This window comes from Mesorhizobium sp. 01N446 (assembly GCF_056399285.1).
On sequence record NZ_JBFTRA010000008.1, the window covers coordinates 220,931 to 276,217 of the forward strand.

Below are 55,287 nucleotides of genomic sequence, written 5' to 3' on the forward strand. Positions count from 1 at the left end.
AGGTAGTCGGCGAGGTTCGCCGCCGTGATGCTCACCGTCTTCTTCTTCGTCTTCAGGATCTCGGTCACGGCCTTGCGGCCGAGCTTCATCAGCTCGCGCTCCAGGCTCCGGACGCCCGCTTCACGGGTGTAGGTCTGGATGATGGCGCGGATCGCATCCTCGCCGACGGAGAACTCCTTCGGCTGCAGCGCGTGATCGCGGATCACCTTCGGCATCAGGTGCCGCTTGGCGATTTCGATCTTCTCGTCCTCGGTGTAGCCGGCGATACGGATGATCTCCATGCGGTCCATCAAGGGCGCAGGGATGTTCAGCGTATTGGCCGTCGTCACGAACATCACGCTCGACAGGTCGTATTCGACCTCGAGGTAATGGTCCATGAACGTCGAGTTCTGCTCGGGATCGAGCACCTCGAGCAGCGCCGACGACGGATCGCCACGGAAGTCCTGGCCCATCTTGTCGATCTCGTCGAGCAGGAAGAGCGGGTTGGACTTCTTCGCCTTCTTCATCGACTGGATGACCTTGCCGGGCATCGAGCCGATATAGGTGCGCCGATGGCCACGGATCTCGGCTTCGTCACGCACGCCGCCCAGCGCCATGCGGATGAATTCGCGACCGGTCGCCTTGGCGATCGACTTGCCGAGCGAGGTCTTGCCGACGCCGGGAGGGCCGACGAGGCACAGGATCGGCCCCTTCAGCTTCTTCTGACGGCTCTGCACGGCCAGATACTCGACGATGCGGTCCTTGACCTTGTCGAGGCCGAAATGGTCGGTGTCGAGCACGTTCTGGGCGTAAGCCAGGTCCTGCTTGACCTTGGAGTTCTTGCCCCACGGGATCGACAGCAGCCAATCGAGATAGTTGCGCACGACGGTCGATTCAGCCGACATCGGCGACATCGTCCGCAGCTTCTTCAACTCGGCTTCCGCCTTTTCGCGGGCCTCCTTGGAGAGCTTGGTCTTCTTGATGCGCGCCTCGATCTCGGCGGCCTCGTCGCGGCCGTCCTCGCCTTCGCCGAGCTCCTTCTGGATCGCCTTCATCTGCTCGTTGAGGTAGTATTCGCGCTGCGTCTTCTCCATCTGGCGCTTGACGCGCGAGCGGATGCGCTTCTCCACCTGCAGGACGGAGATTTCGGCTTCCATGAAGCCCATCGCCTTTTCCAGCCGCTCCTTGACCGAGAGCGTGGCCAGCATCTCCTGCTTTTCAGGGATCTTGATGGCGAGATGCGAGGCAACCGTGTCGGCGAGCTTGGAATAGTCGTCGATCTGGCTGGCGGCACCCACCACTTCAGGCGAGATCTTCTTGTTCAGCTTGACGTAGTTCTCGAAGTCGGTGACGACCGAGCGGGCCAGCGCCTCGACCTCGACCTCTTCCTCTTCCGGCTCGACCAGCGCGGTGGCGCGGGCTTCGTGGAAGTCGGGACGGTCGGTGAACGAAACGATCTTGGCACGCGAAGCGCCCTCGACCAGAACCTTGACGGTGCCGTCGGGCAGCTTCAGCAATTGCAGCACATTGGCGAGCGTGCCGATGTCGAAGATGGCATCGGGCTCGGGATCGTCATCGGCGGCATTCATCTGGGTGGCAAGCAGGATCTGCTTCTCCTGACCCATCACCTCTTCCAGCGCCTTGATCGACTTTTCGCGCCCGACAAAGAGCGGAACGATCATGTGCGGGAACACCACGATGTCGCGCAGTGGGAGGACTGCGAAGACGCCGTCGCTGGGAGCCTTGGATATTTTGGCCATTGTCCAACCTTTCATGTCGCGGTCGCCATCAGGCCAACCGCGAATCTTATATTAACGACCGGGGATCGTTCCGCCTACCACCGTTTGTGACGGGAGTTTTACAGCACAGAAATCGGGCACCTCGGCCTTCTCGTGTTAGGTGGATGCAAGCGGGGCAAAGATCAAGAGTTAACATCGCCGGCAAATCCACTCCATTGCGAAGGCCGCGTGCCCCACACAGCAAAACGGCGCCGCAACGGCGCCGTTCCACAAAAATATGAGGTCAGGTGCCATGTCAGGCGCTGACATTGCCCTTCTTTTCCTTCTGTTCGGAGTAGATGTAGAGCGGCCGGGCGCTGCCGGTCACCACTTCCTCCGAAATCACCACCTCGCGCACGCCTTCGAGCGCGGGCAGTTCGAACATGGTGTCGAGCAGGATCGCTTCCATGATCGAACGCAGGCCGCGGGCGCCGGTCTTGCGCTCGATGGCGCGCTTGGCGATCGCCGACAGGGCGTTCTCGTGGAAGGTCAGGTCGACATTCTCCATCTCGAACAGCCGCTGATACTGCTTGACCAGAGCGTTCTTCGGCTCGGTCAGGATCTGGATCAGCGCCGGCTCGTCGAGGTCCTCCAGCGTCGCCAGGACCGGCAGACGGCCGACGAACTCCGGAATGAGGCCGAATTTCAGGAGATCCTCGGGCTCGACCTGGCGGAAGATGTCGCCGGTGCGGCGATCCTCCGGCGAGGCGACCGTGGCGCCGAAACCGATCGAGGTCTTTCTGCCGCGATCCGAGATGATCTTGTCCAGGCCGGCAAAGGCGCCGCCGCAGATGAACAGGATGTTGGCGGTGTCGACCTGCAGGAACTCCTGCTGCGGATGCTTGCGGCCGCCCTGGGGCGGCACGGAGGCGACCGTGCCTTCCATGATCTTCAGCAGCGCCTGCTGCACGCCCTCGCCCGACACGTCGCGGGTGATCGAGGGATTGTCGGACTTGCGCGAAATCTTGTCGATCTCGTCGATGTAGACGATGCCGCGCTGGGCCCGCTCGACATTGTAGTCGGCCGACTGCAGGAGCTTCAGGATGATGTTCTCGACGTCCTCGCCGACATAACCGGCTTCGGTCAGCGTCGTCGCGTCAGCCATGGTGAACGGCACGTCGATGATGCGGGCCAGCGTCTGCGCGAGCAGCGTCTTGCCGCAACCGGTCGGGCCGATCAAAAGGATGTTGGACTTGGCCAGTTCGACATCGTTGTTCTTGCCGGCATGCGCGAGGCGCTTGTAGTGGTTGTGGACCGCCACCGACAGCACGCGCTTGGCGTAGGGCTGACCGATGACATAGTCGTCGAGAACCTTGAGGATCTCCTGCGGTGTCGGCACGCCCTCGCGCGACTTCACCATCGAGGTTTTGTTCTCCTCGCGGATGATATCCATGCAGAGCTCGACGCATTCGTCGCAGATGAAGACCGTCGGACCGGCGATCAGCTTGCGCACCTCATGCTGGCTTTTGCCGCAAAACGAGCAATAAAGCGTGTTCTTCGAGTCACCGCTGTTGTTGCCGACCTTGCTCATTTTCCTGTCCTTTCATCGCCGCCCGCCGATGGTCTGGCTGAAAGGGCGCATACTCTATTTATCGCGGGAATCCGCCGCCGCCAGTGTCCCGGCTCCCGCAACGTATTCCGTACGAAACACAAATCAGAAAACGTGGCAATGATTCGCAGCAACCCCACACAAAGCTAAGCCGTCGAAAATCAACATAGCCTTAACGTAGGCAATCCCGACCGTCGAGGGAACAGCCAATTGTGGCCGAAATGCCGCAAGACGCGCCAAAAGCGCGTGATGGTGTCATCCAACTGCCACCAAGCCCTTATGCCACGGCGCCTTCCACCGGCTCGCGCGACGAAATGACCTTGTCGATGAGGCCGAAATCCTTGGCTTCGTCGGCCGTCATGAAATGGTCGCGATCGAGCGTACGTTCGATCTCCTCGTAGCTCTTGCCGGTGTGCTTGACATAGACCTCGTTGAGGCGGCGCTTCAGCTTGACGATGTCCATGGCGTGGCGCTCAATGTCGGAGGCCTGGCCCTGGAAGCCGCCGGACGGCTGGTGAACCATGATGCGGGCGTTCGGCGTGGCGAAACGCATGTCCTTGTGGCCGGCGGTCAAAAGCAGCGAGCCCATCGAGGCCGCCTGGCCGATGCAGAGCGTCGACACGGCCGGCTTGATGAACTGCATGGTGTCATAGATCGCCATGCCCGAGGTGACCACGCCGCCCGGCGAATTGATGTAAAGGTTGATTTCCTTCTTCGGATTCTCGGCTTCGAGGAACAGGAGCTGCGCGCAGACCAGCGTCGCCATGCCGTCCTCGACCGGACCGGTGATGAAAATGATGCGCTCCTTGAGGAGGCGCGAGAAGATGTCGTAGGCCCGCTCGCCGCGATTGGTCTGTTCGACCACCATCGGAACGAGGTTCATGTAGGTTTCGACGGGGTTCTTCATCAGTTATCTCTTATCTCGCGGTGGGATTCCGGCGCCGGGAATGCTGGCAGATCGGGCAGAATCGGTTCTGGATCGTTGTTCCGTAGATAGGATGCCGGCTCATCCTTGTGCAAGGCCGACCCGTCCTAGCCATCTGGGTAAGTCGAATCAAGCTTTACGGCAAGGAATCGCACCGCCGGAGGCCCACGCCGCTCCGGAGCGGACGGTACCGGTCCGCAACGTAGCAGTTTCTTAACCGCGTCACTTAACGAAATGCGGCAAAATCGCTTTTCTCCGGGACCGCTTCCCCTACAATTCAACGTTGAACTTGCGCCTAAAGTTCAAACAGGGGGAGTGTCATGTTCAGGAGAAGCGCATCCTTCGCCATTGCCGGGCTGGCCATGCTCGGCACGGCTTCGCAGACGGCGGCCGGCGGCCGTGCGGTGGAATGCTACGAACCGGTCCGCACGCCTGATGTCTACGACACCGTCTATGAAGACGTGATGGTCAGCCCGCCCGGCCAGCAGGTCGATTACACCCCGCCCATCTACGGCACACGCGAACGCGTGGTGATGACCGTTCCAGCGCAGGTGACGTACGAGGTCGTGCCCGCCGTCACCCGCACCGTCTACCGCACGGTGAGGGTCGATGGCGGCGGCTATTCCTGGGAATGGCGCGTCATCCATGGCCGCAAGGTGCTGTGCAAGGTCTGGCACAAGGCACGCTATGAACGCGTCGCCGAGACGGTGGTGATCCAGCCGGAGCGCACGCGTCGCGTCGTCATCCCGGCGCAATACGACCGGATCGCCGAGGAAGTGCTGGTGCGGCCGGAGCAAAGACGCATCATCGATGTCCCCGCCTCCTACCAGACCGTCACGCGGCGCGTTCTGGTCAGGGAAGGGTCGTCAGGCTGGCGGCGCGTGCATATTCCCAGGCACTGCCAGGATTAGGCGACCTCCGCCCGCAGCCAACGCTTCAGGCCGGCGACATCGCCGTTGCCGACGGTCGCCGCAACACGCCTGCCGACTGCCGCGCCGAACTTGTAGCCATGGCCTGAGCAGGCTGAGACGATCAGGCACCTGCCCTTCGCATGCGCCATGAACTTGTCGTCTGCGGTGAAGGTGTAGGCGCAGGTGACGACCTCGGTCACCTCATACTCCGCGATACGGGCGATCGGCGGCGAAAACAGGTTGCGGATCGCCTCGCCCTCGCCCGGCACCGGCTGACGGTTCCAGTCGGCGTCGCTGGTCGGCACCCTGTGCAGGCCAGAGCCGAATTTCATGCCGGCGCCGCCGGAGGGCGGGATCACGTAGCCATCGACAGCGCCGCCGACGTCGAGGACGACCGGTGCCGCCGCCCAGGCCGCCTTCAGGTCAGCCGGCGGTTCGACATAGGCAAGGGCCGTCCGATAGGTCTTCAGTTCGCCGTCCAGTTCCGGAAACAGCTTCAGCACCCAGGCGCCGGCGGCGACGACGATGCCGTCGGCATGCATGGTTTCGCCGCTTTCGAGCACGATGTGGCCCGTTTCGGAGTCGATCGCGGTGACCTTGCTGTTTTCGTAGACATTGGCGCCGTTGGCGCGCAGCCATTTCGCCAGTCCCGCAGCGATCTTGCGGCAATGCAGCGCGCCGCCTTCCGGCGAATAATAGGCATAACGGAACGTGCCCGGCTCAAGGAAAGGCCAGCGCTTGACCGCGGCCTCGGGCTCGAACAGTTCGAAGGGAAAATTGCCCTCTTCCAGGCCCTCGCGGTATTCCTCGGCCTCGTCGCCCGGTTCGCGCGAAATGCAGACGAAACCGCGTGCATCGAGATGGCTTTCGCCGAGATCGGTCCACATCTCGTCCCAGGCCTCATAGGCTTCGGTGATCAGCCTGCCGTAGCCGGTTCCGGTCCGATAGGCGCGGCGGATGATGCGGTGATGGTCGCCTGACGCGGCCAGCGGGTTGGGGATCGGTCCCTGCTCGACGATCGAGACGCTGTGGCCGGCCTTGACCAGCGACCACGCCGTGGAGAGACCGGCAATACCCGCGCCGACAACGATCACATTCATGCGTTCAGACTTTCCGCGGCCGCGCCGGCTGGCTCAATTCATTGGACGGCGGGCGCCAACATACGGTCTGGAATGAGGCTGGCAAGCCGCGCTATGGGTCTGGCATGACCAATTCGACGCTGCCCTACCTGGCCTTTGATCCAGCCACTCGCCAGCTGCGGCTCGACCCGCACGAGCCGGCTTTCTTCCTGAACCCGTACGAGGCCTATGCCTGCCTGCACGACGTCTCGAATGCCTTCCTCTGGGAGGAATTCGGCTTCTGGTGCTTTGGCGGCTTCGACGACGTCAACCGGCTGCTGCGCGACCGCCGCTTCGGTCGCCAGAACCCGGCCGGTATTCCCGACAGCCGTGGTGCCGGCCAGGACCGAAGCCATCTCAGGGCATTCGACGGCATCGAGGCAAACTCCATGCTGGAACTGGAACCGCCGGTGCACACGCGGCTGAGAACACTAGTCAACCGCGCCTTCGTCTCGCGCCAGGTCGAGCGGCTGCGGCCGCGGGTCGAGGCGCTCGCCAACGAACTGATCGACCGCTTCGATCCCGCCGGACCGGTCGACCTTTTGCCCGCCTTCGCTTCTCCCCTGCCGATCACCATCATCGCCGAAATGCTCGGCGTGCCGGTCGAGATGGGGCCGCAACTGCTCGACTGGTCGCATCAAATGGTCGCCATGTACATCCATGGCCGTAGCCGCGAGACCGAGGAGACGGCCAATCGCGCCGCGGGCGAATTTGCCGATTTCCTGCGCGGCTACGTCGCCGAGCGGCGCAGGAATCCTGGTGACGACCTCTTGTCGCTGCTGATCTCGGCGCAAGAGGACGGTCAGAAATTGACCGAGGATGAGATGGTGTCCTCCGCCATCCTGCTGCTCAATGCCGGCCATGAGGCCACCGTGCACCAGACCGGCAACGCCGTGCGCTCGATCCTGGCGCAAGGCGGCGATCCCAGCCGTTTCTTCAAATCGGCGGAAGCGGCAGCTGCCACCGTCGAAGAATGCCTGCGCTTCGACGCGCCGCTGCATATGTTCATGCGCTACGCCTATCAGGAGATCGAGATTGCACCCGGCATCGTCGTGCAGCCGGGGCAGACCATCGGGCTCTTGCTCGGCATGGCCAACCATGACCCGCGCGCCTTTGCCGAACCGCAGGCCTTCCGGCCGGATCGCACCGACCAGAAGAACGTGTCCTTCGGCGCCGGCATCCATTTCTGCATCGGCGCGCCGCTGGCGCGGCTCGAACTGCAGGTGTCGCTGAAGACCTTGTTCGAACGGCATCCGCAACTGCATCTTGCCGAACAGCCCCGCTTCCGCGACACTTACCACTTCCATGGGCTGGAAACGCTCGCCGTCGGTTTCTGAACGATCGCGAGCCTGGGGCTGCGCGATGAGACTGTTCTGGAGACCGGCGACGGCGTTCGCATTGGCGTTGCTATGCGCCTGCCTGGGCATGGCGCGCGCCCAGCAACAGCCGGAAAATATCCCGTGGGAGAACAGCATGGCCATCGCCCAGAAGATGGCAATGGTGCTCCTGGAACGGCAGACCGGATCGAAGGGCCTGCCGCTGGCGTCCTTCGCCATCGAGGTCGATCTCAATCTGGACGGCTTGCCTGAAATCTTCGCCTACCGCTATGCGCCGGGCTGCGACGGGGTCAAATGCGGCAACTTCCTGTTCGTCCTGGAAGACGACAGCTATCATGAGGTTCTGGGCGACATTCCCGGCGTGCGACTGGTGCCGCAGGACAAGATCGCACTCAGCCCCTTCAAACGTAACGATTTTTTCGACATCCAATCCGACACGCTGACGATCGGGTGGGACGGAAAGCGCTATCTCGACGCTTCCACCTTCCCGGCTTCGACGCTCGATGGCGCAGCCTTCGTGGCCGCCTGTCAGAAAAACAAGTTGGGCGAGCAGCCGGCCGAGGGGGAAGCGGAACAGGCGGCCACGGCATGCCAATGCCAGGTCAACCGATTTCAGGTCGTCGGCTTCAAACAGGCCGACCTTGATGCCTACACGGCTTCGATTGCCGGGCAGGAAATCGAGTATCCAATAGGCGACAAGGAAGATGCCTGGCTCGCTTTGTCGAAAAGTGCCCAGGACGTCGCCACCGGCTGTGACGTGGCGAGCGGCAAAAGCCAATGGCCGCCGGCCTATTTCGATCATGGGGACCAGCCGCAGCACAAGCTGAACTTCAATGGCTTCCTCGACGCCTGCCCGGTGCAGGATTTCATCATGGCCAACCACAAGACTGGTTCGCCGGACCGCGCGCTCGCGCTTTGCGGATGCGTCGCGCGCGAAATCCCGACCTATGGCGTCAGCCAGCAGGGGCTCGACCTCCTGGCGCAATATTATCGCGACGAGATATCTGACGCCGATATCGAGGCCCAGGACGCCGATCTGCTGACGGCGCACGACAAGGCGTCGGAAGCCTGCCTCAGCCAGTTTCCGGTGAAATGATCACAGCTTGATCACATACTCCTTGCGGGTCGTTTCAAGCACTTCCCAGCTGCCCCTGAAGCCCGGCCTCAGCACGAAACTGTCGCCGGTCTTGACGGTGTGAGCTTGCCCCCCATCTTCCGCGATCACCGAAACGCCGGACAGGATGTGGCAGAATTCCCATTCGTCATAGACGATGCGCCATTTGCCGGGGGTCGATTCCCAGATGCCGGCATATAGGCCGCCATCCCGCTCCTCGACATTCCAGGTGCGGAATTTCGGATCGCCCGAGATCAGCCGGTCCGGCGCGGGCGCGCCGGATTCGGGTTCGACGCTCTTGGTGTCGACTGAAAGAAAAGCAGCCATCAGCAATCAAACCTTGGCGAGTGCCTGTTCGAGGTCGGCGACAATATCGGTAACGTCCTCGATGCCGATCGAAAGCCGCACGGTGTCCGGGCCGGCGCCGGCCTTGACCTTCTGCTCGTCGGAAAGCTGGCGGTGCGTGGTCGAGGCCGGGTGGATGACCAGCGACTTGGTATCGCCGACATTGGCCAGGTGCGAGAACAGTTCCAGCGCCTCGACGAATTTGACGCCGGCCTCGTAGCCGCCCTTGAGGCCGAAGGTGAACACGGCGCCTGCGCCCAGCGGCGAGTATTTCTTCTGCAGCGCATTGTTCTTGTCGCTGGGAAGGCCGGGATAATTCACCCAGGCAACCTTGGGGTGATTGGACAGCCAGCCGGCGACGGTGACGGCGTTGTCGCAATGGCGCTGCATGCGCAGCGGTAGGGTTTCCAGGCCGGTCAGGATGAGGAAGGCGTTGAACGGCGAGATCGCCGGGCCGAGATCGCGCAGGCCGAGCACGCGCGCGGCGATGGCGAAAGCGAAATTGCCGAAGGTTTCGTGCAGGACGAGGCCGCCATATTCGGGGCGCGGCTCGGACAGCATCGGGTATTTGCCCGACTTCGACCAGTCGAAGGTGCCGCCATCGACGATGACGCCGCCGATCGAATTGCCGTGGCCGCCGATGAACTTGGTCAGCGAATGGACGACGATGTCGGCGCCATGCTCGATCGGTCGGATGAGATAGGGCGAGGCCAACGTGTTGTCGACGATCAGCGGCAGGCCATGCTTGCGGGCGATGTCGCCGATCTTCTCGATGTCGACGAAAGTGCCGCCAGGATTGGCCAGGCTCTCGATGAAGATCGCCTTGGTCCTGTCGTCGATCTGGCTCTCGAAGGTCGAAATGTCGTTGGTGTCGGCCCAACGCACCTCCCAGCCATAATTCTTGAAGGCATGGCCGAACTGGTTGATCGAGCCGCCATAAAGCCTTGTCGCGGCGACGAAATTGTCGCCCGGCTGCATCAGATTGTGGAACACGATGACCTGCGCGGCGTGGCCGGACGCGACCGCAAGGGCGGCCGTTCCGCCCTCAAGTGCGGCGACGCGCTCTTCAAGCACGGCCTGCGTCGGGTTCATGATGCGGGTGTAGATGTTGCCGAAGGCCTTCAGGCCGAACAGCGACGCGGCGTGGTCGGCATCGTCGAAGACGAAGGAGGTCGTCTGGTAGATCGGCGTGGCGCGCGCGCCGGTGGCCGGATCGGGCTTGGCGCCGGCATGGACGGCGAGCGTGTTGAAACCGGGCGTACGGGTCACTTAAAACCTCCCTCGAGAAATTTCTGAAAATCGCCGGGCATTCTTGGCGAAGCCCGGCTCGGAATGCAAAGAAGAAAATACCCTTCGGCGTGGGACCTTCGATCAAGTCGCAGGAAAATACGGCGTTAGCCGGAATAATTTTGCGCTTCTCGGCCGCCGCCTATTTCTGGCGCACGCCGAAACTCTGGAACCCCTGGCGCATCAGCGGTTTTTTGGACGACAGCACGCCTGAATTGACGCCGGTCCAGCCGATCTCACCGGAGAGCTTGCCGTACTCGATCTTGGGGCAGCGGTTCATCACCACCTTGATGCCGGCGGCTTCGGCGCGCGCGGCGGCCTCGTCATGACGCACGCCAAGCTGCATCCAGATGACTTTCGGCAAGGGGTCGAGCCGCAACACCTCGTCGACAATGCCCGGCACCGCAGTCGCGGCGCGGAAGATATCGACCATGTCGATCGGCCCCGGAATATCGGCCAGCCTGGCATAGGTCATCCGGCCGAGGATCTCCTTGCCGGCCTGACCGGGATTGATCGGGATCACCGAAAACCCCTTGGCCAGCAGGTATTTCAGCACGAAATAGCTCGGCCGCACGTCATTGGCCGATGCGCCGACCATGGCGATGGTCTTCACCGAATTGAGGATGTCGCCGATGTAGGCATTGTCGTAGCTATCGTGATTCATGCCTCGTCCTCATACAACGCCTCAGTGAGAAAACCATCCGGGTCATTGCTGAAATCGCGCAACATGCGGAAATGGTCCGTATCACGAAAGTCGGCAGGCTCGAGCCCGAAGCGGCTGATGCGGAACAGCCGCGCGCCAGGACAAGCCATCAACAGCGGCGAATGCGTCGCCATGATCACCTGCGCGGTGCCGGACTGATCCATGCGCCGCAGCATCTTCAGCAGTTCGATCTGGCGCGATGGAGACAGCGCGCTTTCCGGCTCGTCGAGGATGTAGATGCCTTGCCTGCGGCAGCGTTCCTCGAAGAAACGGATAAAGCCTTCGCCATGCGACCAGGACAGGAAATCCGGCGGAGCCCCACCAGACGTCAGCGCCGCCTGATCGAGGTAACGAGCGACCGAGTAGAAGGATTCGGCGCGAAAGAACCAGCCGGCAGTGACTTTTGGCAGCCAGTGACCCCGGAATGTGTCTGCCAGCGCAGCGCCACTCTTGTCGATGGCGCCGGAGTGGTCGACTGGGCGGTAGCCTTTGCCGCCACCGGCCTCGTCGTAGCCGGCCAGGGCGCCAATCGCTTCCAGCAGCGTGGATTTGCCGGTGCCGTTTTCGCCGACGATGATGGTGATCGGCGTCGTGAATTCGAGTTCGAACTGGTGGCCGCGAAACAGCGGCAGGTTCCAGGGGTATTTTTCCCAGTCGGACACCCGCTCCGGATCGAGCAGGATGCGCTTGAGGTAGGGCGCCTTGAGCCGCGTCAGTTGCTTGCGGTAGGCCATCACCCAGGCAGCGAAATCGTGCCGTCTTCCGCGATCGGAAAGGCCGGATTGTGCGCCACTTCCCAGACATGGCCGTCGGCATCGGCGAAATAGCCGTACCAGCCGCCCCAGAAGGCGCGGCCGGCCGGCTTGACGATGCGGCCGCCTGCCTTTTCCGCCATGGCGAGCACCTCGTCGACTTCTGCATCGGAGCGGGTGTTGTAGGCGAGATAGACGGCGGAAGGCGCCTTGGTGAAGGCAAGCCCCGCATCCGCCTCGGCGCTGACGCGCGGAAACAGGCCGAGAATGGCCCCGCCCATCTGGAAGAAGGCGACGCCGTCGGTGATGCCGGCATGCCGTTTCAGGCCCATTGCCTCGTAGAAACGCACCGCGCGATCGAGATCGTCCGTCGCGATCGTGATGATGGAGATGCGCGGTTCCAAGGTTACTCGTCCGTCCATTCCGGCTTGCGCTTGCCGATAAAGGCGCCGATGCCTTCTTCCGCGTCGCGCGCCAGCACGTTCTCGACCATGATGCGGCCGGTATAGGCATAGGCGTCCGCCAGTCCCATTTCGGCCTGCGCGTAGAAGGCTTCCTTGCCGGTCTTGACCACCAAAGATGATTTGGAAGCAATGGTTTGCGCGTATTTGGTGACGATCTGATTCAGGTATTCGCGCGGCACGACGCGGTTGACCAGGCCGAATTCCTTGGCGGTTGCCGCGTCGATCGTCTCGCCCGTCAACAGCATCTCCATCGCCTGCTTGCGTGAGACATTGCGCGACAGCGCCACCATCGGTGTCGAGCAGAACAGGCCGATGTTGACGCCCGGCGTGCAGAAGGTCGCCTCATGCGAGGCGATTGCAAGGTCGCAACTGGCGACCAGTTGCAAGCCGGCGGCTGTCGCCAGGCCGTCGACTTCGGCGATGACAGGCAAGGGATGGCGCACGATCGTCTGCATCAGCTGGGCACAAGCGGCAAAGGTCTCTTCGAAGAAGGCCTTGCCGCGATCGGCATCGGCACGCCGCGCGGTCATTTCCTTGAGATCATGGCCGGCACAGAACACTTTTCCCGCCGCCGACAGGATGATGACACGAACCGCCTTGTCGGCCTTGGCGCGGTCGAGTTCCGCCGTCAGCGCCGCCATCACCGCCAGCGACAGGGCGTTGGCGGGCGGATTGGCGAGGGTGAGGCGCAGCACGCCCTTGTCCAGCCTGCTCGTAACCGGACCCTCGACAGCGGTAGGCTTGATGGCAAGGATTTCGGCCATGGAAGGTCTCCGCGATTCCGGTCGGCGTTGGCAGACTATCTAATATCGGATCGGGCTTCGTCCAACACCCATCGCTTGCGCCAGATGGCTGAAGGTGTTGCCAGAGGCGCCCTGCCGCGCTCATAGAGGTTTGGCCTAAAAGCGAGAGAACGAGATGCCCGCCCAGACCAACCTCAAGCCGGTGCTGACCGCAGCGCAAGTCAACACGCTGATGGAAACCGTCTATCCGCAACTCAACGACCAGTTCAGATATTACGAGGCCATCGACGTGTTTCCGGGCGGCTGCACCGTGCGGCTCAATGCCGGCGAGCGGCATTTGCGCCCGGGCGGCACCGTATCCGGTCCCTCGCTGTTCACGCTGGCCGACATTGGCGGCTATGTCTGTGTGCTCTCCCATGCCGGGCCGGATGCGCTTTCCGTGACGGTCAATCTCGACATCAACTTCGTGCGCAAAGCCGAGGCCGGGCCGATCGACGGCCATTGCCGCATCCTGAAGCTGGGAAAGAGCCTGATGGTGTTCGATATCGACATCGTCGCCGGTCCGGAAGGACACACGATCGCGCACGCGACTGGCACCTATTCGATCCCGCCGAAGCGGGTGTGATCATTGAAACTTCCGGGCAATGTGTATATATATGCGCATAGGTGATTTTTGCTTGAGCGTGACAGCCGTAAGATCATAAAGCGCCTTAAGGAGGATGGGTTCGAGCTGATTTCCATACGCGGCTCGCACCACAAATTCCGGAAGGGCGAGATCGTGCTGATTGTTCCGCATCCCGAAAAAGACCTGCCTACCGGCACTGCTCGCGCGATCGCCAAGCAAGCTGGTTGGATCGGATAGGCGAAGTTGCGCCGGAGACCCTCATGAAGAATTATTTCGCCTTGGTCGAGAAAGACCCCGACAGCGCGTTCGGTATTCGCTTTCCCGACATTCCCGGATGTTTTTCGGCCGCGGATACGGCCGAGGACATCGTACCCAATGCGGTTGAAGCCTTGCAATTGTGGGCGGAGGATATGCCGGTTCCAGAGCCGTCCAGCCACGAAGCGATTTTTGCTCTTCCCGATATACGCAACGCGCTTGCCGAAGGCGGCTATCTGGTCTCGGTGCCGCTCATCGACAATGACAGCGCGGTCGTGAGGGCGAATGTGACTTTCGAGCGCGGTGTTTTGCGGGCGATTGACGCCGCGGCACGGGAACGTGGCATAACGCGATCAGCATTCCTTTCCAGCGCGGCTCGCAAGGAAATCGAGGCAAAGCACTGAGATCACCCCAAGCAAGCAATCGTTGATCGATGTGGTAAAATAATACCTTCTATTCAACCTATTGTTTTTGCTTAGTTTTTGTAGACACCTGCTTTTTCCCGCGCCTTGACGCAACAACCACCCTCGCCTATAAGCCCTCACGAACCAGCGGCCCGCCAAGGCCGCCGTTTTGTTATTGGCGGCGGCAAGCGTTCATCGCCAATCCAAGCAACAAGAAACGCCTTCGCTTTGAAGGTCAGAACCGAGAGCAGAAAACATGACAACCTTTTCGCAGAAGCCTGCGGATGTGGTGAAGAAGTGGATCCTGATCGACGCCGAAGGTCTCGTCGTTGGTCGCCTGGCCACTGTCATCGCCAACCATCTTCGCGGCAAGCACAAGCCGACCTTCACCCCGCATGTCGACGACGGCGACAATGTCATCGTCATCAATGCCGACAAGGTGGTGTTCACCGGCAAGAAGTTCACCGACAAGGTCTATTACTGGCACACCGGGCACCCGGGCGGCATCAAGGAGCGCACCGCGCGCCAGCTGCTCGAGGGCCGTTTCCCCGAGCGTGTCGTCGAGAAGGCCGTTGAGCGCATGGTCCCGCGTGGCCCGCTCGGCCGTCGCCAGATGAAGAACCTGCGCGTCTATGCAGGCGCCGAGCATCCGCATGTCGCCCAGCAGCCAGAAGTCCTCGACGTGGCCAAGCTGAATTCCAAGAACAAGAAGGTCGCATAAGATGGCTGAGCTTTCCTCGCTCGCAGAACTGGGCGCCGCCACCGGCAACACCAATACGCAGGCCGCGGCACCCGTCCACGTCCAGAAGCTCGACAAGTCGGGCCGCGCCTATGCCACCGGCAAGCGCAAGAACGCCATTGCGCGTGTCTGGGTGAAGCCGGGTTCCGGCAAGATCGTCGTCAACGACAAGGAATTCGCGACCTATTTCGCGCGTCCGGTCCTGCAGATGATCCTCAACCAGCCGATCATCGCTTCCAACCGCGCAGGCCAGTACGACATCGTCGCCACCGTTGTCGGCGGCGGCCTCTCCGGCCAGGCCGGTGCGGTGCGTCACGGCATCTCCAAGGCGCTGACCTACTACGAGCCGGCGCTACGCGCCGTGCTCAAGAAGGGCGGCTTCCTGACCCGCGACAGCCGCGTCGTCGAGCGCAAGAAGTACGGCAAGGCGAAGGCCCGCCGCTCCTTCCAGTTTTCCAAGCGCTAAAGGGCGCTTGGGGCCAAGTTCTCGAAGCGCTAAGCGCTACGAAACTTCAGGCAATCGAAAAGGCCGCCTCCGGGCGGCCTTTTTGCATGGCGCATTCCTATCCGGCGGAATGATCCGCATCGCGGATGAACAGGAACGCGCAGAGCGCCGCGCCGGCCACGGCAAGTGCTGAGGCCAGGAATGCCAGTTGCATGCCCTGGATCGTGCCCAGCGCCAGAGCGGAGCCGAACAGCGCGACCCCGATCGCCCCGCCTGACTGGCGCACGGTGTTGAGTACACCCGAGGCTGTTCCCGACATCGCCGTCGGCACGGACGACAGCAGCGCCGTGGTCATGGCGGGCACCGCAAGACCGATGCCGATCGGCAGGAACAGCAGCCGCCACAGCAGCGACAGGTAAGAGGTGTCGATCTGGATCAGCGCCATCAGCCCGAAACCGACCGCGCCGACAAGCAGGCCGATCGCCATCGGCAATCGCGGGCCGTAGGTGGCGGCTATGCGTCCCGCAGCGATGTTGGACACGGTGACCGCCGCCATGAATGGCAGGAAGGCAAGCCCGGTCATCTCGGGCGAAAAATGCCTTTCCTGCTGGAAATAGAGGCTGAGCATGAAGATGGTGCCGTAAAGCGTCAGGTTGACCGCCAGTCCGACGAGGCTGGTCGCCGCCGGTACACGACTGGCAAACAGCTTCAGCGGAAACATCGGTGCCCTGGTCCGGCTCTCGACCAGCAGGAACAGGCTTCCGGCCACCGCCGCCACGACCAACCCGCCGATGACAAGCATCGAAGTCCAGCCGGACGAGCCAGTCTCGATGAAGGCGCCCGTCAGCGAAAACAGCGTCAGCACGACAAGCCCCTGCCCGGCCCAGTCGATCGGTGGCCGCTCGGCCTTGAGCGGCGTTTCCTCAAGAAACCGGTAGGCCATCCAGATGGCGAGAGCGCCGATGGGCAGGTTGACCAGAAAAATGCTGGCCCAGCCCAGCGACGCGACCATGAAGCCGCCGAGCACCGGGCCGGCCGACAGCGCTATACCGCCGGCCGCCGTCCACAGGCCGACGGCACGCGCCCGGCGTGGCTTGTCGGAGGCGCAGGCGCGGTTGAGCAGCGCCAGCGAACACGGCATCAGCAGGGCCGCACCCGCGCCCTGCACGGCACGCGCCGCGATCAGCACCCAAGGGCTCTGCGCCAGGCCGCAGACCAGCGAGGCGAGGCTGAACAATGCCATGCCGCCAACGAACACACGGCGGGCACCAATCCTGTCGCCGAGCGCGCCGCCGGCAAGCAGCAGCGAGGCGAAGGCAAGCGTGTAGGCGTCGACCACCCATTGCAGGCCGCCTATGCCCATCGAAAGCGCGGCGCCAATCCTGTTGAGAGCGACATTGACGATGGAGACATCGAGCTGCACCACCACGAAACCGAGACTGGTGGCGGCGACGGTGGCGGCATAGGCCGCGCGGGGTTTGAAAACGATGGTGTCGGGCATGCCCACGGGTAACGGTTCGTCACTGACACCGTTCCGTCAGGAGAGGCCAGCCTGCGACAATCAGGCCGGGATGCTGATACCAGCAAATCAATTGATGCTGGCGGTCGCGGCGGGCTCGATGCGTTCGCCTGTCCCGGCAAAAGGCACGCGAAAACCGTTCGCAGAGAGCCAGTCGATGGCCGCCTTCGGCTCGTCGGTCTGGATGATGGTGGCGCCGCGGTCGGCCCAGAAACCCCAGGCTTCGCGCGGCAGGCTGGCCTGGACCGCCAGTTCGTCGCCACGGCCGCCGGCGAGGAAGCCACCCGGCTTGTTGACGATGGCGTAGGTGTCGGCCCAGATGTGCCAGTTGCCGCGAACCGCGGCCGCGCGCATGCGCGTGCTGAACAGCGGTCCACCGGTTTCGGTCAGGGTTTCGGCGCCCGCCCGCCAGTTGATCAGTTCGATCGCGCGCGGCGAGAAGGCGTGGTCGACGGTTTCGGCGAAACCGGCATCATGCACCGCGTCATCGGCGATGATCGGCATGAACTGGACGCCGCCGATAGCGGCCATGGCCGCCTTCACCGTCGCAATCCTGGTCTGGTTCCAGAGGTTTTCCTTGACGATGACCTGGTCGGCCATGCCGAGATCGCGCGCCACCGCGATCATGCCCGGGAGGTCGCCGACGTCGAGCTTGTTGTCGAGATTGATGAGGATCCGGTCCCTGGCCGCCATCAGCATTTCGCGCAGCGTCGAAACCCTCTCGTCGGTGACGGCGCGGGTGCCCTCGATCACCAGCCGGCAAGCCTTCAGTTCGGCCAGCGTGTATTTCACCACCTCGCCCTTGCAGGTCGTGGTGCGGTCGAGCCAGCTGTCATGCATGACGACGAAAGCGCCGTCCTTCGAGCGCCTGATGTCGACCTCGACAATCTCGGCGCCCATCGCGATCGATCCTTCGACAGCGGCGCGCGAATTTTCCGCATAGAGCGTCTTGCCGGCCTGCATGCTGCCGGCCCGATGCGCGGCCACCATGACATGGTCGCGCCACTGGTTGGCATGCTCGAAGCGGTCGAGGATCTGCCTGGCGCGGCTTTCGCCCGCAAAGGCCTGACCGGAGACGGCCGCAAGGGCGGTGCAAAGCAGAAGGCTCAGCCAGATTGTCCGCATCGAGAATCGCTCCTTGCCGGATCGAAGCCGGAATAGGCGATGCCCGTGACACCTGGGTGAACGAAGCCGGCTAGCGGCTTTCGCAAAATGTCCGCGTCAGATGCGCTTCGACAGCCGGCGGAACCAGGCCATGGCCGGCATCTCCACCAGCCGCCAAGTGATCCATGAGGCTGCGATGGTGGCGACGAGCATGACGACGATTGCCACGGTTCCGGTCCAGCCAGTGCCGAAGCCGGTCGCCGGCTCGCCGCGCAGCACGATGTCGCCGACCAGGCCCAGGCCGAGCTTGCGCTCGACGAGCCCGGCAACGTTGATCAGGCGTGCCTGGACGAAGATGTGGACCATGTAGATCGAATAGGACAGCGCGCCGAGCGTCAGCATGAAAGGCGCCCGCAGCAAGGCGGAAATCCAGCCGCCTTCATGGGCAAAGAGAAACAGCGCCAGCGCGAACACCAGGGGTGCGGCGATGCCGAAATCATTGCTGCCCGCCAGCGAGACAAACACGACAATGACCGTCACCATGATGGCTTCGGCAAGGGTCCAGCCCAGCCGCGGGCCGCTCCTGGCGAGGAGCTGTCGCGCCCCTGCAATGGAATCATGCTGAAACCAGGCCAGCAGGGCGCCGAGCGAGAAGCCGTAGAGGCAGCGGATGAAGCCGAAATCGTAGGATACGTCCATATGATGCGTGGAGAAGCCGAGCAGGAACAGCGGCGCGGTGACGGCAGCGGCGACAAGCCATATCCAGGCACGCGCGCCGGCGACGAAGACCACGGCCGCGAACAGGAGATAGGCGAAGAACTCCGCCGAAATGCTCCAGCTTGGCGCATTCCAGGTCAGCCGGTCCTCGAAGCCCATCCCTTGCAGCAGGAGCAGATTGGCAAGCAAGCTCTTCAAATCGAAACCGCCGGTGAAGGGCGCAGCGCCGGCGCCATGCAGCTGCGGCAGCATCAACCGCAGCAGTTCGAAGCCCGCAAAGGCCGCGAGCATGACGAGATGCAGCGGGTAGATGCGGCCGAAACGCACCAATGCGAAGCGGGCAACCTGTGCCGGCTGGTTCAACCGATCGGCATAGCTGCTGGCGATGACGAAGCCGGAAAGCACGAAGAAGAAATCGACGAAAAGATAGGACGAACCGATGAAGCTGCTCTGCGAGATCGCGGAAGCGGTCGGGAAATGAAACAGCGCCACGAGAAGCGCGCAGATGCCGCGCCACGAATCGAGAACCTGGAAGCGCTCGCCCGCTATCGTGCCGGCATGGGTCGACACCACGGCATCGGACGGATTAAGAAACGCGGCCTGCGTCATGATGGTACAGATCCTGTCTTGCCGTGGCACCCGGGCGGGGCCATTTCGTCTCCCCAAGCTGTGACTGGCATCTTCCATGCCGGTTCTGTAGTTGTTGCACCCCGATGAAAACGAGGACCAGTAATGGCGACCAAGAACATCGACCACGCCTTCACCGCCCGCTCCAAAACGGGCGGCGCCCTTGAGCCGACCTATTCCGGCGCGCTGTCGTTCATGCGGCGCAAATACACCAAGGACGTGAAGGGCGCGGATGCGGTGGTGTGGGGCATCCCCTTCGACGCCGCCGTCACCAACCGGCCCGGCGCCCGATTCGGGCCGCAGGCTATACGCCGCGCCTCGGCGATCCTCGACAATGACCCGCAATACCCATTCTCGCGCGATCTGTTCGAGCACCTCGCGGTGGTCGATTACGGCGACTGCCTGCTCGATTCGGGCAACCATCAGAAGACGCCCGGCACGATCGAGCGCGAGGCGGCCAAGATCCTGAAATCAGGCGCCTTCCTTTTGACGCTGGGCGGCGACCATTTCGTCACCTGGCCGCTGCTCAAGGCGCATGCCGCCATCCATGGACCGCTTGCTCTGGTGCAGTTCGACGCGCACCAGGACACATGGGAGGATGACGGCAAGCGCATCGACCACGGATCCTTCGTCGGCCGCGCGGTCAAGGAAGGCATCATCGATCCCGACCGCTCGATCCAGATCGGTATCCGGACGCACGCGCCCGACGCGTTCGGCATCAAGATCCTCTATGGCCACGAAATCGAAGAGATGCGAGCCTCCGACATCGCCTACGCCATCGTCGACCGCACCGGCGGCAAGAAGACGTACCTGACCTTCGACATCGACTGCCTCGATCCGGCCTATGCACCGGGAACCGGCACGCCGGTGGCCGGCGGGCCGTCCTCCGCGAAGATCCTGTCGACGCTGCGCCAGCTCAACCAGGTCGATATTGTCGGCGCCGACGTCGTGGAGGTTGCGCCGGCCTACGATCACGCCGATATAACGGCGATCGCCGGCTCGATGGTGGCCATGCAGTATCTCGGCCTGCTGGCTGAACGAAAGGCACGGCAGGAAGAGATGAACAACGGCAATCACAACGGTGCCGCGGTGAATCACGGCAACGGCATATAGTCTCGGAATATCAGGGAATTTGATCAGGTCATGAAACCGAAAATCTTCATCGACGGCGAGCACGGCACCACCGGCCTGCAAATCCGGGCGCTGCTTGCCGAGCGTGGCGACCTGGAGATCATTTCCATTCCCACCGAGCGCCGCAAGGAAACGGCGGCGCGCGCCGAATTCCTCAATGCCGCCGATATCGCGATCCTGTGTCTGCCGGACGATGCGGCGAAGGAGAGCGTCTCGCTGATCGCCAACGACACCACCAAGGTCATCGATGCCTCGACCGCGCATCGCGTGGCCGAAGGCTGGGCCTATGGCTTCGCCGAGATGGACAAGGAGCAGGCGAAGACGATCGCCACGGCCAAGCGCGTCGCCAATCCCGGTTGCTGGCCGCAGGGACCTATCGCGACGCTGCGGCCACTGGTTGCCGCCGGCCTGCTGCCGGCGGACTTCCCGATCACCGTCAACGGCATTTCCGGCTATTCGGGCGGCGGACGCCCGATGATCGAGGACTATGTCGCCAAGGGCGAGGACGCTTCGGAGTTCCTGCCCTATGGCCTGACCCTGCAGCACAAGCATGTGCCGGAACTGCGGGCCTACGCAAAGCTGTCGCACGATCCGATCATGCAGCCGGCGGTCGGCAATTTCGCCCAAGGCATGATCACGGTGGTGCCGCTGCAGCTTGGCAGCCTCGACCGTGTGCCGACCGGCGCCGAGCTTCATGCCGCTATTGCCGACCATTTCGCCGCCATCAAGGGCGGCGTGGTCGAGGTGGCGCCCTATGCGCAAATGGAGCGCATGCCGGAGATCGATCCCGAAATCTACAACGGCACCAACCGCATGAAGGTCTATGTCTTTGCCAACGACAAGCGCGCGCAGGCGCTGCTGCTGGCGGTCTACGACAATCTCGGCAAGGGTGCTTCGGGCGCAGCCGTCCAGAACATGGACCTGATGCTCGGGCTTTGATGAACGCACCAGCCTTCCCGGCGCGCTGGAAAGTCAGCGCGCCCGAACTCATTGCCGAAACCTTTTCGAGCCGCATCTGGAAGGTTGTTCGCGAAGACGGCTCGCCGGCTGTCGTCAAGGCGCTCAAGCCTTTCGACGATGTCGCCGACGAACTGCGTGGCGAACATTTTCTCGCCTGGCGGCTCGGCGAAGGCGCGGTGCGCCTGCTTGGGCGCGACGGCCACAGCATGCTGCTCGAATATGCCGGCGACATGTTGCTTGCGCGGGTTCTCGATGAACAGGGCGATAACGCCGCGACCGCGATCGCGGCGGAGGTGATGGCGAAGCTGTTTTCGCCATCCAAACACCCCTACCCGCCCGAGCTTCAGCCACTCAGGGAGCGGTACGTCAGCCTGTTCAAGAAAGCCGCGACAGATCGCGCTGCCGGTGATGACAGCCTCTATGTCGAGGCCGCAGCCATCGCCGAGCGGCTGCTGTCCAATCCGCACGACATCAGGCCGCTGCATGGCGACCTGCACCACGACAACATCCTGCACGGCCCGCGCGGCTGGCTGGTGATCGACCCGAAGGGCGTGCTCGGCGACCCGGGCTTCGACGCCGCCAACATGTTCTACAACCCGCTCGACCGCGACGCGCTCTGCCTCGATCCCCAGCGGATCGCGCATATGGCCGAAGTCTTTGCCAGGACGCTGGGGCAGTCGCCGGCGGCGATACTGGACCATGCCATCGCCTATGGCTGCCTGTCCGCGGCCTGGCACCACGAGGACGAGAACGCGGTCGATGAGAACCGTGAACTGTCGATCGCCAAGGCGATCCGGGCGGTACGGGCGAATTTCTGACTCAGGGACGGGGCGACAGGCTCCCCGTCAACTCCTGAGCGCGATCTCTTGCGGCAAGGGGTACGCGCCCTTCGTCCCGCGCCAGTGCGCGGCGGCAAAACCCAGCACGATCAGGGCAAAACCCTGATGGGTGAGCGCCATATGCAGCGGTACCTGCATCAGCAGCGTGCCGATGCCGATCGAGGCCTGCACCAGCACCAGCAGAAACAACAGCGTCGCGCGGCGGGCATGGGTCGAGCCGGGCAGCCGACGACGCGTGGCGATCATGTGCCATAGCGCGACGGCGAAAACCGTATAGGCACCGAGCCGATGGATGAACTGCACCGTCTTCGGGTTCTCGAAGAAGTTGCGCCATGCCGGCTCGAGGATCAGCAGGTCGCCGGGGATGATCCTGCCGTCCATCAGCGGCCAGGTGTTGTAGCTCAAACCGGCATCGAGCCCGGCGACCAGGCCGCCGAGATAGATCTGGATCAGCGCCAGAAGCACGATGAAGCCGGCCAGGCGCTGCGTCGAGCGATCGGCGGCGGGCTCCGAATGTGGGGCCAGCCCGCGCGCGACGACCATGGTGGCGGTGAAGATCAGCGCCGCCAGCGTCAGATGCGTCGCCAGCCTGTACTGGCTCACCGACACGCGGTCGACTAGGCCGGAGGCCACCATCCACCAGCCGATGGCGCCCTGCAGGCCGCCAAGAAGCAGAATGCCGACCAGCTTTGGCCCCAGGCCGCGCTCGATGCGGCGGCTCGCCCAGAAGACCAGCAGGGGCAAGGCAAAGACCAAGCCGACGCTGCGCGCCAGCAGCCGGTGCGCCCATTCCCACCAGAAGATCGATTTGAACGCCTCGATGCTCATGCCCTTGTTGAGCTCGGTGTATTGCGGAATCTGCTGGTAGCGCTGGAATTCCTCCTGCCACTCGGCGTCGTTGAGCGGCGGGATGACGCCATGGATCGGCTGCCATTCCGTGATGGAAAGACCGGACTCGGTCAACCGCGTGGCGCCGCCGACCAGCACCAGCGCAAACAGCACCAGAAGCACGACATAAAGCCAGCCGCGCACAAGCGAGCGGTTGTACAGGTCGCGGTCGCGGGCGACGTATGGGTGGGCGGCTGATATGGCAGCCATGATCTGTCCAGTCCGGTTGAGTGTCGCGGATTGGTGGACCATCGCATCCGTGCTGGCAAGACCATGCAGCGCGGCACGCCGTCGCGCCCGATGTCGCGGGTTGCGCCTGTCTTGCGTTCGGCCTAAGCGATAGCCATCAACGAGGCTGAGCCATGCCCATTCGCCTGAAAAAGCTGATCGGAATGTTCCTGCTGGTGGCGCTGGTCATCATCTATGCGCTGGTCGCTTCGATCTTCGCGGTCGCGCGGCTGTCGGAGTCCGGCGCGTTGGTGCAATTCCTGTTCTTCCTGCTCAGCGGCCTGCTGTGGGTGCTGCCGGCGATGGGCATCATCAAGTGGCTGATGCTGGAGCCGCGGGCGAAGCGCTGAAACGAACTGTCTCGGTTCGAAGGGGCACCCCGGTCAGATGGTCACCACCATCCTGCCGGCATTGGCGAGCGGCGTGGTCACGCCCGACAGCATGGTGCGGATGTGGGCGAGGTTCTGGTAGCGGCCATTGATCGAAATGCGCGGCAAGGCATGCAGGAAGCCGGCATGTTCGGCGCGCAGCACGCCGTGGCGGGTCGTCACGGCGGAGGCATAGCCCGCGTCACGGACAAAGCCGACTTCGCGGCAGCCGACGGCGCTGGCATAGCCATAGGGATAGGCGAAATGGTGTGGTTCCCTGCCAAGCTCCGCTCGCAGCATGTCCTTCACGGCGCCGATCTCGCGCCGCGCATCGGTTTCGGCAAGCCGCTTCAGATTGGTGTGGTTGATCGTATGGGCGCCGATCGTCACCAGCGGATGCGCGGCGACGGTGCGGATCTCATCCCAGTTCATCAGCGTCCGCAGTCGCGAGGCATCCGCGTCGACGCCATTTGAACTGGCGAGATCGCGCAGCACGGCGCGCAGATCCTCCTCGCGCACCTCGGTGGCGAGGTAGGCGTGCAACCGGGTTATGGCCTGGCTTTTCCTGGCGGGGGTCGCGCAATCGATCAACGTCGGACCGTTCGAGGTCGACAGAGTCAAGCGGTCGCACGCGTTGACGATATCCTCGGCCACATCCCACCACAGATCGGCGGTGCCATCGATCAGCCCCGGCGCGACATAGATGGTGATCGGCGCGCCGTGTTTTTCCAGCACCGGCAGGGCCTCGGTCATGTTGTCGCGATAGGCGTCATCGGCGGTGATGGTGGCGAACCGGCCGCCCTTGCCGCCTGCCTTGATGCGCTCCACGGCTTCGTCCATCGAGACGAAGACATAGCCGTCCGCCTTCATGTCGGCGATCACCGCGTCGAGGAAGCTCGGCGCGATGTTGAGGTGCCGGTTGACGCTGTCGGGCTTCTCGGGAGTCGCCGTCACGCGGTGCAGCATCAGGATGGCGCCGATGCCGCCGACAAACGGCCTGGCCAGCGGTGCGAGGCCGGTATAGCGGGCGACGTTGAGCGCCAGTTTCCGGATTGCCTCCCCACCGTCGATCATTCATTCACCTTTTGCGCCTAGGCTGATCCAAGCACGGAATACGCCTGAGCGCCCCCCAAATCGGGATCAATACGCCTTAAGGATTGAGGTATGGTTGACGCAATGGCGTCATTTGACGGCAATCGGCTTGCGGCGACCGAGGCGTCGCCACGCGCCCTGCCGAAGGATGCCGCCGGGCCATCGGTTTCCGTCGTCGGTGCGGACGGGCTGGCGGCCTATGCGGGGTTCTGCCGCTCGGCGCTTAGCGCGCCGGCACAGGGCGCGACATGGGTCCTGAACTGGGCCGCACAGCTCAAGCCTGATTTCCTCGTGGCGACGCTCACCCTCGAAGGCAAACCAGTCTTCGCTCTGGCGCTGGAAATCGTCAGCCAGGGGCCGTTCCGGGTCGCCCGTTTCATGGGCGGCCGCCACGCCAATGGCAATTTTTCCGCCGCCGACCCGCAATGGCTGGCCGGGGCCGATGGCGCGGCCGTCCGCTCGGTTTTTGCGGCCATTGCCAAGGCTCGCCCCGACATCGATCTCATCGCGCTGGAAAGACTCCTGCCCGACCTCGATGGCATCGCCAATCCGCTCGCATCGCTCGATCATTTCGCCAGCCCCAATCTTTCGCTGGCCGTCGATCTCACCGGTGGCTTCGATGCGCTGCTGCTGCGCGCCAGCGGCAAGCGCAAACGCAAAAAACATCGGTCGCAGACGCGCAAATTCGAGGCCGTCGGCAGCCACCGGCGCATCGAGGCGCGCAGCGCGGACGAGGTGGAGAGATTGCTCGACGCCTTCTTCGAGATGAAGGAACTCCGCTTTCGCAAGATGGGCATCGCCAATGTCTTCGGCAGCGACCAGACACGCGCCTTCTTCCGGGCACTGTTCACGCAGGCCTTGGCCGAGAACGCACCCTCTTTCGTGCTGCATGGCTTGGAAGTCGCCGGCAAGCTACGCGCCGTCACCGGGTCGAGCCGCTCCGGGAAACGCCTGATCTGCGAGTTCGGCGCGATCGCAGAGGACGATCTCGCCTACAGCAGTCCCGGCGATTTCCTGTTCTTCGACAATATCCAGGAGGCCTGCGAGACGGGCTTCGCCGTCTACGATTTCTCCGTCGGCGACGAGCCCTACAAGCGGCAGTGGTGCGATGTCGAAACCCGGCATTTCGAGGTGCTGGTCCCGCTGACGCTGAAGGGCCACGCGCTGGCGCAGACGCTTCGCCAGGGCGCGCGGCTGAAGGCCTTCGTCAAGAACAGCCCGACGATCTGGAAGCTGACCAAGATGCTGCGCCGCAAGGCGGCCGGACAGGCAGCGCCCGCGGCTGGCGAAGACGAGAGCTAATTCTCAGAAATTGAGGGCTTCCTTGAGCGCCGGTCCCGCCCTGACGCGCAGATCGAGATCGGCCTCGATATGGTCGATGTGGTGCAGCATCAGCCGGCTTGCCCGTTCGCAATCGCTGCTCTCCAGCGCACCGACGATTTCCGTGTGCTCGCTGTGCCCGCAGGCCGACACGCCAGAACGCCCGTAAAGCGCGATGACAAGCGAGGAGCGCGCCACCAGTTCCTCCATGAAGCGCTGCAGGATGGCATTGCCAGCGACCGAAGCAAGCAGCAGATGGAAATCGCCTGATGCCTTGATCTCGGAGCGCCGCGCGGTCGGACCACGCTCGGCGATGAAGCGGCCCTCCTCGTCGAGTTGCGCCCTGAAGGCAGCGATGTCGGCTGATGTGACGCGCCCGCAGGCGGCAATGGCAATGCCGGGCTCGATCAGCCGGCGCGAGGCGAACACCTGGCGCGCCTCCTCGGGCGAGGGGTTGGCGACGAACGCGCCGCGGTTGCGCTCGGTGCGCACCAGGCCTTCGAAGGACAACATCTGCAGGGCCGCGCGGGCCACAGTGCGCGACACATCGAACAGCGTGCCGACCTCGCCCTCCGACAGCTTGGTGCCCGGCGCCAGCCGGCGGTCGACGATGGCGTCGCGCAGATTGTCGCGGATCGCCTGCGCGCGATCCTGATTGGCGCTGTCGGCGGAATAGATTTGGTCGGCAATATTCATGGCGATGATGTTCCCGCACCCTTCTAGCGCGACTCGCCTTCCGCGCACGAGAGGCAAAGTGAACACAAAGCCAAAAAAGATTGCATACGATTTTTGTGCAGATCGCGCACAATCGCCCACAATTTGTGCAACGCACAAGATAGCCTACCAGGCAGGCAGCAGCCATGAGTCCTGATTTTTCAGACAATTCAAATGCTTGGCTGGTGACCCCGATATTGGCACGCATGATGCATTGGTTAATGCGACCAAAGGGGAAGCCTGAATGTCCAAAGCCGCCGAGATCGACATAGTGTCCGTTTCGAAAGTCTATGGAACGACGACCGCCGTCGAGGACGTCAGCCTGAAGATACCGGCGGGCACCTATTGCTGCCTGCTCGGTCCCTCCGGCTGCGGCAAGACCTCGACGTTGCGCATGATCGCCGGCCACGAAAGCATCTCATCCGGTGACATCAGGCTCGGCAACACAGTCGTCACCGACCTGCCGCCGGCCAAGCGCGGCACCGCAATGATGTTCCAGTCCTATGCGCTGTTCCCGCATCTCGACCTCATCGACAACGTCGCCTTCAGCCTGAAGATGAAGGGCGTCGACAAGGAAAAGCGCCGCGCCAAGGCGCTCGACATGCTGAAGCTGATGCAGATGGAGGCCTATGCGACGCGCCGGCCGGCGCAGCTTTCCGGCGGCCAGCAGCAGCGCGTCGCGCTCGCCCGCGCCCTGATCACCGATCCCGAGGCGCTGCTGCTCGACGAGCCGCTTTCGGCGCTCGATCCGTTCCTGAAGATCCGCATGCGCGCCGAGCTGAAGAAACTGCAAACGTCGCTCGGCATCACCTTCGTCCACGTCACCCACAGCCAGGAGGAGGCGATGGCGCTTGCCGACCTGATCGTGGTGATGAATGACGGCCGCATCGAACAGGCAGCACCGCCGCGCGACGTGTTCGAACGGCCGGCCACGGCCTTCGTCGCGCGCTTCATGGGCGACCACAATGTCATCTCCGGCCGGGTCACCGGCAGCCGAGACGGCATGGTCGTCTTCGACGTCAATGGCGGCGGTTCGCTCGCCGCCAGCGGCAAGCCGCAGCAGGCGGGCGCGCCGATCGACATCGCCATCCGTACCGACCATGTGCGCATCGGCGAGGCACCCTCACCCGGGCTCGGCTTCACCGGCATCGTCGCCAACATCGAATATCGCGGCGCGACGGTGAAGCTCTCCGTCACCGGTGCCGGCATCGACGATTTCACCGTCATCGTCGACGATTCCAACTTCTTCGCCAGACCCGTCGCCATTGGCGACGCCGTACCGCTCGCCTGGGATGCCGGGGATTCGATCGTCCTCGGCCGCCTTCATTCATGAAATCAACCAAGCAAAACAAGACAGGGGAATAGACATGACAGATACACAAACCAAGACTGGCATTTCGCGCCGCTCGCTGCTCAAGACAGGTGCGGCCGCCGTTGGCCTCGCCGCCGGCTCGGGCGTCATCACAGGCTTCCCGACCATCTGGGCACAGTCCAACATCACGCTGCGCCAGTTCGGCACCGGCGTGTCGAACCTCAACGCCATCGCCGACAAGTGCAAGGCCGACCTCGGCATCACGCTGGAGATGACGGCGACGGATTCCGACGCCGCTGCCCAGCGCGCCGTGACCCAGCCCGACAGCTACGACATCGCCGACATCGAATACTGGATCTGCAAGAAGGTGTTCCCCACCGGCGTGCTGCAGCCGATGGATGTCAGCAAGCTGAAATATTACGACGAATTGGTGCCGCTGTTCAAAACCGGCAAGCTTACCCCCGACAGCGTGATCGCCCAGGGCACGGCGCCGCACACGGTCGGCTATGTCGAGGCGCAGGACTCCAAGACCTTCGCCAAGGCGCCGACCAACTGGTTCACCATGGTGCCGACCATCTACAACGCCGACACACTCGGCATCCGCCCCGACCTCGTCGGCCGCGACATCACCAGCTGGGCCGACATCATGGACCCGGCCTTCAAGGGCAAGACCGCCATCCTCAACATCCCGTCCATCGGCATCATGGATGCCGCCATGATCATGGAAGCCTCCGGCAACATCAAATATGCCGACAAGGGCAACATGACCAAGGACGAGATCGACAAGACGATCGACTTCCTGATCAAGGCCAAGCAGGGCGGCCAGTTCCGCGCCTTCTGGAAATCCTTCGACGAGAGCGTCAATCTGATGGCGTCGGGCGAAGTGGTCATCCAGTCCATGTGGTCGCCGGCGGTGGCCGCCGTGCGCTCCAAGGGCATTGCCTGCCGCTTCCAGCCGCTCAAGGAAGGCTACCGCTCCTGGGGCGGCGGCCTCGGCCTTGCCGCCCACCTCAAGGGCGCCGAACTCGACGCTGCCTATGAATACATCAACTGGTACACGTCGGGCTGGGTCGGCGGCTACCTCAACCGCCAGGGCTACTACTCGGCCAACATGGTCTCAGCCAAGAAGTTCATGACCGAGGACGAGAGGGGCTACTGGATCGAAGGCAAGCCGGCCAAGGGCGAGATCAAGGCGCCGGACGGCACGGTCATGGAAAAAGCCGGCGCCGTGCGCGATGGCGGCTCCTTCGAGGAGCGCATGGGCAAGGTCGCCTGCTGGAACTCGGTGATGGACGAGGACCGCTACATGGTGAAGCGCTGGAACGAATTCATCGCGGCGTAAGGAACAGGCGCCCTCCTCTTCCCTTCTCCCCTTAGCGGGAGAAGGGCACGCGGTTCAGGCCGCATAGCCAAACCCGAGAGCCTTGATGACAGTTGCGCTCGAACGTCCTGCAATCGCTGCCGCCAGGCCCGTGAGACGCCGCCGCTTATCGCTCGGCGCCGTCACCCCCTATCTGCAGTCGGCTCCGCTGGCGCTGATTCTCGGCGCGTTCCTGCTTTTGCCGATCATCATGATCGTCGTCGTGTCCTTCTGGGATTACGACTTCGCCGCCATGTATCCGGATTTCCTGACAACCAACTATTCCGACGTGCTCGGCTCCTGGGTCACCTGGAAGACCTATCTCAACACCATCAAATTCGCGGCCATCGTCTGGGCGCTGACCTTGTTCATCGGCTTCTGGGTCGCCTATTTCCTCGCCTTCCACATCCGCACCACGGCCATGCAGATGGTGCTGTTCCTGGTCTGCACCGTGCCGTTCCTGACCTCCAACATCATCCGCATGATCTCGTGGATCCCGGTGCTCGGCCGCAACGGGCTGATCAACTCGACGCTGGTGCATATGGGCCTGGTGCCAAAACCCATCGAATGGCTGCTCTATTCGGAATTCGCGGTCGTGCTGGCCATGGTGCATCTCTACACGCTGTTCATGGTGACGCCGATCTTCAACACGCTGATGCGCATCGACCGCTCGCTGGTCGAGGCCGCGCGCGACGCCGGCGCCTCCGGCTGGCAGGTGCTGTGGAACGTCATCCTTCCGCTGGCCAAGCCAGGCATGGCGATCGGCACCATCTTCGTGGTCACGCTGGTGATGGCCGATTTCTCCACCGTGCAGGTGATGTCGGGTGGCCAGAGCGCATCCGTTGCGCTGATGATGAAGAACCAGATGTCGCTGCTGCAGTACCCGGCCGCCGCCGCCAACGCCGTGGTGCTTTTGGTGCTCGTGCTGTTGATGGTCGCCGGCATCCTGCGCATCGTCGATATCCGCCGGGAGCTTTGATGTGAGCCACGAGAAACGCACTCTCGAATTCTATGTACTGGCAGCCTTCTTCGCGCTGTTCGTGCTGTTCCTCTACGGCCCGCTGTCGGCGATCCTGATCCTGTCCTTCCAGGGCGAGACCGGCGGCCTCACCTTCCCGCTCAACGGCGTTTCGCTGCACTGGTTCGCCAATCTGTTCGAGCGGCAGGCGGTCGGCGATTTCGGCGGCAGCTTCAAGCGCTCGCTGGTGCTCGGCCTGATGGTGATGGTCGTCACCGTCGTGGTGTCGCTGCTGGCAGGCCTTGCGTTCCGGCAGAAATTTCGCGGCGCCACCGCCCTGTTCTATCTGGCGGTCGCCAGTCTCGTCGTGCCTTCCATCATCATTTCGCTCGGCATAGGCGTGGTCTTCCAGCAGGTGGGCTTGCGCCCGGCCTGGTATACGTCGGCCTTCGGCGCGCATCTGACCTGGACCTTGCCGTTCGGCGTGCTCATCATGTTCGCCGTCTTCAACCGCTTCTCGCCGGCCTACGAAGAGGCCGCGCGCGATCTCGGCGCCACCTCCTGGCAAACCTTCATTCATGTCGTGCTGCCGATGATCGCGCCGAGCCTGATCGGGGTCGGCCTGTTCGGCTTCACGCTCTCCTACGACGAGTTCGCCCGCACGCTGATGACTTCGGGAACCTTCAACACGCTGCCGCTCGAGATCTATGGCATGACCACCAACGTCACGACGCCGGTGCTCTACGCGCTGGGCACGGTGACAACCGTGTTTTCCTTCCTGGTGATCCTGGCGACGCTGGGCGCCATCCTCTACGTCGGCCGCCGCCGGGCGAGAGCGTGACCGTGCAGATCCTGGTGGTGAACCCCAACACGACGGCGAGCATGACCGAGACGATCGCCGCGGCCGCGCGCGGCGTTGCCGGCGTCTCGACCGAAATCGTCGCCGTCACCTCGTCAACGGGACCGGCCTCGATCGAAGGCTATTATGACGAGGCTCTGGCCGTGCCGGGCCTTCTGATGGAGATCGCCGCCGGCGAGCGCCGCGGCGTGCGGGCTGCGATCATCGCCTGTTTCGACGACACCGGCCTCGACGCCGCGCGGGCCATGGCCGCCATTCCCGTCATCGGCATCTGCGAGGCGGCACTCAGCATGGCCTCCTTCATCGCTCAGCGCTTCACTGTCGTAACCACCACCGAACGCTCGCGCGTGCCGGTGGAGGGACTGGTGCAACGCTACGGCATGGCGGGACGGGCGCGTGTGCGGGCCGCCGACATTCCGGTGCTGGCGCTCGAGGATCCGGCATCGGGAGCGATTGGCAAACTGCGCGACGAGATCGCCCGTGCCGTTGAGGAGGATCGTGCGGAGGCCATCGTGCTTGGCTGCGCCGGCATGGCGGACCTTGCGCACCAGTTGCAGGCGGATTTCGGACTGCCTGTCATCGACGGCGTCGGCGCCGCGATCAAGCAGGCCGAAGCGCTGATTGCGCTCGGTCTCTCGACATCGAAACGCGGCGCCTATGCCAGCCCGCTGGCCAAGCCCTATCGTGGTATGCTGAAATCGTTCTCGCCCGGAGCTGTCGCGGCGGAGTAAGCACCATGAAACCGATCATCCGCGCGCTGTCGCTTGGGGAATTGACTGATCTCATCGACTGGGCGGCTGACGAGGGCTGGAACCCCGGCCTTGAGGATGCGGTAATGTTCCAGGCAGCGGACCCGGAGGGGTTCATCGGTGCCTTTGTCGGGGACGAAATGGTCGCCGCGATCTCGGCGGTAGCCTATGGGCAGGATTTCGGTTTCATTGGTCTCTACATCTGCCGCTCGGACATGCGCGGCAAGGGCTATGGCAAGGCGGTGTGGACCGCGGGCATGGACCGGCTGGCCGGGCGCACCATCGGCCTCGATGGCGTCGAGGAGCAGCAGGCCAACTACCGGAGCAAGGGGTTCAAACCGGTCTACGAGACCATCCGCTACAGCGGGCGCCCCGCGGCCCTGCCCGTCCGCGCCGAGCGGCCACGCATGGCGACCGCGCAGCCGACGCCCGACATCGTCGGATATGATGCGCTTTGCTTTCCGGCTCCCCGGCGCTCTTTCCTGCAGCGATGGCTGCAGCCGCCACACCATGCCGTTGCAGCGGTCACGTCCGAGGGCACGACCGGCTACGCGGTGGCGCGAGCCTGCCGCAGCGGCTTCAAGATCGGCCCGCTCTTCGCAGACGACTCGGAGACCGCATTGGAATTGCTCGAGGCGTTGGCGGGCGCGTGCGATGGTGGCGAATTGAACATCGATGTCCCGGCCACCCAGGTGGATTTCATTGCGGCGCTCGGGGCGGCCGGTTTCTCACCGACCTTCAGCACCACCCGCATGTACAAAGGGCCGCCACCGAAGCTCGATGCGGCCAATGTATTCGGCGTGACGACGCTGGAGCTGGGATAGGCCGGGCGCGCCGCCTTCAGGCCGCGGAGCGCCGTCCCGGCGTTCCGGGCGGCTCGTGGCCGAGCGGCGTCACCAGCGTCAGGTCGGGATAGCCGCTCTCGATCAGCTTGACCGCGGCCTTCGTCACTTCGTCATCCGGCTCGAGCATGGACAGGAACACTTCTGTGGCCTCGCCGCCGAGACGGCTGATGCCTTGCGCATCGGCCGGCCCGCATTCGACCACCACCAGATCATAGGCGGTGGTCAGCGACTGCATGATGATCGGCAGCCGGTCGGCGGCTCGCATGGCGCGGACCGGATCGGCGGTGCCGACAGGAATGACATGGCAGTCGGAATAGAGATCGGCATGGATGACGTCGCTGAACTGCGCCTGCGAGGCGAGCAGATCGGTGATCCCCGGGAAAAGCCCGCTGTCGAGCATCGGCCGCGAGGCAGCACCCGAGGCGGTGAGATCGAGCAGCAGGACGCGCAGGCCGGCGTCGGACACTTCGCGCGCCACCAGGATCGCCGACGCGGCTGCCTCGTCGCCTTCGGGCGAAACAAATATGGCGCGGGCAGCCCCGCTGGCGATCAGCTTTTCCGCGGCCTTTTCGATGTCGATCTCGCCGAGCACCGAGCGCGGCCGCTGTGCCTCCGCGACGGGCTCCGGCTCGGCGACCGATTGGGCCTCGGCGGCAGGTTCAACCTTGACGGCAGGCTCGGGCTCGGCGACGGGCCGCGGCTGCGCCTCCATCTGCGGTTCCTCGACAGCTTCGGGCCATTGCGTTTCGACGCCACGATCGGCGGACGCGCTGGCGACAGCCGGCTCCAGGCGGACAGACGGCTCAGGGGCGTCCGGCTTCTGGCGGGCAGTTGCCGGCATGGCCACTTCATCGATCGGCGCAAAACGGGCGCCTGGGGCCGGGCGCATCGCGCGGCCCGAGAAGAGCTCCCGCAATAATGTGAATATGGCCGCCAGCAGAAGCGACGCCGCAGCAGCCGCGCCAACGATCGGCCCGACCTTGGGGAAGTATGGCTCGGAAGGCACCGAAGCCGGCGAGGAGACTCGGGCGTCGACCGGCACATAGTTGCGGTCCTGGCGTGAAGCCGCCTCGCGGTAATTGGTCAGATAGAGCTCGAGCTGCTGGCGCTTGGCGGCGGCGTCGCGCTGCAGCGCGTCGAGATCGACCTGCTGTTCGCCGGCCTGCGCCGAAGCCGCCTTCAGTTGGTTGACGTCGGAGACGAGCTGGCTTTCGCGCGCCTTGGCGGCATCGGCCTGCATCACAAGGCCCTTCATGATCTTCTGGGCTTCGCTGCGGATCTGCGCGTCGAGATCGGCGAGCTGTGACTTCGCGGCGCGAACGCGCGGGTGGTTGTCGAGCATCGTCGTCGACAGATCGGCGATGGTGGCGCGCAACTCGGCCTGCCGTTCCCGCAAACGCTGGATCAGGTCGGACGACAGCACTTCCGGCAGCGAATCCAGCGAGCCGCCATTCTGCAGCGCCTTGCGCACGTTGTCGGCGGTGCCTTCGGCCGCGGCGCGGTTGGCCCGCACCCGCGACAATTCGGTCGACAGCTCGGCCAGCTGCTGGGTGGCCAGGGTGGCATTGTTGCCGCCCATCAGCAGGTCGGACTGGGCGCGGTAGGCCGCGACCTTGGCCTCGGCATCCCTGACCTGCTTCGAAAGATCGGCGATCTCGGGCGCCAGAAAGTCCGCGGCGGCGGTGTTCGATTCGCTCTTGGCCGCGCCCTGCCCGGCAATATAGGCAGCGGCAATGGCATCGGGGATGGCGGCGGCGAGCTTCGGATCCTCGGAGGAGAACTCGATGGCAACGATGCGGGTCTTTTCAACGCCGAAGACGTTGAGCTTCTCGCGCATCTTCTTCAACACGCGTTCGTCGGCCGGAACATCCATCGGATCGTTCTTCAGCCCGAGCAGGATCAACACGCGGCTGAGCGACGACATGTTGATCGTCTCGTCGAACTCACGCAGCCGCACCAGGCCGAGTTTCTGCGCCACCTGCTTGAGGATTTCGTTGGATGAAATGATCTGAACCTGGGTGGCGACGCCTTGCTCATCGAGGATCGGCTTGTCGCCGTCATTGTTGGAGCCGGCCGGACGGGTATAAACGGATTCGCGCAGGGCGATTTCCACCTGCGTCTCGGCCTTGTAATGCTTGGTCGCCAATGAAGCGAACGCAAACGCCAGACCTGTCACAACCAGAACGAAGAGCAATATGCGCAGCCAGTTCCTCGCCAGGCTGGCGAAGAGCTGCCTGAGGTCAACGTCGACATCTGCGGCCGCGGACTGAACGGACATGCATCCCTACTCCGAAACTGGGTCAGGATGCACCGTAAACAACTATGGTAACTCAGCCGTTAAGATCGCGGTAATCCTCCATTAGGGATTACTGCCGGCGTCCAAGAAAAACGATAAAAATGGCAAAACCCCTGCTTCGCGCAGCTCTATCGACAGGCTCCTTTACCGGCCATTAACCCTAACAGGATGATAACGAACCCGATCCCTGATGTTTGCTGCGACGCTGCAGCGGCCAGTCGAAGGTACGTATCCGGTCATGAAAAGCACTGCTTCCCTCTTTCACGCTCTGCTTGCCGTATCGATGCTCGCCGGCTGCTCCAGCTACCGCCCGACGCCGGCTGCCTTCCACGAGGTCCTCGACCAGCCTTACCGTCTTGGCGCCGGCGACCGCATCCGCGTCACCGTGTTCGAGCAGGAAGGCCTGACCAACACCTACAGCGTCGACCAGTCCGGCTACCTCTCCTTCCCGCTCGTCGGCGCCATTCCAGCGCGTGGCCACACCGCGCAGCAGATGGAAAAGGAGATCGCCGACAAATTGCGGCAAGGCTATCTGCGCGACCCCGACGTCTCGGTCGAGATCGATCGCTACCGGCCGATCTTCGTCATGGGCGAAGTGGGGGCTGCCGGCCAGTATTCCTACGTGCCCGGCCTGACCGTGCAGAAGGCCATCGCCATTGCCGGCGGCTTCTCGCCACGCGCCAACCAGGAAAGCGTCGACATCACCCGCGACATCAACGGCAAGGTGATGACCGGCCGCGTGGTGACATCCGATCCGCTGCTGCCCGGAGATACCGTCTACGTCCGCGAACGCCTGTTCTGACAGACACCACGTGGCGGACAAGCTCAGGATCGTCCACTGCTTTCGTTCACCGGTCGGAGGAATTTTCCGGCATGTGCGCGACCTGACCGAGGCGCAGGTCGCCGCCGGTCATGTGGTCGGCATCGTCTGCGATTCGACCACCGGCGGCGAATTCGAGGAGCGCCTGTTCGAGCAGATGAAGGACATGCTGGCGCTCGGCATCCATCGCACGCCGATGCAGCGCCATGTCGGCCCGGGCGATCTCGCCTCGGCCCGGCGCACCTACAGGATCATCAAGGAATTGCGGCCGGACGTGTTGCACGGGCACGGCGCCAAGGGTGGCGCCTATGCCCGTCTGTTCGGCTCATTGTTGCGGGTATCAAGGTCTCGCGTAGCCCGCCTTTATTCGCCGCATGGCGGCTCCCTCCACTATGACGAAACGACAGCCACGGGGAAGCTGTTCTTCGCACTGGAACGCTCCATGGCGCATTTCACCGATTGCCTGCTGTTCGTCTCGGACTACGAGCGGCGAACCTATCGCAGGAAGGTGGGCGAGCCGCCGATCCCGAACATCCTGGTCTACAACGGATTGCGCGCCGCCGAATTCGAGCCGGTGCCCATCGAACCCGACGCAGCGGATCTGCTCTATATCGGCATGATGCGGGACCTGAAGGGACCCGACATCTTCATCGACGCCCTGGCCGCCGCCGGCCCACGGCTTGGCCGCGCGCTGAGCGCGGTGATGGTCGGCGACGGCGACGACCTGCCGCGCTACCACGCGCAGGTAAAGCGGCTGGGACTGCAAAGCCATGTCCGCTTCCTGTCGCCAATGCCGGCCAGGGAGGCCTTCGCGCTTGCCGAGCTGGTGGTCGTTCCATCCCGCGCCGAAGCCATGCCCTATATCGTGCTGGAGACACTTGCAGCGGCAAGACCGATGATCGCCACCGCCGTCGGCGGCATACCGGAGATCTTCGGTTCCGGCTCCCCTGCCCTGATCCGTCCCGATGCGGCCGAACTCGCCGACAAGATGGGCGAGGCACTGGCCGACCTTGCGGCTTACGGCAGGCTGATGCCCGATGGCCCCGGCCTCAGGGCGCGCTTCGGCGCCGACGTCATGGCCGCCGAAATCGAGAAGGCCTATTTCGCCGCGCTCGGCAGGTAACGTCGGAGCCTTTCCAAAGCCACGCGTTGTTTCAAGGGTTTCTTAGCTCTCTTTTGCTAATCACCCTGGGGAAGCATGCGGACTGTTCCATGAATGAGATCGACCCCGCGCACCGCTTTTCACCCGAAGCGGTGCGTAAATTCGACGGCCCGACCGATGGCGATGTGCCCGGCGGCATGAACGACGTCGCCCGGCAGGTCGCGTCGCAGTACCGGCGCGATACGATGTCGCCGATCATGGTCAGCGGCGTCCTGCGCATGGTCGAATTCGGGGTGCTGTTCCTTTCGGGGCTCTGCGTCTATTTCTACTTTGTCGGTTTCTTCAACTATCTCGCCTGGCAATATCCGTTGACGATGGCCACCGCGTCGTTCCTCGCCGTGGTGCTGCTCGATGTCACCGACTGCTACCAGGTCGTCTCCCTGATGCGGCCGATCGCCAATTTCGGTCGCATCCTGCTGGCCTGGGCGGGCGCCTTCGCGCTGATGGCGTTGACGGCCTTCGCCACGAAGATGTCGGAAGATTATTCCAGGCTTCTGTTCGGCACCTGGTTCGTCATCGGCTTCGTCCTCCTCTTCAGCCTCAGGCTGGTGATGTCGAGGCTGATCCGGCGCTGGGCGCGCGATGGCCGCATGGAGCGGCGTGCCGTCATCGTCGGCGGCGGCAAGGCGGCGGAAATCCTGATCCGCTCTGTCGAAAAGCAGCCCTACAACGACATCCGCATCTGCGGCATCTTCGATGACCGCTCCGACAAGCGCTCGCCGCCGATCGTTGCCGGCTATCCCAAGCTAGGCACCATTTCAGAGCTGATCGAGTTCGCCCGCATCGCCCGCATCGACATGCTGATCGTGTCGCTGCCGCTGACAGCCGAAACGCGCGTGCTGCAATTGTTGAAGAAGCTGTGGGTGCTGCCGGTCGACATCCGGCTTTCGGCGCATTCCAACGCGCTGCAGTTCCGGCCGCGCGCCTATTCCTTCATCGGCTCGGTGCCGATGCTCGATATTTTCGACAAGCCGATCAACGACTGGGATTCGGTCGCCAAGCGCGCCTTCGACATCGTTTTCTCGCTGATCGGCATCATCGTCTTCTCGCCGGTGATGTTGGCGACCGCCATCGCCATAAAACTCGACAGCAAGGGACCGGTGCTGTTCAAGCAGAAGCGGCACGGCTTCAACAACGAGATCATCGAGGTCTACAAGTTCCGCTCGATGTACACCGACCGGTCGGATCCGACGGCCAAGCGGACGGTGACCAAGAACGATCCTCGCGTCACCCGCGTCGGCCGCTTCATCCGCAAGACCTCGATCGACGAACTGCCGCAATTCGTCAATTCGCTGCTGGGCTCGCTGTCGCTGATCGGCCCGCGTCCGCATGCCATCGCCGCGCAGTCGCACAACCTGCTCTACAACGAGGTGGTCGACGGCTATTTCGCCCGCCACAAGGTCAAGCCCGGCGTCACCGGCTGGGCGCAGATCAACGGCTGGCGCGGCGAGATGGACACCAACGAGAAGATCCGCATGCGGACGGAGTACGACCTTTACTACATCGAGAACTGGTCGCTGCTGTTCGATCTCAGGATCCTGTTCCTGACGCCGATCCGGTTGCTCAACACGGAAAACGCCTATTGAGCGCGATTTCCCATGAGCTACCGCAGGCCGCGGTCAACGCCAAGCTGATCGCCCTGATTTCCTCCAGTGCGGTGGTGGTCGGCATCCTTCTGTCCGGCTTCGTCATCAGCGAGCCGGCGCCTTATGAAATCTACATGGCCGGGCTGATCGCCATCTGGGCGCTCTTCGGCCTGCGAATTTCGCGCGCGGCCATGCCGCTGCTGGTGCTGCTGGTGACGATGAACATCGGCGGCATGATCTCCATGACGCAGATGGCGGACCTCGCCTTCACGCCGCTCTATCTCAGCGTGTCGCTGTTTCTGGCCTTCAGCGCGGTGTTCTTCGCCTCAGTGACAGCCACGCAGCCAGGCCTCTACCGGCTGATCTTCAATGCCTATGTCGTCTCGGCGGTGGCGACCTCGCTGCTTGGCATAGCAGGCTATTTCCATGCCTTCCCCGGCGCCGAAATGTTCACCAAATACGATCGCGCCGCCGGCGCCTTCCAGGACCCGAACGTTTTCGGGCCGTTCCTGGTGCTGCCCGGCATCTACCTGCTCTACCTGATCCTGACAGGTTCGATCGCGCGCATGCCACTGCTGGCGGTGCCTTTGCTGATCATCACATTGGGCATTTTCTTCTCCTTCTCGCGCGGCGCCTGGGGCATGTTCGCCGTCTCGACCGTGCTGCTCACCGGCTGCCTGTTCCTGCAGAGCGCCAGCGGCAAGTTCCGGCTGCGCGTGGTGGTCATGACCATCGCCGCGCTGTCATTGCTGACGATCGCCATCATCGTCATCCTGCAGTTGCCCGGCGTGTCGGAGATGTTCTCCAGCCGCGCGCATCTCGAACAGAGCTATGACACCGCCCGCCTCGGCCGCTTCGCCCGCTATGCAATCGGCTTCCAGATGGCGATGGAGCGTCCATTCGGCATCGGTCCGCTGGTCTTCGGCAAGATGTTCGGCGAGGACACGCACGACATCTGGCTGAAAATGCTGATGGACTATGGCTGGCTCGGCTTCGTGTCGTTCCTGACGCTGGTCAGCTGGACCATGGTGGCCGGGTTCCGCATCCTGCTGCGCGACCGGCCGTGGCAGCCTTATCTGTTGTGCGCCTATGTCGCCTTCATCGGCAATATCGGACTCGGCACCTTCATCGACATCGACCACTGGCGCCACATATATCTGCTGCTCGGCCTGGTCTGGGGCGCCATCGCGCTCGAATACCGCCATCAGCGGCAGTTGCGGCCGGCATTTCCAGACGTGTCCGCGATCGCGCGATAAACACCGAATTTCGGTTGACCCGGGCGGGGTTATCACGATACATCGCGACCGGTCCGGAGTGTAGCGCAGCCCGGTAGCGCACTTGACTGGGGGTCAAGGGGTCGTCGGTTCGAATCCGGCCACTCCGACCAATTTAAACAAGGACTTACCCCCGAAGTCCAAACTGCAGCGATTCGCGATGGTCGATGGCGGGTAACATTTGGGGTAGCTCAATGCGCCTAAACCTTGCAAATGCCACCCCCGAATCTCATGCTTCCGGGGTCACTTCTACCGGCGCGGTCCGCTGAGGTATCCAGCCGTAGGCGGCAACGACGATCTTGCATCCGGTGGGCAGGCCATTCATTCTCAGATGGCGTAGAACCGCAGCGACAGTTTTTCCGGTTGCAACCAGTTCATCTACAATCAAGATATTTTGGAGTCCGGCCTCAACGCCGGACGTCTTGTACACAAATTCTTGGACCAAATCGTCAACGGTTCCGCTGTAGGCAGCCCTAATTTCGTCCTTCCTGGTGAAACACCCACTCAGATCTGGGATTGAACAAATTTTTCGGATTTCATCCCTCAGCATCTTTGCATCGCCTCGGCTACTGGGCGGGGAAATCATCGCCTGAAACGGAGTTGGCCAATCGCAAACCGTCCTCGCGATGCGTGGCCCATGAATAGGGATCATCGCCTCGGCGACGGGCCTAAATGCTTCAACCCCAACCCCACTGCGCAACGCATTAAAGTAGGACGCAACATCTTCGGGATGGCGACTCGTATAGAGGAGTTCAAGCGCCTCACCGTCCGGTGGCAAAGAGATAGTTCGAATTGGCATTACGGTCGCCCTAGTTTATCAATTCGGCGAATCGCCGTTCGAGTTCTCGGTCAATCTGCGCTCTGTTCCCCTGCCCAATCAAAGCGAGGAACGCCAAGATATCTCCGTCTACCAGAGGGATGATATAGCCGTTGTTCGCTAATGCCGTGTCCCTGCATCGCGCAACGAAGCGCGCTCGGTTGTCAAACGATCTACCAATTAGGAAGCCAAGACGCCCACGCTGGTCCGAGAACCTTCCCGCTAACTGGTCGAGTTCTGGGTTAGCCATCTCTTTTTGATAATTCTTACATTCGACCATGACCTTTACCGCGTTCGCACGCGCTTCGGTCCGGCGCCTGAAGAAAAAGCCTTGCCTGGCATTGTTGGTATAGGAGATGTCTATCCGCTTCCTTCGTTGGTTTATCTCGTCTTCTTTCACAGGGTAAATTAGTGACGGATAGAATATGAATTCGAGTGCACCTACCATGAAGCTGTGGAACCGTCCTGCTGCGGCATTCCCTGGATCTATGGTGGGCAGAGTTTCAGCTAGCGCTTGGGCAAATGCGCTTTCATTGAAATCCTCATCGAGCTGCGTGTTGCTCAAGCCGTTTCCGGGTTCCAAAAGGAGTTTATAACGCTCAAGGACCTCCGGGTTCTCCTCTGAAAAGGCTGCGAGGAAGTCTTTTTCACGAGGGTGGATTTCTTTTAGCAATTTCTTCGTCACTCGACGTCGGCCATTCTTTAGGCGCTCAACGAGTCCTGTATTTCGTCGCAGATTGTCACCCTGAAGGAATTGCAACACAAAGTTATTGTAGTAATCATGATGCGAAAACGTCATATTCCACCGAACACTTGCCTTCGGCACTAACAAGATCTTTTTGGCTCTCACTACGGGCAATTCGACGTATCGATTCGTCCACTCCACATTGACAGAATTCCAAATCATTCCTGAAGCTACTCTTTGGACCGGCACGCGGTGCAGATCGCATTGGACTTGGGTGTACTCGATTAGATGCCGACGAATAACGTTTGTTGTTATGTCGGAAATTTTGTCGCGACCTATCCCGCGGATGAAAAGCTCGCAATCCGACAGCTCCTCCAAAAGTCCACTTCGCGCTGCCCTGCTCTCTCGAAGGCGATCAAAGATCTCGTCAGCCTGATTTCGGCCAACACCGCGACCGGCGGGTGCCCCGCTTGAGAGGCCAAAGCACGTCTCATTTGGTTCACCCAAATTGTCGAGAATTGCACGCCCAGTTTCATCGTCACCCTCCCGAATAGCTTCAAGAACGGCATCGAAGAACGAAAGGACAGCCTCGTTGCACATAATCGACCACGCGTCTTCGCCCTTGCTAAATACGTATGGGTCAAGAAACAGAGGCAGGTCCTCGTCAGGATCTATATCAACGAAATCGAGTTCCGACTGACGCTTTTGCAGATTAAAATGCTCAGAAAATTTCATTCTCTATCCCCCCAAATAGTAACTGGCATTATGGATCTCTTCGCAACTTCTGCAAGGGCGAGTTGAATTCTGACCTCCCTGTATATAGGCATGCATGCGGCTGCAGATCAGTGGTTCGGCAAAGCCGGTTGAAACGTCGTTGCCTTTTGCGGAATCCGTAGGATCCAGGTGGACCAGACATCGACAGGCGAGTCATTTGAGCACCGGTCAAGAGCTCTCCGACTGGATCCCCGCCACGCTCCTAGCGAAGTCAATAACTTGCACCAAAGGAGCCCTCGTCGCCCCCCCCCAAACGACACAAGGTAGTCGCTGGGGTAGCCGAGCCATAATTTTTCCGAACAACTGGAAGCAACCAAGTGAGTGAGGGAAAGACTAAACGAGTGCGCTTTCTGGCAGAGCACCCATTATGTTTCTTCTGCTCCGCCCCTGCGGAGACGATAGATCATGTGCCGTCGCGCCAGTGCTTCTACAATGGGATCGGGCCAGAGGGCTTCGAATTTCCCGCTTGCAAGCGGTGCAACAACTCGGCAGGGCCAACAGAACAAGTAGTGGCTCTTTATCTTCATATGGCAAACCAAGACGCCACGGCAGATTCTTCCATTGGGCAATTTGAAAAACTTGTGCGCGGGGTCCAGAACAACGCTCCTGCATGGATGCCTCGATTAGATTTGAGTGCAAATTACAAGCGTAGCGCGGCCAAGCGTATCGGATACGTTCGCGGCCCAAGCGAAAGCTACGCCGACGCGCCCATTGTGGAACTACCCAACAGAAACCGAGACACCTTCCGGGTTTTTGCTCGCCGCCTCACCTGCGCTCTTTACTATCGCCATACAGGGCAGCCGCTTCCAAATTCATATAAGATTCGAACGGAGCAGTTGCCTGTCACCCACGCTGCGGCGGAAAAGATAGTCACCGGGTTATTCAAACTGATGCCGGGGTATGTGGCCGCGAAACGCCAAAATACCAATATTGGTGATCAGTTCCGCTACCGGTACGTTGCATTACCAGAGAAAGAGATTTTTGCCTTCCTCGCTCAGTTCTCAGCATCATATTTTGTCTTTGGAGCCGCATCAGGGGATAGAAACATGACAGCCGGCGCCCTTTGGCTTCCCCACGCCGAAGACGTCGAAGCAATGCTCCTGGTTGCTGATGCTTTGAACGCCCCTCCTCACTAGCTGGACGATGATCGCGCCAGAATATTGGTGGCCGCCTCTTCGTGGCCATGGTGGTTCAACCCAGACTGGGTCTCGTCCTAAGCCTGACAGACATCGACCCACTCAGCGCCGGTAAGCACAACCATCCTCCGCGGTGTAATCCGTACCGCTGCGTTGGTGGATCCAGCAGCCGGCACGACCTCATCGAAATCGCGCAGCGACACATCGCAATAGACCGGCAGCGGCGCCGGCAGGCCGAACGGGCAGACGCCGCCGACCGGATGGCTGGTGGCGGCGACCACTTCGTCTGCGTCCAGCATGCGCGGCTTGCCGCCGAACTGGTCCTTGAACTTGCGGTTGTCCAGTCTTGCGATGCCGCTGGTGACGACCAGCATGGTGCGTTCGCCGACGCGCAGGCAGATGGTCTTGGCGATCTGCGCCGGAAGCACGCCATGCGCCTCCGCCGCCAGCGCCACGGTCGCCGAACTCGCTTGCGTGACGATGACCTCGATATCGGGCGCATGGTCGGCGAAGAAGGCGCGGACGGTTTCCAGGCTCATATCGAAAAAACCATGGTTCAACCTCGAGACACGGCAGGCGTGATTGGCGCGGATTTGGATGCCGCAGCTATAAACACGCGCGATTTGTAAATCGGCAAGCCCGGCTTGCCGGAGAACGCCATCGCATCAACAAGAAACCCGCCAGGCAGGCCTTGGCGGGTTCACTTGCATGCCTGATTCTGGCCTATGCCAGGGGTCGGCCTTGCGCGGCCGGTTTCGGCGCGGCGGAGGAAGCGATGAGAGCGTCCTGGGGCAGGCGAAGCGCGGACGCAATACGACGCAGCTTCGACGGATCGGCCGCCCGGCCGTTTTCGATGTCCTCGATCTCGCCGACCGAGAGGCCGCAGGTCAGGGAAAGCTCTTCCACGCTGTATCCGCGGGTTTCCCGCATGGCTCTGAGGGTGGTGTAATCCGGCCCGATCTCACTGGCTAACGGTTCGGAGAGGGCATGGCTTTTTGCATTGTTGGGCATTGGCAACTCCGCTGGCTGAAAGAGTTTGATCAAAAATGGAGTGTTGCCTGAGACGAGCAGGAACATGCCCGCTCGCCGGCGATTTGCCAAGAGCCAAAGGCCGTCACGCTATCGTGAACCGAGTGCCCGCGAGGCGGTCTCACGCATGCCATCAAGTTCTTTTGAACACCCGGCACCTTTTTGCCCGAAGGTTCAAGCCCACCTGTTCGTTGTTCTGATGCGCCGGCGTGAAACCATCCGGTCCCAGCCGGCCCGTTCCCAGAAGGATCCTGCAATGAACTTCAAGACACTCATGGTCGTGCTTGGCGCGATCTCCAGCCTTTCCATTGCCGCCGTGGGCGGTGCCCAGGCGGCGGACGCGTTGCGCGTGCGCGGCACGGTGGTCAGTTTCGAGCCATCGCAGCTCACCGTCAAAACCCGCCAGGGCGATACGTCAGCGATCAAGCTCAACACCGGCTGGAAGATATCGGGCGTCGCCAGCGCCTCGCAAAAGGACATCAAGCAGGGCGACTTCCTCGGCATCGCCTCCGTCTCGAAGGCGGATGGCGGCAGCGGCGCGCTGGAAGTGGTGATCTTCCCCGCCGCCCTGAAAGGCACCGGCGAGGGCGACCGCCCCTGGGACCTGCAGCCGAACAGCCGCATGACCAACGGCACCGTGGCCGACGTCACCGACATAAGCGGGCGCGCCGTGACGCTGACCTACGACAACGGGCAGACCAAGAAGATTTCGATCCCCGACAGCACGCCCGTCGTGACCTTCGCCCCGGCCACGCCGGCCGATCTCAAGCCGGGTGCAACTGTCTTCGTCAACGCCCAGCGCGAGGCTGACGGGACACTGAGTTCCAGCCGCGTCGTGGTGGGAAACAATGGCGTGATCCCGCCGATGTAGCCAAACTAGCGGCAACAGCCGGATTTTCGGCCTTCACAATGAAGTGTTGGGAAGCCGGCTCTCCGGAAACACCCCGGAAACAAAATTCTACAATCGGGAAATACTGACGAAAAAAATCAGGAGCGTAATTCCATTCGCGGCGATCGGGCCATGACCCGATTTTAAGATCCGCCGGCGAAAGAAGGAAACGATCCATGAAGAAGTCCCTCCTCTCGGCCCTCGGGCTTGCAGTTGCACTCGCTTTCACGGCGCCGGTCATCGGCGCGACGAGCGCCGATGCGGCCCCGATGGCAAAGCATCATCGTCATCATCGCGTCCATCATCATCATGTTCGTCATCACCGCGTTCACCACCACGTTCATCACCGCCACCACCACGTGAAGAAGGCCTACTAAGTACGAACTTCCAAGGAGAAGACCCGCCTTGGCTCCTTGTTCAAGGCAGGTCTTCTCCTGGTGTGGAGCGCCAAGCCGGGCGCGAGGCGTTCGCGAACAGGGCCAGCTATTCCGATGACGGCCAAGCCCGATATCGCCTGGACAGACCGCATTGTCCTGTCGGTCGCGCGATTGCAGCCCACGCCGCCCCTTGTCGCGCGATTTTTCCTGAAGCTGGGCCATCTTCCCAATCCCGCCGCGCCCGCGCGCTCACCATGAGCCGCGCCACCTGCCACGAGATCGCCATGCCGAAACGCCTTGGTGCGGCCGCGGCGCTGCCGACACCCCTGCGGGGTTGCTGACCGGTCGCGGTAAGGCCAAACCATGGCTGCGCGGGATGACAGGGCATGGCTGATATCGCCGGCTCGCAATGCCCCGGCCCGAGGGCGCGCTTTTTTTTCGCGCCCGCATGAACCTTTCCTTCGAGGACCTCACTAAGCCTGCATGGACGCCAGCAAGGCGATCCCCAATCCAACGGAAGGACATGCAGAAATGACCAACATCTCGAACTTCAAGCGCCTCTCGCTCGCCGCCGCCATCGCCATTTCGGCGATCGGCTCGATGTCGATGTCGAATTCGGCTTTCGCCAATGGCACGCACCCCACTGGTGACGGCGGCGCGGTCTGCAAGGGTGCAGGCCACTGTCTGGTCCTCTCGATCGAGTGCAAGGGCACCTATACGGACGCCACCGACAAGAATGGCACGGTCTATGGCAAATGCAGCCAGACCGCGCAGGTTTCGCCGCAGGGCAAGATCAAGCTCGCGAAATAACCACCGGACAGCAACGGAAATGGCGGCTCGCCCTTCGGGGTCGCCGCCATTTTTCTTGATTGAGTTCCTCGTCTTATGATCGAGAGGGCTTCTCAGCGCCTGCTGAACAGCAGGCTGGCGACAAGGCCGAGCACCACAAGGCCTACTGCTGCGGCCGCCGCCGGATGGTCGCGCGCCGATTTCTCGATCACCCTGCCTTGTCTACGGATTGCCGGCATCGCATCGCGAAGACGACCCGCAAGATCGGAATATGTGTCGAGCGCGGCATCGCGGCCGTCTTCGTAGTAAGCGCCACCCCGCCTCGACACCGCTCTGCGCAACGCCGCGAGTTCCGTCGAGAGGGCCGCGACCTGCTTTTCGAGGTCGATGTCCGAAAGGGTCGAAAATGATGCCATCATGCGTTTCCTTAGTCTTGCAGAAGGAAACGTAACGCCTCACCCCATGGCGGGTTCCGGTCTCGAGGCTTCAAAGTGCGTCTTGCCGCGCTCAGCGCACCTGGTCAAGCAGGCGCTTGCATTCCAGGAGGTCGAACAGCGCCTCCTGCAGCAGAGCGCGATTGTCGCGCGAGAGTTTCGACGCGTCCGGCTGAACCGGACCTTCCTCGTCGCTCTTGCCCAGGCCAAAAAAGCGGCGGCTGGGCTTGACCCTTGGCTGGCCAACCAGCTCATCATCACCGCCGCGCGGCTGCGCCGCCGGCGTCAGCGGCACTTGGTCGGCCTGCTTTCGTTGCGAGATCGCCTCTACGGCGGCCATGTCGCCATTGCCGATGGCAACCAGGAAATGATTGCCGTTCTCGCGCAGCAGCTTCTGCACGCCCTTGATCGTGTAGCCCTGGTCGTAGAGCATGTGGCGGATGCCCTTGATCAGTTCGACATCCTGCGGCCGGTAATAGCGGCGGCCGCCGCCGCGCTTCATCGGCTTGATCTGGTTGAAGCGTGTCTCCCAGAAGCGCAGCACATGCTGTGGCAGGTCGAGGTCTTCGGCGACCTCGCTGATGGTGCGGAAGGCGTCAGGGCTCTTGTCCATGGGCGAAATCCTCACGCTGGAGCGTGATCCGGAACGGTCTTCAGCGAGATCATGCTCACAAAGAGAAGCTCATTCCATTTGCGCGGAATGGATCATACGCGGAACACCAATCCGGCCATGCTGCCGAATCGGGCCTTATTCCAGCGGTTTGTGAAGCAATATTCAAGCCCGGCGTGATGGCGGGGCCGGTTTTCAACCGTACAATGAAGGCTATTTGCCGCCCTTGGCCTTGCTGTTCTGGTGCGAGCGCAAAATGCGGTTCTTCAGCACGTTGGACGATTTGAACGTCATCACCCGGCGCGGCAGGATCGGCACCTCTTCGCCGGTCTTGGGATTGCGCCCGATGCGCTCGTTCTTGGAGCGGACATGGAACGTCGCGAAAGACGACAGCTTGACCGTCTCGCCACGCACGATGGCTTCGCAGATTTCGTCCAGCACGGCTTCGACCAGTTCGGCGGATTCAGTGCGCGACAGGCCGACCTTTCGGTAGACAGCCTCCGCCAGGTCGGCACGCGTAAGTGTCTTTCCCCCCATGCGACCGTCCCATCAGTTCAAACGTAAAATCGGCACAACAACGGCAGAGCCTAAGTAATTGATCCGGCAAGGTCAAGGACCGAAACCGAGCCGTTTGGCACTTACCAGCGAACCAGAACGGCGCCCCAGGTGAAGCCGCCGCCCATCGCTTCCAGGAGGACGAGGTCGCCCTTCTTGATGCGGCCATCGGCAACGGCCACCGACAGTGCCAGCGGCACGGAAGCAGCCGAGGTGTTACCGTGCAAATCGACCGTAACCACCACCTTTTGCTCTGCTATCCCGAGCTTCTTGGCGGATGCGTCAATAATTCGTTTATTGGCCTGGTGCGGCACGAACCAGTCGAGGTCATCGGCCGTTATGCCGGCGGCCGAGAAGGTCGCCTCGATGACGTCGGTGATCATGCCGACCGCATGCTTGAAGACTTCGCGGCCTTCCATCCTGAGATGACCGACCGTTCCCGTGGTCGACGGCCCGCCGTCGACGAAAAGCTTGTCCTTGTGCACGCCGTCGGAGCGCAAGCTGGCGGCCAGGACACCGTGGTCGGCAATCGTGCCGGCCCCCTCGCCCGCCTCCAGGACAAGTGCGCCGGCGCCGTCGCCGAACAGCACACAGGTCGAGCGGTCGCTCCAGTCAAGAATGCGCGAGAATGTTTCCGAACCGATCACCAGCACACGTTTGGCCAGGCCGCCGCGAATGTAGAGGTCGGCTGTCGTCACCGCATAGACAAAGCCCGAGCACACAGCCTGCATGTCGAAGGCAAAGCCGTGATGCATGCCGAGCCGGTTCTGGATCTCGACCGCAGTGGCCGGAAATGTGTTGTTGGGCGTCGACGTCGCCAGCACGATCAGGTCGATGTCGTCCGGCGTCAGCCCGGCATTGGCAAGAGCGGCGCGGGCCGCGGCCTCTCCGAGCGAAGCCGTCGTCTCGTCGTCGGCCGCGATATGACGCTGGCGGATGCCGGTACGCTGGGCGATCCACTCATCCGATGTCTCAACCATGCCCTCGAAATCGGCATTCTTCATGATGCGGCGGGGCAGCGCGGCGCCCGTGCCGCGCACGACTGATCTGATCAAAGTTCTTTCCTATTCCTTCGCGTCGGTAACGACGTCGGATTTCCGGGATGACAGGGCATGCGGGTTGCGCGCGTGAAACAGGTCCAGGTCGGCTTCGATGCGGTCGAGCAGATTGTTGCGCACCATGTCGTAGCCGAGCTCGATCGCCGCGGCAAAACCATCGGAATCGGCACCACCATGGCTTTTGACCACAATGCCGTTCAGCCCCAGGAAGACGCCGCCATTGGAGCGGCCGACATCCATCTTTTCGCGCAGGCGATCAAACGCGCCCTTAGCGAACACATAGCCGATCTTGGCCATCAGCGTGCGGCTCATCGCGGCGCGCAGATAACCTGCGATCTGGCGCGCGGTGCCTTCCGCGGTCTTCAACGCGATGTTGCCGGCGAAGCCCTCCGTCACCACCACGTCGACCGTGCCCTTGCCGATATCGTCGCCTTCGACAAAACCATGATAGTTCATCGAGGCCATGTTGGCCTCGCGCAGCATGCGCCCTGCCTCCTTGACCTCTTCCTGGCCCTTGATCTCTTCCACGCCGACATTAAGCAGGCCGACGGTGGGCCGGGCGACACCGAATACGGAGCGCGCCATGCCGGTGCCCAGAATGGCAAAATCAATGAGCTGGTGCGCATCGGCGCCAATGGTGGCGCCGACGTCCAGAACCACGCTTTCGCCGCGCAATGTCGGCCACAATGCCGCGATCGCCGGGCGATCGATGGTGGCCATGGTGCGCAGGCAGAATTTCGACATCGCCATCAGGGCGCCGGTGTTACCGGCGGAGATGCAGGCATCCGCGGCGCCCGACTTGACCGCTTCGACCGCCTTCCACATCGACGACTTCCACCGGCCGTGGCGCAAGGCCTGGCTGGGTTTGTCGTCCATCCTGACCGCGACCTCGCAATGGAAGAATTCGCTCACCTCGGCCAATTTGGGGAACTTGGCCAGTTCGGGGCGCACAAGCTCCTCACGCCCGTAGATGACGAAGCGGATGTCGGGACGGCGAGTCGCGACCGTCATGAGCGCCGGAATGACCACGGCTGGTCCGTGATCGCCGCCCATGGCATCGATGGAAATCCTGATCACGCGGTATTCATCTCACGGTTATGCGGCAGGTCGCTTTAGTGATCGCGAAGGTTCGGCGAAAATAGCGGTTTTGGGTTTTCACACAACCGACTTTTCCGTCGCGGGCGAGGTTTTCAGGATTTTCCCAGCAGGGATCGCAGTTTTTGCTGAAATTCATTCTCCACCGCATCGGTCTCACCGCCTGTGTCCAGCGACGCGCCCGGCTTGCGCGGATAGGGGTCGATCGCCAATGCGAAGAACTGTTCGGCAAGGGCCCCGACATCGATGGTGTCGCCGGAGAAGGTTTCGGGACTGTCGGGGCCGTCCGCATCGAGCAGGATCTCGCCGCCGCCTTCAAACCCTTGCCGTCCAAGCTTGGAATCCTCCGGCAGCAGCAGCGCCTCGACCGGCTCGTCGATATGCGCCGCGACGGGATCGAGCGTGACGATGCAGGCCTGCGTGATATCGGCCTCGACACGGCCGCTGACCTTGACGCCATTGCGCTTCCAGGAGGCCACGAGAAGGTCGGCGCGATAGGCTTCGACCGACAGCAGCCCGTGTTCCTCGGCGAGCGCGGCACGCTGGGCGGCGTCGGCCTCGATCACCACCGGCAGGCCCTTTTGCGGCAGACGGGCGACGTTCGCGAAAAAGGAAACCGGGCTTCGCGGATCAGCATGTTTCATCAAGCACCTCCCTTGGCGAGCGGAAACACCGCCGTGCCGGAAACGATCGATTCGGACGGCTGCGCGGCCAGCTGCCGGCAGGCGTCGGCGACATAATCGGCCAATTGCGACGCCTCCGGCCATGTGCCGGCATCGGGCCGGACATTGCGGGCAAGTGCCGCGGTCAGCCCGTCGCGATCGTTTCTTTCCAGCGCATCATCATAGGCGGCGGTGCGACCATAGAACATCTTCGCCAGTTTCTTCATGCGCTTGGGCACGCCGACATCGCCAATGCCCAGCTCCCGCAGCGAATGATCGACGTCGAGAAAGAACTCGTCGATCAGCACCTGAGCGATCTCCTGCGCCACGCCGCCCTCGCCACGCAAGCGGTGCTGGAACAGGAACATATGCAGCGAAAGCATCTCGAAACGGCCGAGCGGCGTGTCCGGCACATTCCAGTGGGAATAAAATACAGTCTGCCGCGCCGCCGCCACGATTTGTGCGTAAAGCGCGTCCGTGATGGCGCGGTTGGCGTGGCGTTCGCGACCAAAAAGGCGCTGGAACATGGGGATGGTCTCCCGGGGACCGTTTGTTGAATTGGCCTTGTTGCATCGGCAGGCAAGCTGGTTTACCGGTTTTGCGGCCCAGCGCAAGTTGCGGCGATATAATGGAGAATTGTTGTTGCGCGCGCTGAATTTCAAGTCGACCTTCTCGTCCAGGCCTGCCGGCGCGATCTCGCTGCTGCTCGTCGTTTCGGCGCTTTCGGCCTGTCACACCAACAAGATGATCGGCGACCTCAATCCGAGCGAGACGTTCACGCAAGGTTATGTCTACGACCAGCAGGCCGTCGATTCGGTGCCGGTCGGTTCCAGCCGCGAGCAGGTGCTTCTGGCGCTTGGCACGCCGTCGACCACGGCGACCTTCGACAACGAGGCGTTTTACTACATTACGCAAACGCGCAAGCGCTATGTCGCCTTCGACAAGCCCAGGCTCGTCGACCAGAAGGTTCTCGCGGTCTATTTCGGCGCTGATGGCCGCGTCACCCAGATCGCCAATTACGGCATGAAGGACGGCAAGATCTTCGACTTCATCTCGCGCACGACGCCGACTGGCGGCAAGGACCAGAACTTCCTCAGCCAGATCATCAACGGCGCCAGCAAGCTGGCGCCCGGCATCCCCGGCGGCGGCACTCCCTGATCATCAGATCCTGCTTCCCCCTGGGAAGCGGCACCATCTCAGGCGACCAAAAGCCCGTGGGAGCGATCTCACGGGTTTTTGTTTGGCCACGGCGAGCGCGGCTTGCCAGCAATGGAGCGAGCCCCGGAGCCAAACAAAAAAAACCGCGGGGATTGCTCCCCGCGGGCTTTGTCTAACGGCCAGGCTGCGTTCAGCCGTGCGCGAGCACGGCCAGCAGCAGGAGCGCGACGATGTTGGTGATCTTGATCGCCGGATTGACGGCCGGGCCGGCGGTGTCCTTGTAGGGATCGCCGACCGTATCACCGGTCACCGAGGCCTTGTGCGCCTCGGAGCCCTTCAGGTGCTTGACGCCGTCCTTGTCGACGAAACCGTCCTCGAACGATTTCTTGGCGTTGTCCCATGCGCCGCCGCCCGAGGTCATCGAGATGGCGACGAACAGGCCGTTGACGATGACGCCGAGCAGCGAGGCACCGAGGGCGGCGAAGGCCGAGGCCTTCGAACCCGAGATCAAGAGCACGCCGAAATAGACGACGAGCGGCGCCAGCACCGGCAGCAGCGACGGGATGATCATTTCCCGGATCGCCGCCTTGGTCAGGAGATCGACCGCACGTGCATAGTTCGGCTTCGACGTGCCAGCCATGATGCCCGGATCTTCGCGGAACTGCTTGCGCACCTCCTCGACGATGGCACCCGCCGCGCGGCCGACGGCCGTCATGGCGATGCCGCCGAACAGATAGGGGATCAGGCCGCCGAAGATCAGGCCGGCGACGACGTAAGGGTTGGAGAGATCGAAGGAGATCTCGCCCATGCCCTGGAAGTAGGGATATTTGTCGCCATTGGCGGCAAAGAACTTCAGATCGTTCGAATAGGCGGCGAACAACACCAGCGCGCCGAGGCCGGCCGAGCCGATGGCATAGCCCTTGGTCACGGCTTTCGTGGTGTTGCCGACCGCGTCGAGCGCGTCGGTGGAGTGGCGCACTTCCTTGGGCAGGCCGGCCATTTCGGCAATGCCGCCGGCATTGTCGGTGACCGGGCCGAAGGCATCGAGCGCCACGATCATGCCGGCAAGGCCGAGCATGGTAGTGACAGCGATCGCCGTGCCGTAGAGGCCGGCGAGCTGGTAGGTCGAGATGATGCCGCCGACGATGACGATGGCCGGCAACGCCGTCGATTCCAGCGAGACCGCGAGGCCCTGGATGACGTTGGTGCCATGGCCGGTCACCGATGCCTGGGCGATCGAGTTGACCGGGCGCTTGTTGGTGCCGGTATAGTATTCGGTGATCACCACGATCAAACCCGTCACCACCAGGCCGATCAGGCCGCAGATGAACAGGTTCTTGCCGGTGATGATCATGCCGGCGACGGTGCCGACCTCGCCCCAGCCGAGCGTTGCCGAGGTGGCGACGGCAAGGCCGACGATCGACAGCAGGCCGGTGACGATCAGGCCCTTGTAGAGCGCGCCCATGATCGAGCCGTTGGAACCGAGCTTGACGAAGAAGGTGCCGACGATCGAGGTCAGGATGCAGGCGCCGCAGATGGCGAGCGGATAGAGCATAGCGGTCTGCAGAACGGCGGTGCCGCCAAAGAAGATGGCGCCGAGAACCATGGTGGCGACGACCGTCACCGCATAGGTTTCGAACAGGTCGGCGGCCATGCCGGCGCAGTCACCGACATTGTCGCCGACATTGTCGGCGATGGTGGCCGGGTTGCGCGGATCGTCCTCGGGAATGCCGGCTTCGACCTTGCCGACCAGATCGCCGCCGACGTCGGCGCCCTTGGTGAAGATGCCGCCGCCGAGACGGGCGAAGATCGAGATCAGCGAGGCGCCGAAGCCAAGCGAGACCAGCGAGTCTATGACGATGCGATCATTGGGCTGCAAGCCCATGGGACCGGTCAGGATGAGGTAGTAGATCGAGACGCCGAGCAGCGCCAGACCCGCCACCAGCATGCCGGTGATGGCGCCTGACTTGAAGGCGATGTCGAGACCGGCGGCGAGGCTGTTGGAGGCTGCCTGTGCCGTGCGCACGTTGGCACGCACCGAAACATGCATGCCGATGAAGCCGGCAGCGCCCGACAGGACGGCACCGATCAGGAAGCCGATCGCGGCGGTGATCGAAAGCAGCCACCAGGCGAGCAAAAGCACGACCACGCCGACGATGGCGATGGTGGTGTACTGGCGCGCCAGATAGGCTTGCGCGCCCTCACGGATGGCGGCAGAGATTTCCTGCATGCGTGCATTGCCCTGATCGGACGCAAGGACCGATCGTGTCGCCCAGATGGCGTAAAGGACAGAAAGCAAGCCGCAGGCGATGACGGCGTAAAGTATGGTCATTGCCAAATTTTCCTCGATTGTTGGCCCAAATGATCCCCTCCCTGGGCCGTTGAGACAAAGACCGGAATCCGCGCACGGAATCCACCTCTTCGCATCGGTGTATGCGAAACAGGGCTCGGAACGTCAAGATATTGTTCAGTTTTTGCCCGGCTTTCGCCCAAAAGACAAAAGCCGCGGCCACCCTGCCGGCACGGCCCTTCATTTAGATCGATTGAAATGACGCCAGGGGATCATGTCCGACACGACCATCAGCGTCCCAAAGGACTACTCCGCCTCGCGTCCCATCCGCCGCGCCGCATAGCGCTCGACCGCCGACAGTCCGTCATAGATCAGTACGGCAAGCGCCGCCACGATCAGGCCGCCTTGCAGGATGAAAGCCAGATTGTTGGACAAGAGACCGGCGATGATCACCTCGCCCAGCGTCTTGGCGGCAACCGTCGAGCCGATGGTGGCGGTGGCCAGGCTGATCACCACCGAGAGCCTGATGCCGCCAAGGATGATCGGCGCGCTGAGCGGCAGTTCGACCTTGGTGAGCCTTTGCCAGCCGGTCATGCCGGCGCCGCGCGCCGCCTCGACGACATTGGCCGGCAGCGTCGTCAGCCCGGTCAGCGCATTCTCGAAGATCGGCAACAGGCCATAGAGAAACAGCGCGATCAGCGTCGGCTTCTCACCGAAACCGACGGCCG

General features: G+C 62.6%; 58 protein-coding genes and 1 tRNA gene (2 of these 59 only partly in view). 28 read left to right on the forward strand and 31 right to left on the reverse strand.

Annotated features, from left to right (window positions below; genetic code table 11):
- From lon to clpP, 3 genes are all read right to left on the reverse strand, one after another.
- Positions 1-1,739, reverse strand: partial view of an endopeptidase La gene (gene lon / locus AC1DPX_RS26870; protein WP_202354726.1) — the 5' portion only. Its footprint begins 673 nt before the window's first position; the window shows 1,739 of its 2,412 coding nt (coding positions 1-1,739); it begins with the start codon at positions 1,737-1,739; its stop codon lies off the left edge, out of view.
- Positions 1,740-2,013: 274 nt separating this feature from the next.
- Positions 2,014-3,288 (reverse strand): ATP-dependent Clp protease ATP-binding subunit ClpX, encoded by a 1,275-nt coding sequence (clpX, locus tag AC1DPX_RS26875; protein WP_010915651.1) that lies wholly within the window; start codon positions 3,286-3,288, stop codon positions 2,014-2,016.
- A 295-nt stretch (positions 3,289-3,583) separates the two neighbouring features.
- On the reverse strand, positions 3,584-4,213 hold the full coding sequence (gene clpP / locus AC1DPX_RS26880; RefSeq protein ID WP_202354727.1) for an ATP-dependent Clp endopeptidase proteolytic subunit ClpP: 630 nt from the start codon (positions 4,211-4,213) through the stop codon (positions 3,584-3,586).
- A 338-nt stretch (positions 4,214-4,551) separates the two neighbouring features.
- On the opposite strand from clpP, the gene AC1DPX_RS26885 reads away from it, so the two are divergent.
- Positions 4,552-5,142 carry a hypothetical protein gene (locus AC1DPX_RS26885; protein WP_202354728.1) on the forward strand — a complete coding sequence of 197 codons (591 nt, stop codon included), beginning with the start codon at positions 4,552-4,554 and terminating at the stop codon, positions 5,140-5,142.
- Here the strand turns inward: AC1DPX_RS26885 and AC1DPX_RS26890 are convergent.
- Positions 5,139-6,242, reverse strand: a complete 1,104-nt coding sequence (locus tag AC1DPX_RS26890) for an NAD(P)/FAD-dependent oxidoreductase (protein WP_477240389.1) — start codon at positions 6,240-6,242, stop codon at positions 5,139-5,141. The two genes, AC1DPX_RS26885 and AC1DPX_RS26890, sit on opposite strands and share 4 nt — an antisense overlap.
- Before the next feature lie 104 nt (positions 6,243-6,346).
- On the opposite strand from AC1DPX_RS26890, the gene AC1DPX_RS26895 reads away from it, so the two are divergent.
- Together AC1DPX_RS26895 and AC1DPX_RS26900 are read left to right on the forward strand one after the other, a co-directional pair.
- Positions 6,347-7,597 carry a cytochrome P450 gene (locus AC1DPX_RS26895; protein WP_477240391.1) on the forward strand — a complete coding sequence of 417 codons (1,251 nt, stop codon included), beginning with the start codon at positions 6,347-6,349 and terminating at the stop codon, positions 7,595-7,597.
- Between the two features lie 136 nt (positions 7,598-7,733).
- Complete coding sequence (locus AC1DPX_RS26900) at positions 7,734-8,693, forward strand: hypothetical protein (protein WP_477240393.1); 960 nt, start codon at positions 7,734-7,736, stop codon at positions 8,691-8,693.
- On the opposite strand, the gene AC1DPX_RS26905 is transcribed toward AC1DPX_RS26900, so the two are convergent.
- The 6 genes from AC1DPX_RS26905 to AC1DPX_RS26930 all read right to left on the reverse strand — a co-directional run bounded on the left by AC1DPX_RS26905 (position 8,694) and on the right by AC1DPX_RS26930 (position 13,026).
- Positions 8,694-9,038 (reverse strand): cupin domain-containing protein, encoded by a 345-nt coding sequence (locus tag AC1DPX_RS26905; protein ID WP_202354732.1) that lies wholly within the window; start codon positions 9,036-9,038, stop codon positions 8,694-8,696.
- A gap of 6 nt (positions 9,039-9,044) precedes the next feature.
- Positions 9,045-10,325, reverse strand: a complete 1,281-nt coding sequence (locus tag AC1DPX_RS26910; RefSeq protein ID WP_019857664.1) for an O-acetylhomoserine aminocarboxypropyltransferase — start codon at positions 10,323-10,325, stop codon at positions 9,045-9,047.
- A 160-nt stretch (positions 10,326-10,485) separates the two neighbouring features.
- Positions 10,486-11,007 carry a CoA-binding protein gene (locus AC1DPX_RS26915; protein WP_477240395.1) on the reverse strand — a complete coding sequence of 174 codons (522 nt, stop codon included), beginning with the start codon at positions 11,005-11,007 and terminating at the stop codon, positions 10,486-10,488.
- Positions 11,004-11,780, reverse strand: coding sequence for an AAA family ATPase (locus AC1DPX_RS26920; protein ID WP_477240397.1), 777 nt, complete (start codon positions 11,778-11,780; stop codon positions 11,004-11,006). Before AC1DPX_RS26920 ends, AC1DPX_RS26915 begins: the two co-directional genes overlap by 4 nt.
- Positions 11,780-12,202, reverse strand: a complete 423-nt coding sequence (locus AC1DPX_RS26925; protein ID WP_477240399.1) for a VOC family protein — start codon at positions 12,200-12,202, stop codon at positions 11,780-11,782. The genes AC1DPX_RS26920 and AC1DPX_RS26925 overlap by 1 nt, the downstream gene beginning before the upstream one ends.
- Before the next feature lie 2 nt (positions 12,203-12,204).
- Positions 12,205-13,026, reverse strand: a complete 822-nt coding sequence (locus AC1DPX_RS26930) for an enoyl-CoA hydratase (protein WP_477240401.1) — start codon at positions 13,024-13,026, stop codon at positions 12,205-12,207.
- 154 nt (positions 13,027-13,180) lie between these two features.
- Between AC1DPX_RS26930 and AC1DPX_RS26935 the strand changes: the two genes are divergently transcribed.
- The 5 genes from AC1DPX_RS26935 to rpsI all read left to right on the forward strand — a co-directional run bounded on the left by AC1DPX_RS26935 (position 13,181) and on the right by rpsI (position 15,494).
- Entirely contained in the window at positions 13,181-13,630 is a 450-nt protein-coding gene (locus tag AC1DPX_RS26935; protein ID WP_202354737.1) for a PaaI family thioesterase, read from the forward strand.
- A 48-nt stretch (positions 13,631-13,678) separates the two neighbouring features.
- Complete coding sequence (locus tag AC1DPX_RS26940; RefSeq protein WP_183458502.1) at positions 13,679-13,867, forward strand: type II toxin-antitoxin system HicA family toxin; 189 nt, start codon at positions 13,679-13,681, stop codon at positions 13,865-13,867.
- A 23-nt stretch (positions 13,868-13,890) separates the two neighbouring features.
- Positions 13,891-14,289 carry a type II toxin-antitoxin system HicB family antitoxin gene (locus tag AC1DPX_RS26945; RefSeq protein ID WP_477240403.1) on the forward strand — a complete coding sequence of 133 codons (399 nt, stop codon included), beginning with the start codon at positions 13,891-13,893 and terminating at the stop codon, positions 14,287-14,289.
- Between the two features lie 256 nt (positions 14,290-14,545).
- Positions 14,546-15,010: a 50S ribosomal protein L13 gene (gene rplM, locus AC1DPX_RS26950; RefSeq protein ID WP_010915638.1), complete on the forward strand. Its 465-nt coding sequence runs from the start codon at positions 14,546-14,548 to the stop codon at positions 15,008-15,010.
- 1 nt (position 15,011) lies between these two features.
- The gene (gene rpsI, locus AC1DPX_RS26955) at positions 15,012-15,494 is read left to right on the forward strand and encodes a 30S ribosomal protein S9 (protein WP_013895952.1); all 483 of its coding nucleotides are present in this window, start codon (positions 15,012-15,014) and stop codon (positions 15,492-15,494) included.
- Between the two features lie 97 nt (positions 15,495-15,591).
- On the opposite strand, the gene AC1DPX_RS26960 is transcribed toward rpsI, so the two are convergent.
- The 3 genes from AC1DPX_RS26960 to AC1DPX_RS26970 all read right to left on the reverse strand — a co-directional run bounded on the left by AC1DPX_RS26960 (position 15,592) and on the right by AC1DPX_RS26970 (position 19,422).
- Positions 15,592-16,974 (reverse strand): MFS transporter, encoded by a 1,383-nt coding sequence (locus tag AC1DPX_RS26960; protein ID WP_477240405.1) that lies wholly within the window; start codon positions 16,972-16,974, stop codon positions 15,592-15,594.
- 87 nt (positions 16,975-17,061) lie between these two features.
- Positions 17,062-18,117, reverse strand: a complete 1,056-nt coding sequence (locus AC1DPX_RS26965; protein ID WP_477240407.1) for a glycerophosphodiester phosphodiesterase family protein — start codon at positions 18,115-18,117, stop codon at positions 17,062-17,064.
- 96 nt (positions 18,118-18,213) lie between these two features.
- The gene (locus tag AC1DPX_RS26970) at positions 18,214-19,422 is read right to left on the reverse strand and encodes an acyltransferase family protein (protein WP_477240409.1); all 1,209 of its coding nucleotides are present in this window, start codon (positions 19,420-19,422) and stop codon (positions 18,214-18,216) included.
- Positions 19,423-19,545: 123 nt separating this feature from the next.
- On the opposite strand from AC1DPX_RS26970, the gene speB reads away from it, so the two are divergent.
- From speB to AC1DPX_RS26985, 3 genes are read left to right on the forward strand one after another with little or no spacing between them, the layout of a single operon-like run.
- On the forward strand, positions 19,546-20,553 hold the full coding sequence (speB, locus tag AC1DPX_RS26975; RefSeq protein ID WP_477240411.1) for an agmatinase: 1,008 nt from the start codon (positions 19,546-19,548) through the stop codon (positions 20,551-20,553).
- Between the two features lie 30 nt (positions 20,554-20,583).
- Positions 20,584-21,510: an N-acetyl-gamma-glutamyl-phosphate reductase gene (gene argC, locus AC1DPX_RS26980; RefSeq protein ID WP_477240413.1), complete on the forward strand. Its 927-nt coding sequence runs from the start codon at positions 20,584-20,586 to the stop codon at positions 21,508-21,510.
- Positions 21,510-22,349 carry an aminoglycoside phosphotransferase family protein gene (locus tag AC1DPX_RS26985; protein ID WP_477240415.1) on the forward strand — a complete coding sequence of 280 codons (840 nt, stop codon included), beginning with the start codon at positions 21,510-21,512 and terminating at the stop codon, positions 22,347-22,349. Before argC ends, AC1DPX_RS26985 begins: the two co-directional genes overlap by 1 nt.
- Positions 22,350-22,376: 27 nt before the next feature.
- Here the strand turns inward: AC1DPX_RS26985 and AC1DPX_RS26990 are convergent, their stop codons facing one another.
- Positions 22,377-23,468: a COX15/CtaA family protein gene (locus tag AC1DPX_RS26990; protein WP_477240417.1), complete on the reverse strand. Its 1,092-nt coding sequence runs from the start codon at positions 23,466-23,468 to the stop codon at positions 22,377-22,379.
- A 152-nt stretch (positions 23,469-23,620) separates the two neighbouring features.
- Between AC1DPX_RS26990 and AC1DPX_RS26995 the strand changes: the two genes are divergently transcribed.
- Positions 23,621-23,836 (forward strand): DUF2842 domain-containing protein, encoded by a 216-nt coding sequence (locus AC1DPX_RS26995; protein WP_013895959.1) that lies wholly within the window; start codon positions 23,621-23,623, stop codon positions 23,834-23,836.
- Between the two features lie 33 nt (positions 23,837-23,869).
- Here AC1DPX_RS26995 and AC1DPX_RS27000 read toward each other — a convergent pair whose 3' ends face one another.
- Positions 23,870-24,928, reverse strand: coding sequence for a polysaccharide deacetylase family protein (locus AC1DPX_RS27000; RefSeq protein WP_202354744.1), 1,059 nt, complete (start codon positions 24,926-24,928; stop codon positions 23,870-23,872).
- Positions 24,929-25,018: 90 nt separating this feature from the next.
- On the opposite strand from AC1DPX_RS27000, the gene AC1DPX_RS27005 reads away from it, so the two are divergent.
- The gene (locus AC1DPX_RS27005) at positions 25,019-26,248 is read left to right on the forward strand and encodes a GNAT family N-acetyltransferase (protein WP_477240419.1); all 1,230 of its coding nucleotides are present in this window, start codon (positions 25,019-25,021) and stop codon (positions 26,246-26,248) included.
- A 3-nt stretch (positions 26,249-26,251) separates the two neighbouring features.
- Here the strand turns inward: AC1DPX_RS27005 and AC1DPX_RS27010 are convergent, their stop codons facing one another.
- Positions 26,252-26,962, reverse strand: a complete 711-nt coding sequence (locus tag AC1DPX_RS27010; protein WP_202354746.1) for a GntR family transcriptional regulator — start codon at positions 26,960-26,962, stop codon at positions 26,252-26,254.
- Positions 26,963-27,224: 262 nt separating this feature from the next.
- Here AC1DPX_RS27010 and AC1DPX_RS27015 point away from each other — a divergent pair, with 262 nt between their 5' ends.
- From AC1DPX_RS27015 to AC1DPX_RS27040, 6 genes are all read left to right on the forward strand, one after another.
- On the forward strand, positions 27,225-28,313 hold the full coding sequence (locus tag AC1DPX_RS27015) for an ABC transporter ATP-binding protein (protein WP_477240421.1): 1,089 nt from the start codon (positions 27,225-27,227) through the stop codon (positions 28,311-28,313).
- Positions 28,314-28,347: 34 nt separating this feature from the next.
- A complete protein-coding gene (locus AC1DPX_RS27020; protein ID WP_477240423.1) occupies positions 28,348-29,634 on the forward strand; it encodes an ABC transporter substrate-binding protein in 1,287 nt (428 codons plus the stop codon).
- Positions 29,635-29,719: 85 nt separating this feature from the next.
- A complete protein-coding gene (locus AC1DPX_RS27025; protein ID WP_477240426.1) occupies positions 29,720-30,631 on the forward strand; it encodes an ABC transporter permease in 912 nt (303 codons plus the stop codon).
- 1 nt (position 30,632) lies between these two features.
- Complete coding sequence (locus tag AC1DPX_RS27030; RefSeq protein WP_202354750.1) at positions 30,633-31,451, forward strand: ABC transporter permease; 819 nt, start codon at positions 30,633-30,635, stop codon at positions 31,449-31,451.
- Positions 31,452-31,453: 2 nt separating this feature from the next.
- Entirely contained in the window at positions 31,454-32,200 is a 747-nt protein-coding gene (locus AC1DPX_RS27035; RefSeq protein ID WP_477240533.1) for an aspartate/glutamate racemase family protein, read from the forward strand.
- 5 nt (positions 32,201-32,205) lie between these two features.
- On the forward strand, positions 32,206-33,042 hold the full coding sequence (locus tag AC1DPX_RS27040; protein ID WP_477240428.1) for a GNAT family N-acetyltransferase: 837 nt from the start codon (positions 32,206-32,208) through the stop codon (positions 33,040-33,042).
- Positions 33,043-33,058: 16 nt separating this feature from the next.
- On the opposite strand, the gene AC1DPX_RS27045 is transcribed toward AC1DPX_RS27040, so the two are convergent.
- Entirely contained in the window at positions 33,059-35,341 is a 2,283-nt protein-coding gene (locus AC1DPX_RS27045) for a GumC family protein (RefSeq protein ID WP_477240430.1), read from the reverse strand.
- Positions 35,342-35,597: 256 nt separating this feature from the next.
- Between AC1DPX_RS27045 and AC1DPX_RS27050 the strand changes: the two genes are divergently transcribed.
- From AC1DPX_RS27050 to AC1DPX_RS27070, 5 genes are all read left to right on the forward strand, one after another.
- Positions 35,598-36,161: a polysaccharide biosynthesis/export family protein gene (locus AC1DPX_RS27050; protein ID WP_202354753.1), complete on the forward strand. Its 564-nt coding sequence runs from the start codon at positions 35,598-35,600 to the stop codon at positions 36,159-36,161.
- 10 nt (positions 36,162-36,171) lie between these two features.
- On the forward strand, positions 36,172-37,302 hold the full coding sequence (locus tag AC1DPX_RS27055; RefSeq protein WP_477240432.1) for a glycosyltransferase family 4 protein: 1,131 nt from the start codon (positions 36,172-36,174) through the stop codon (positions 37,300-37,302).
- Positions 37,303-37,391: 89 nt separating this feature from the next.
- Positions 37,392-38,927 (forward strand): undecaprenyl-phosphate glucose phosphotransferase, encoded by a 1,536-nt coding sequence (locus tag AC1DPX_RS27060; protein WP_477240434.1) that lies wholly within the window; start codon positions 37,392-37,394, stop codon positions 38,925-38,927.
- Complete coding sequence (locus AC1DPX_RS27065; RefSeq protein ID WP_477240436.1) at positions 38,924-40,183, forward strand: O-antigen ligase family protein; 1,260 nt, start codon at positions 38,924-38,926, stop codon at positions 40,181-40,183. Before AC1DPX_RS27060 ends, AC1DPX_RS27065 begins: the two co-directional genes overlap by 4 nt.
- 54 nt (positions 40,184-40,237) lie before the next feature.
- A tRNA-Pro gene (locus AC1DPX_RS27070) sits at positions 40,238-40,314 on the forward strand.
- 116 nt (positions 40,315-40,430) lie between these two features.
- On the opposite strand, the gene AC1DPX_RS27075 is transcribed toward AC1DPX_RS27070, so the two are convergent.
- Together AC1DPX_RS27075 and AC1DPX_RS27080 are read right to left on the reverse strand one after the other, a co-directional pair.
- Positions 40,431-41,000 carry a hypothetical protein gene (locus AC1DPX_RS27075; RefSeq protein WP_477240438.1) on the reverse strand — a complete coding sequence of 190 codons (570 nt, stop codon included), beginning with the start codon at positions 40,998-41,000 and terminating at the stop codon, positions 40,431-40,433.
- A 10-nt stretch (positions 41,001-41,010) separates the two neighbouring features.
- On the reverse strand, positions 41,011-42,438 hold the full coding sequence (locus AC1DPX_RS27080; protein ID WP_477240440.1) for a hypothetical protein: 1,428 nt from the start codon (positions 42,436-42,438) through the stop codon (positions 41,011-41,013).
- A 356-nt stretch (positions 42,439-42,794) separates the two neighbouring features.
- On the opposite strand from AC1DPX_RS27080, the gene AC1DPX_RS27085 reads away from it, so the two are divergent.
- Positions 42,795-43,613 carry a hypothetical protein gene (locus AC1DPX_RS27085; protein ID WP_477240442.1) on the forward strand — a complete coding sequence of 273 codons (819 nt, stop codon included), beginning with the start codon at positions 42,795-42,797 and terminating at the stop codon, positions 43,611-43,613.
- Between the two features lie 77 nt (positions 43,614-43,690).
- Here the strand turns inward: AC1DPX_RS27085 and AC1DPX_RS27090 are convergent, their stop codons facing one another.
- Both AC1DPX_RS27090 and AC1DPX_RS27095 read right to left on the reverse strand, forming a co-directional pair.
- Complete coding sequence (locus AC1DPX_RS27090) at positions 43,691-44,152, reverse strand: YbaK/EbsC family protein (RefSeq protein ID WP_477240444.1); 462 nt, start codon at positions 44,150-44,152, stop codon at positions 43,691-43,693.
- 184 nt (positions 44,153-44,336) lie between these two features.
- Positions 44,337-44,624 carry a helix-turn-helix domain-containing protein gene (locus AC1DPX_RS27095; protein WP_202359440.1) on the reverse strand — a complete coding sequence of 96 codons (288 nt, stop codon included), beginning with the start codon at positions 44,622-44,624 and terminating at the stop codon, positions 44,337-44,339.
- A 274-nt stretch (positions 44,625-44,898) separates the two neighbouring features.
- Between AC1DPX_RS27095 and AC1DPX_RS27100 the strand changes: the two genes are divergently transcribed.
- The gene (locus tag AC1DPX_RS27100; RefSeq protein WP_202354758.1) at positions 44,899-45,513 is read left to right on the forward strand and encodes a hypothetical protein; all 615 of its coding nucleotides are present in this window, start codon (positions 44,899-44,901) and stop codon (positions 45,511-45,513) included.
- 161 nt (positions 45,514-45,674) lie between these two features.
- On the opposite strand, the gene AC1DPX_RS27105 is transcribed toward AC1DPX_RS27100, so the two are convergent.
- On the reverse strand, positions 45,675-46,130 hold the full coding sequence (locus AC1DPX_RS27105) for a hypothetical protein (RefSeq protein WP_477240445.1): 456 nt from the start codon (positions 46,128-46,130) through the stop codon (positions 45,675-45,677).
- A gap of 309 nt (positions 46,131-46,439) precedes the next feature.
- On the opposite strand from AC1DPX_RS27105, the gene AC1DPX_RS27110 reads away from it, so the two are divergent.
- Positions 46,440-46,718: a hypothetical protein gene (locus tag AC1DPX_RS27110; protein ID WP_477240447.1), complete on the forward strand. Its 279-nt coding sequence runs from the start codon at positions 46,440-46,442 to the stop codon at positions 46,716-46,718.
- 92 nt (positions 46,719-46,810) lie between these two features.
- Here AC1DPX_RS27110 and AC1DPX_RS27115 read toward each other — a convergent pair whose 3' ends face one another.
- The 7 genes from AC1DPX_RS27115 to AC1DPX_RS27145 all read right to left on the reverse strand — a co-directional run bounded on the left by AC1DPX_RS27115 (position 46,811) and on the right by AC1DPX_RS27145 (position 51,638).
- On the reverse strand, positions 46,811-47,113 hold the full coding sequence (locus AC1DPX_RS27115; protein WP_202354761.1) for a hypothetical protein: 303 nt from the start codon (positions 47,111-47,113) through the stop codon (positions 46,811-46,813).
- Positions 47,114-47,204: 91 nt separating this feature from the next.
- A complete protein-coding gene (locus tag AC1DPX_RS27120; RefSeq protein ID WP_027042329.1) occupies positions 47,205-47,744 on the reverse strand; it encodes a MerR family transcriptional regulator in 540 nt (179 codons plus the stop codon).
- A gap of 210 nt (positions 47,745-47,954) precedes the next feature.
- Positions 47,955-48,278 (reverse strand): integration host factor subunit alpha, encoded by a 324-nt coding sequence (locus AC1DPX_RS27125; RefSeq protein WP_010915609.1) that lies wholly within the window; start codon positions 48,276-48,278, stop codon positions 47,955-47,957.
- A gap of 101 nt (positions 48,279-48,379) precedes the next feature.
- Positions 48,380-49,351: a beta-ketoacyl-ACP synthase III gene (locus AC1DPX_RS27130; RefSeq protein ID WP_202354762.1), complete on the reverse strand. Its 972-nt coding sequence runs from the start codon at positions 49,349-49,351 to the stop codon at positions 48,380-48,382.
- A 9-nt stretch (positions 49,352-49,360) separates the two neighbouring features.
- Positions 49,361-50,431, reverse strand: coding sequence for a phosphate acyltransferase PlsX (gene plsX / locus AC1DPX_RS27135; RefSeq protein WP_202354763.1), 1,071 nt, complete (start codon positions 50,429-50,431; stop codon positions 49,361-49,363).
- A gap of 113 nt (positions 50,432-50,544) precedes the next feature.
- Entirely contained in the window at positions 50,545-51,093 is a 549-nt protein-coding gene (locus AC1DPX_RS27140) for a YceD family protein (protein ID WP_477240449.1), read from the reverse strand.
- Positions 51,093-51,638, reverse strand: a complete 546-nt coding sequence (locus AC1DPX_RS27145) for a ubiquinol-cytochrome C chaperone family protein (protein WP_477240451.1) — start codon at positions 51,636-51,638, stop codon at positions 51,093-51,095. Before AC1DPX_RS27145 ends, AC1DPX_RS27140 begins: the two co-directional genes overlap by 1 nt.
- Before the next feature lie 115 nt (positions 51,639-51,753).
- Here AC1DPX_RS27145 and AC1DPX_RS27150 point away from each other — a divergent pair, with 115 nt between their 5' ends.
- On the forward strand, positions 51,754-52,269 hold the full coding sequence (locus tag AC1DPX_RS27150) for an outer membrane protein assembly factor BamE (RefSeq protein WP_202354765.1): 516 nt from the start codon (positions 51,754-51,756) through the stop codon (positions 52,267-52,269).
- Positions 52,270-52,459: 190 nt separating this feature from the next.
- On the opposite strand, the gene AC1DPX_RS27155 is transcribed toward AC1DPX_RS27150, so the two are convergent.
- A complete protein-coding gene (locus tag AC1DPX_RS27155) occupies positions 52,460-54,601 on the reverse strand; it encodes a sodium-translocating pyrophosphatase (RefSeq protein ID WP_202354766.1) in 2,142 nt (713 codons plus the stop codon).
- Between the two features lie 264 nt (positions 54,602-54,865).
- Positions 54,866-55,287: the 3' portion of an ABC transporter permease gene (locus tag AC1DPX_RS27160; RefSeq protein ID WP_477240453.1), read on the reverse strand. 328 nt of this gene lie beyond the right edge of the window; 422 of the gene's 750 nt are visible here — the last part of the coding sequence; the start codon falls outside the window, past its right edge; the stop codon is at positions 54,866-54,868.

Bases quoted from the DNA above. Each gene is read 5' to 3' on its own strand.
- AC1DPX_RS27105 (WP_477240445.1), bottom strand. From the start codon at position 46,130: ATGGCCCAGCTTCAGGAAAAATCGCGCGACAAGGGGCGGCGTGGGCTG.
- AC1DPX_RS27140 (WP_477240449.1), bottom strand. From the start codon at position 51,093: ATGAAACATGCTGATCCGCGAAGCCCGGTTTCCTTTTTCGCGAACGTC.
- AC1DPX_RS27050 (WP_202354753.1), top strand. From the start codon at position 35,598: ATGAAAAGCACTGCTTCCCTCTTTCACGCTCTGCTTGCCGTATCGATG.
- AC1DPX_RS26985 (WP_477240415.1), top strand. From the start codon at position 21,510: ATGAACGCACCAGCCTTCCCGGCGCGCTGGAAAGTCAGCGCGCCCGAA.
- AC1DPX_RS27075 (WP_477240438.1), bottom strand. From the start codon at position 41,000: ATGCCAATTCGAACTATCTCTTTGCCACCGGACGGTGAGGCGCTTGAA.
- AC1DPX_RS27000 (WP_202354744.1), bottom strand. From the start codon at position 24,928: ATGATCGACGGTGGGGAGGCAATCCGGAAACTGGCGCTCAACGTCGCC.
- AC1DPX_RS26895 (WP_477240391.1), top strand. From the start codon at position 6,347: ATGACCAATTCGACGCTGCCCTACCTGGCCTTTGATCCAGCCACTCGC.
- AC1DPX_RS26990 (WP_477240417.1), bottom strand. From the start codon at position 23,468: ATGGCTGCCATATCAGCCGCCCACCCATACGTCGCCCGCGACCGCGAC.
- AC1DPX_RS27095 (WP_202359440.1), bottom strand. From the start codon at position 44,624: ATGCCCAACAATGCAAAAAGCCATGCCCTCTCCGAACCGTTAGCCAGT.
- AC1DPX_RS27005 (WP_477240419.1), top strand. From the start codon at position 25,019: ATGGTTGACGCAATGGCGTCATTTGACGGCAATCGGCTTGCGGCGACC.
- AC1DPX_RS26935 (WP_202354737.1), top strand. From the start codon at position 13,181: ATGCCCGCCCAGACCAACCTCAAGCCGGTGCTGACCGCAGCGCAAGTC.
- AC1DPX_RS27060 (WP_477240434.1), top strand. From the start codon at position 37,392: ATGAATGAGATCGACCCCGCGCACCGCTTTTCACCCGAAGCGGTGCGT.
- AC1DPX_RS26945 (WP_477240403.1), top strand. From the start codon at position 13,891: ATGAAGAATTATTTCGCCTTGGTCGAGAAAGACCCCGACAGCGCGTTC.
- AC1DPX_RS27115 (WP_202354761.1), bottom strand. From the start codon at position 47,113: ATGGCATCATTTTCGACCCTTTCGGACATCGACCTCGAAAAGCAGGTC.
- AC1DPX_RS27125 (WP_010915609.1), bottom strand. From the start codon at position 48,278: ATGGGGGGAAAGACACTTACGCGTGCCGACCTGGCGGAGGCTGTCTAC.
- AC1DPX_RS27080 (WP_477240440.1), bottom strand. From the start codon at position 42,438: ATGAAATTTTCTGAGCATTTTAATCTGCAAAAGCGTCAGTCGGAACTC.
- AC1DPX_RS26930 (WP_477240401.1), bottom strand. From the start codon at position 13,026: ATGGCCGAAATCCTTGCCATCAAGCCTACCGCTGTCGAGGGTCCGGTT.
- argC (WP_477240413.1), top strand. From the start codon at position 20,584: ATGAAACCGAAAATCTTCATCGACGGCGAGCACGGCACCACCGGCCTG.
- clpP (WP_202354727.1), bottom strand. From the start codon at position 4,213: ATGAAGAACCCCGTCGAAACCTACATGAACCTCGTTCCGATGGTGGTC.
- AC1DPX_RS26915 (WP_477240395.1), bottom strand. From the start codon at position 11,007: ATGAATCACGATAGCTACGACAATGCCTACATCGGCGACATCCTCAAT.
- AC1DPX_RS27110 (WP_477240447.1), top strand. From the start codon at position 46,440: ATGACCAACATCTCGAACTTCAAGCGCCTCTCGCTCGCCGCCGCCATC.
- AC1DPX_RS27015 (WP_477240421.1), top strand. From the start codon at position 27,225: ATGTCCAAAGCCGCCGAGATCGACATAGTGTCCGTTTCGAAAGTCTAT.
- AC1DPX_RS27155 (WP_202354766.1), bottom strand. From the start codon at position 54,601: ATGACCATACTTTACGCCGTCATCGCCTGCGGCTTGCTTTCTGTCCTT.
- rplM (WP_010915638.1), top strand. From the start codon at position 14,546: ATGACAACCTTTTCGCAGAAGCCTGCGGATGTGGTGAAGAAGTGGATC.
- AC1DPX_RS26995 (WP_013895959.1), top strand. From the start codon at position 23,621: ATGCCCATTCGCCTGAAAAAGCTGATCGGAATGTTCCTGCTGGTGGCG.
- AC1DPX_RS26970 (WP_477240409.1), bottom strand. From the start codon at position 19,422: ATGACGCAGGCCGCGTTTCTTAATCCGTCCGATGCCGTGGTGTCGACC.
- AC1DPX_RS27100 (WP_202354758.1), top strand. From the start codon at position 44,899: ATGAACTTCAAGACACTCATGGTCGTGCTTGGCGCGATCTCCAGCCTT.
- speB (WP_477240411.1), top strand. From the start codon at position 19,546: ATGGCGACCAAGAACATCGACCACGCCTTCACCGCCCGCTCCAAAACG.
- AC1DPX_RS26890 (WP_477240389.1), bottom strand. From the start codon at position 6,242: ATGAATGTGATCGTTGTCGGCGCGGGTATTGCCGGTCTCTCCACGGCG.
- AC1DPX_RS27045 (WP_477240430.1), bottom strand. From the start codon at position 35,341: ATGTCCGTTCAGTCCGCGGCCGCAGATGTCGACGTTGACCTCAGGCAG.
- AC1DPX_RS27010 (WP_202354746.1), bottom strand. From the start codon at position 26,962: ATGAATATTGCCGACCAAATCTATTCCGCCGACAGCGCCAATCAGGAT.
- AC1DPX_RS26900 (WP_477240393.1), top strand. From the start codon at position 7,734: ATGGCCATCGCCCAGAAGATGGCAATGGTGCTCCTGGAACGGCAGACC.
- AC1DPX_RS27040 (WP_477240428.1), top strand. From the start codon at position 32,206: ATGAAACCGATCATCCGCGCGCTGTCGCTTGGGGAATTGACTGATCTC.
- AC1DPX_RS26885 (WP_202354728.1), top strand. From the start codon at position 4,552: ATGTTCAGGAGAAGCGCATCCTTCGCCATTGCCGGGCTGGCCATGCTC.
- AC1DPX_RS27145 (WP_477240451.1), bottom strand. From the start codon at position 51,638: ATGTTCCAGCGCCTTTTTGGTCGCGAACGCCACGCCAACCGCGCCATC.
- AC1DPX_RS27120 (WP_027042329.1), bottom strand. From the start codon at position 47,744: ATGGACAAGAGCCCTGACGCCTTCCGCACCATCAGCGAGGTCGCCGAA.
- AC1DPX_RS26965 (WP_477240407.1), bottom strand. From the start codon at position 18,117: ATGCGGACAATCTGGCTGAGCCTTCTGCTTTGCACCGCCCTTGCGGCC.
- clpX (WP_010915651.1), bottom strand. From the start codon at position 3,288: ATGAGCAAGGTCGGCAACAACAGCGGTGACTCGAAGAACACGCTTTAT.
- AC1DPX_RS27025 (WP_477240426.1), top strand. From the start codon at position 29,720: ATGACAGTTGCGCTCGAACGTCCTGCAATCGCTGCCGCCAGGCCCGTG.
- rpsI (WP_013895952.1), top strand. From the start codon at position 15,012: ATGGCTGAGCTTTCCTCGCTCGCAGAACTGGGCGCCGCCACCGGCAAC.
- AC1DPX_RS26920 (WP_477240397.1), bottom strand. From the start codon at position 11,780: ATGGCCTACCGCAAGCAACTGACGCGGCTCAAGGCGCCCTACCTCAAG.
- AC1DPX_RS26905 (WP_202354732.1), bottom strand. From the start codon at position 9,038: ATGGCTGCTTTTCTTTCAGTCGACACCAAGAGCGTCGAACCCGAATCC.
- AC1DPX_RS26960 (WP_477240405.1), bottom strand. From the start codon at position 16,974: ATGCCCGACACCATCGTTTTCAAACCCCGCGCGGCCTATGCCGCCACC.
- AC1DPX_RS27090 (WP_477240444.1), bottom strand. From the start codon at position 44,152: ATGAGCCTGGAAACCGTCCGCGCCTTCTTCGCCGACCATGCGCCCGAT.
- AC1DPX_RS27020 (WP_477240423.1), top strand. From the start codon at position 28,348: ATGACAGATACACAAACCAAGACTGGCATTTCGCGCCGCTCGCTGCTC.